General features: G+C 67.6%; 55 protein-coding genes, 1 tRNA gene and 1 pseudogene. 31 read left to right on the plus strand and 26 right to left on the minus strand.

Translation table 11 applies throughout. The annotated features are described in order from the left end of the window. The 6 genes from FNH05_RS37725 to FNH05_RS01325 all read left to right on the plus strand — a co-directional run. On the plus strand, positions 1-1,316 hold a 1,316-nt coding region (locus FNH05_RS37725), incomplete at its 5' end, for a hypothetical protein (RefSeq protein ID WP_186382312.1). A gap of 113 nt (positions 1,317-1,429) precedes the next feature. Further along, positions 1,430-1,687: a hypothetical protein gene (locus tag FNH05_RS01305; RefSeq protein WP_144585031.1), complete on the plus strand. Its 258-nt coding sequence runs from the start codon at positions 1,430-1,432 to the stop codon at positions 1,685-1,687. Between the two features lie 15 nt (positions 1,688-1,702). Beyond that, positions 1,703-3,529, plus strand: coding sequence for a glutamine--fructose-6-phosphate transaminase (isomerizing) (gene glmS, locus FNH05_RS01310; RefSeq protein WP_144585033.1), 1,827 nt, complete (start codon positions 1,703-1,705; stop codon positions 3,527-3,529). A 36-nt stretch (positions 3,530-3,565) separates the two neighbouring features. Next, complete coding sequence (locus FNH05_RS01315) at positions 3,566-4,120, plus strand: potassium channel family protein (protein WP_144585035.1); 555 nt, start codon at positions 3,566-3,568, stop codon at positions 4,118-4,120. A gap of 74 nt (positions 4,121-4,194) precedes the next feature. Further along, on the plus strand, positions 4,195-4,758 hold the full coding sequence (locus FNH05_RS01320) for a GrpB family protein (protein WP_144585037.1): 564 nt from the start codon (positions 4,195-4,197) through the stop codon (positions 4,756-4,758). A 21-nt stretch (positions 4,759-4,779) separates the two neighbouring features. Continuing rightward, positions 4,780-5,433 carry a class I SAM-dependent DNA methyltransferase gene (locus FNH05_RS01325; protein WP_186382313.1) on the plus strand — a complete coding sequence of 218 codons (654 nt, stop codon included), beginning with the start codon at positions 4,780-4,782 and terminating at the stop codon, positions 5,431-5,433. 8 nt (positions 5,434-5,441) lie between these two features. On the opposite strand, the gene FNH05_RS01330 is transcribed toward FNH05_RS01325, so the two are convergent. The 4 genes from FNH05_RS01330 to FNH05_RS39940 all read right to left on the minus strand — a co-directional run bounded on the left by FNH05_RS01330 (position 5,442) and on the right by FNH05_RS39940 (position 7,728). Further along, complete coding sequence (locus FNH05_RS01330) at positions 5,442-6,065, minus strand: maleylpyruvate isomerase family mycothiol-dependent enzyme (RefSeq protein WP_144585039.1); 624 nt, start codon at positions 6,063-6,065, stop codon at positions 5,442-5,444. A gap of 284 nt (positions 6,066-6,349) precedes the next feature. Then, positions 6,350-6,607 carry a DUF6228 family protein gene (locus tag FNH05_RS01335; protein ID WP_144585041.1) on the minus strand — a complete coding sequence of 86 codons (258 nt, stop codon included), beginning with the start codon at positions 6,605-6,607 and terminating at the stop codon, positions 6,350-6,352. 10 nt (positions 6,608-6,617) lie between these two features. Next, entirely contained in the window at positions 6,618-7,193 is a 576-nt protein-coding gene (locus tag FNH05_RS01340) for a hypothetical protein (protein WP_144585043.1), read from the minus strand. Between the two features lie 301 nt (positions 7,194-7,494). After that, the gene (locus FNH05_RS39940; protein ID WP_425458406.1) at positions 7,495-7,728 is read right to left on the minus strand and encodes a GNAT family N-acetyltransferase; all 234 of its coding nucleotides are present in this window, start codon (positions 7,726-7,728) and stop codon (positions 7,495-7,497) included. 13 nt (positions 7,729-7,741) lie between these two features. Here FNH05_RS39940 and FNH05_RS01350 point away from each other — a divergent pair, with 13 nt between their 5' ends. Then, on the plus strand, positions 7,742-7,975 hold the full coding sequence (locus tag FNH05_RS01350) for a GNAT family N-acetyltransferase (RefSeq protein ID WP_144585047.1): 234 nt from the start codon (positions 7,742-7,744) through the stop codon (positions 7,973-7,975). A gap of 38 nt (positions 7,976-8,013) precedes the next feature. Here the strand turns inward: FNH05_RS01350 and FNH05_RS01355 are convergent, their stop codons facing one another. The 3 genes from FNH05_RS01355 to FNH05_RS01365 all read right to left on the minus strand — a co-directional run bounded on the left by FNH05_RS01355 (position 8,014) and on the right by FNH05_RS01365 (position 9,892). Then, positions 8,014-8,364, minus strand: coding sequence for a MerR family transcriptional regulator (locus FNH05_RS01355; RefSeq protein WP_144585049.1), 351 nt, complete (start codon positions 8,362-8,364; stop codon positions 8,014-8,016). A gap of 10 nt (positions 8,365-8,374) precedes the next feature. Continuing rightward, on the minus strand, positions 8,375-9,133 hold the full coding sequence (locus FNH05_RS01360) for an SDR family NAD(P)-dependent oxidoreductase (protein WP_222426477.1): 759 nt from the start codon (positions 9,131-9,133) through the stop codon (positions 8,375-8,377). Positions 9,134-9,301: 168 nt separating this feature from the next. Continuing rightward, on the minus strand, positions 9,302-9,892 hold the full coding sequence (locus tag FNH05_RS01365) for a TetR/AcrR family transcriptional regulator (RefSeq protein WP_144585051.1): 591 nt from the start codon (positions 9,890-9,892) through the stop codon (positions 9,302-9,304). Positions 9,893-9,982: 90 nt separating this feature from the next. Between FNH05_RS01365 and FNH05_RS01370 the strand changes: the two genes are divergently transcribed. Then, the gene (locus tag FNH05_RS01370) at positions 9,983-10,927 is read left to right on the plus strand and encodes an alpha/beta fold hydrolase (RefSeq protein ID WP_144585053.1); all 945 of its coding nucleotides are present in this window, start codon (positions 9,983-9,985) and stop codon (positions 10,925-10,927) included. A gap of 121 nt (positions 10,928-11,048) precedes the next feature. Here FNH05_RS01370 and FNH05_RS37730 read toward each other — a convergent pair whose 3' ends face one another. Next, the gene (locus FNH05_RS37730; RefSeq protein ID WP_186382314.1) at positions 11,049-11,228 is read right to left on the minus strand and encodes a hypothetical protein; all 180 of its coding nucleotides are present in this window, start codon (positions 11,226-11,228) and stop codon (positions 11,049-11,051) included. A 583-nt stretch (positions 11,229-11,811) separates the two neighbouring features. Between FNH05_RS37730 and FNH05_RS01380 the strand changes: the two genes are divergently transcribed. Then, complete coding sequence (locus tag FNH05_RS01380; RefSeq protein WP_144585055.1) at positions 11,812-12,288, plus strand: hypothetical protein; 477 nt, start codon at positions 11,812-11,814, stop codon at positions 12,286-12,288. A 9-nt stretch (positions 12,289-12,297) separates the two neighbouring features. On the opposite strand, the gene FNH05_RS01385 is transcribed toward FNH05_RS01380, so the two are convergent. Next, positions 12,298-12,525: a hypothetical protein gene (locus FNH05_RS01385; protein ID WP_144585057.1), complete on the minus strand. Its 228-nt coding sequence runs from the start codon at positions 12,523-12,525 to the stop codon at positions 12,298-12,300. A 360-nt stretch (positions 12,526-12,885) separates the two neighbouring features. Here FNH05_RS01385 and FNH05_RS01390 point away from each other — a divergent pair, with 360 nt between their 5' ends. Further along, positions 12,886-14,253 carry a hypothetical protein gene (locus FNH05_RS01390; RefSeq protein WP_144585059.1) on the plus strand — a complete coding sequence of 456 codons (1,368 nt, stop codon included), beginning with the start codon at positions 12,886-12,888 and terminating at the stop codon, positions 14,251-14,253. Positions 14,254-14,260: 7 nt separating this feature from the next. Here the strand turns inward: FNH05_RS01390 and FNH05_RS01395 are convergent, their stop codons facing one another. The 5 genes from FNH05_RS01395 to FNH05_RS01415 form a co-directional block, all read right to left on the minus strand. After that, complete coding sequence (locus FNH05_RS01395) at positions 14,261-14,836, minus strand: GNAT family N-acetyltransferase (protein ID WP_144585061.1); 576 nt, start codon at positions 14,834-14,836, stop codon at positions 14,261-14,263. Further along, the gene (locus tag FNH05_RS39945) at positions 14,829-15,131 is read right to left on the minus strand and encodes a type II toxin-antitoxin system TacA family antitoxin (RefSeq protein WP_144585063.1); all 303 of its coding nucleotides are present in this window, start codon (positions 15,129-15,131) and stop codon (positions 14,829-14,831) included. Before FNH05_RS39945 ends, FNH05_RS01395 begins: the two co-directional genes overlap by 8 nt. 175 nt (positions 15,132-15,306) lie before the next feature. Beyond that, a complete protein-coding gene (locus FNH05_RS01405) occupies positions 15,307-15,987 on the minus strand; it encodes an HAD family hydrolase (RefSeq protein WP_144585065.1) in 681 nt (226 codons plus the stop codon). Beyond that, the gene (locus FNH05_RS01410; RefSeq protein WP_186382315.1) at positions 15,984-16,766 is read right to left on the minus strand and encodes a GntR family transcriptional regulator; all 783 of its coding nucleotides are present in this window, start codon (positions 16,764-16,766) and stop codon (positions 15,984-15,986) included. Before FNH05_RS01410 ends, FNH05_RS01405 begins: the two co-directional genes overlap by 4 nt. Before the next feature lie 6 nt (positions 16,767-16,772). After that, positions 16,773-16,843: transfer RNA gene (locus tag FNH05_RS01415), tRNA-Gly, on the minus strand. Positions 16,844-16,937: 94 nt separating this feature from the next. Between FNH05_RS01415 and FNH05_RS01420 the strand changes: the two genes are divergently transcribed. Genes FNH05_RS01420 through FNH05_RS01430 form a run of 3 tightly spaced genes read left to right on the plus strand, consistent with a single transcriptional unit; the run spans position 16,938 to position 20,388 of the window. Next, the gene (locus FNH05_RS01420; RefSeq protein WP_144585069.1) at positions 16,938-18,155 is read left to right on the plus strand and encodes an oxygenase MpaB family protein; all 1,218 of its coding nucleotides are present in this window, start codon (positions 16,938-16,940) and stop codon (positions 18,153-18,155) included. Positions 18,156-18,171: 16 nt separating this feature from the next. Then, positions 18,172-18,753: a dCTP deaminase gene (gene dcd / locus FNH05_RS01425; protein ID WP_144585071.1), complete on the plus strand. Its 582-nt coding sequence runs from the start codon at positions 18,172-18,174 to the stop codon at positions 18,751-18,753. A gap of 42 nt (positions 18,754-18,795) precedes the next feature. Beyond that, entirely contained in the window at positions 18,796-20,388 is a 1,593-nt protein-coding gene (locus FNH05_RS01430; RefSeq protein WP_144585073.1) for a nucleotidyl transferase AbiEii/AbiGii toxin family protein, read from the plus strand. A gap of 21 nt (positions 20,389-20,409) precedes the next feature. On the opposite strand, the gene FNH05_RS01435 is transcribed toward FNH05_RS01430, so the two are convergent. Together FNH05_RS01435 and FNH05_RS01440 are read right to left on the minus strand one after the other, a co-directional pair. Next, positions 20,410-22,029 (minus strand): acyl-CoA dehydrogenase family protein, encoded by a 1,620-nt coding sequence (locus FNH05_RS01435; protein ID WP_144585075.1) that lies wholly within the window; start codon positions 22,027-22,029, stop codon positions 20,410-20,412. Then, positions 22,022-22,618 carry a TetR/AcrR family transcriptional regulator gene (locus FNH05_RS01440; protein ID WP_144585076.1) on the minus strand — a complete coding sequence of 199 codons (597 nt, stop codon included), beginning with the start codon at positions 22,616-22,618 and terminating at the stop codon, positions 22,022-22,024. The genes FNH05_RS01435 and FNH05_RS01440 overlap by 8 nt, the downstream gene beginning before the upstream one ends. Before the next feature lie 74 nt (positions 22,619-22,692). On the opposite strand from FNH05_RS01440, the gene FNH05_RS01445 reads away from it, so the two are divergent. Together FNH05_RS01445 and FNH05_RS01450 are read left to right on the plus strand one after the other, a co-directional pair. Beyond that, the gene (locus FNH05_RS01445; RefSeq protein ID WP_144585078.1) at positions 22,693-23,319 is read left to right on the plus strand and encodes a TetR/AcrR family transcriptional regulator; all 627 of its coding nucleotides are present in this window, start codon (positions 22,693-22,695) and stop codon (positions 23,317-23,319) included. 38 nt (positions 23,320-23,357) lie between these two features. Next, positions 23,358-23,747 carry a DUF6640 family protein gene (locus tag FNH05_RS01450; RefSeq protein ID WP_144585080.1) on the plus strand — a complete coding sequence of 130 codons (390 nt, stop codon included), beginning with the start codon at positions 23,358-23,360 and terminating at the stop codon, positions 23,745-23,747. On the opposite strand, the gene FNH05_RS01455 is transcribed toward FNH05_RS01450, so the two are convergent. The 3 genes from FNH05_RS01455 to FNH05_RS01465 all read right to left on the minus strand — a co-directional run bounded on the left by FNH05_RS01455 (position 23,744) and on the right by FNH05_RS01465 (position 27,859). After that, complete coding sequence (locus tag FNH05_RS01455; RefSeq protein WP_246127420.1) at positions 23,744-24,751, minus strand: cation diffusion facilitator family transporter; 1,008 nt, start codon at positions 24,749-24,751, stop codon at positions 23,744-23,746. The two genes, FNH05_RS01450 and FNH05_RS01455, sit on opposite strands and share 4 nt — an antisense overlap. A 20-nt stretch (positions 24,752-24,771) precedes the next feature. Then, complete coding sequence (locus tag FNH05_RS01460; RefSeq protein ID WP_246127422.1) at positions 24,772-25,446, minus strand: DUF742 domain-containing protein; 675 nt, start codon at positions 25,444-25,446, stop codon at positions 24,772-24,774. A 121-nt stretch (positions 25,447-25,567) separates the two neighbouring features. Further along, the gene (locus tag FNH05_RS01465; protein WP_144585082.1) at positions 25,568-27,859 is read right to left on the minus strand and encodes a (Fe-S)-binding protein; all 2,292 of its coding nucleotides are present in this window, start codon (positions 27,857-27,859) and stop codon (positions 25,568-25,570) included. Between the two features lie 145 nt (positions 27,860-28,004). Between FNH05_RS01465 and FNH05_RS01470 the strand changes: the two genes are divergently transcribed. The 3 genes from FNH05_RS01470 to cynS are packed head-to-tail and all read left to right on the plus strand — an operon-like array spanning position 28,005 to position 29,383. Continuing rightward, entirely contained in the window at positions 28,005-28,331 is a 327-nt protein-coding gene (locus FNH05_RS01470; protein WP_144585084.1) for a DMT family transporter, read from the plus strand. Continuing rightward, positions 28,328-28,888, plus strand: coding sequence for a TetR/AcrR family transcriptional regulator (locus tag FNH05_RS01475; protein WP_144585086.1), 561 nt, complete (start codon positions 28,328-28,330; stop codon positions 28,886-28,888). Before FNH05_RS01470 ends, FNH05_RS01475 begins: the two co-directional genes overlap by 4 nt. Before the next feature lie 51 nt (positions 28,889-28,939). Next, positions 28,940-29,383, plus strand: coding sequence for a cyanase (cynS, locus tag FNH05_RS01480; protein WP_144585088.1), 444 nt, complete (start codon positions 28,940-28,942; stop codon positions 29,381-29,383). Positions 29,384-29,396: 13 nt separating this feature from the next. On the opposite strand, the gene FNH05_RS01485 is transcribed toward cynS, so the two are convergent. Continuing rightward, complete coding sequence (locus FNH05_RS01485; RefSeq protein WP_144585090.1) at positions 29,397-29,936, minus strand: YbhB/YbcL family Raf kinase inhibitor-like protein; 540 nt, start codon at positions 29,934-29,936, stop codon at positions 29,397-29,399. A 170-nt stretch (positions 29,937-30,106) separates the two neighbouring features. On the opposite strand from FNH05_RS01485, the gene FNH05_RS01490 reads away from it, so the two are divergent. From FNH05_RS01490 to FNH05_RS01510, 5 genes are all read left to right on the plus strand, one after another. Then, positions 30,107-30,775 (plus strand): DUF4097 family beta strand repeat-containing protein, encoded by a 669-nt coding sequence (locus FNH05_RS01490; RefSeq protein WP_186382316.1) that lies wholly within the window; start codon positions 30,107-30,109, stop codon positions 30,773-30,775. Positions 30,776-30,946: 171 nt separating this feature from the next. Next, on the plus strand, positions 30,947-32,815 hold the full coding sequence (gene dnaK / locus FNH05_RS01495) for a molecular chaperone DnaK (RefSeq protein WP_144585094.1): 1,869 nt from the start codon (positions 30,947-30,949) through the stop codon (positions 32,813-32,815). After that, positions 32,812-33,513 (plus strand): nucleotide exchange factor GrpE, encoded by a 702-nt coding sequence (gene grpE, locus FNH05_RS01500; RefSeq protein WP_144585096.1) that lies wholly within the window; start codon positions 32,812-32,814, stop codon positions 33,511-33,513. Before dnaK ends, grpE begins: the two co-directional genes overlap by 4 nt. Positions 33,514-33,543: 30 nt before the next feature. Next, positions 33,544-34,719 (plus strand): molecular chaperone DnaJ, encoded by a 1,176-nt coding sequence (gene dnaJ / locus FNH05_RS01505; protein WP_144585098.1) that lies wholly within the window; start codon positions 33,544-33,546, stop codon positions 34,717-34,719. Next, positions 34,719-35,156, plus strand: coding sequence for a heat shock protein transcriptional repressor HspR (locus FNH05_RS01510; protein ID WP_144585100.1), 438 nt, complete (start codon positions 34,719-34,721; stop codon positions 35,154-35,156). Before dnaJ ends, FNH05_RS01510 begins: the two co-directional genes overlap by 1 nt. A gap of 43 nt (positions 35,157-35,199) precedes the next feature. Here FNH05_RS01510 and FNH05_RS01515 read toward each other — a convergent pair whose 3' ends face one another. Both FNH05_RS01515 and FNH05_RS01520 read right to left on the minus strand, forming a co-directional pair. Next, positions 35,200-35,898, minus strand: coding sequence for a dienelactone hydrolase family protein (locus FNH05_RS01515; protein ID WP_144585102.1), 699 nt, complete (start codon positions 35,896-35,898; stop codon positions 35,200-35,202). Between the two features lie 27 nt (positions 35,899-35,925). Continuing rightward, positions 35,926-36,804, minus strand: a complete 879-nt coding sequence (locus tag FNH05_RS01520) for an SDR family NAD(P)-dependent oxidoreductase (RefSeq protein ID WP_144585104.1) — start codon at positions 36,802-36,804, stop codon at positions 35,926-35,928. A 99-nt stretch (positions 36,805-36,903) separates the two neighbouring features. On the opposite strand from FNH05_RS01520, the gene FNH05_RS01525 reads away from it, so the two are divergent. After that, positions 36,904-37,467 (plus strand): TetR/AcrR family transcriptional regulator, encoded by a 564-nt coding sequence (locus tag FNH05_RS01525; protein WP_144585106.1) that lies wholly within the window; start codon positions 36,904-36,906, stop codon positions 37,465-37,467. A gap of 9 nt (positions 37,468-37,476) precedes the next feature. On the opposite strand, the gene FNH05_RS01530 is transcribed toward FNH05_RS01525, so the two are convergent. Next, positions 37,477-38,649, minus strand: a complete 1,173-nt coding sequence (locus FNH05_RS01530) for a globin domain-containing protein (protein ID WP_186382317.1) — start codon at positions 38,647-38,649, stop codon at positions 37,477-37,479. Positions 38,650-38,994: 345 nt separating this feature from the next. Between FNH05_RS01530 and FNH05_RS01535 the strand changes: the two genes are divergently transcribed. The 6 genes from FNH05_RS01535 to FNH05_RS01560 all read left to right on the plus strand — a co-directional run bounded on the left by FNH05_RS01535 (position 38,995) and on the right by FNH05_RS01560 (position 47,117). After that, positions 38,995-39,468 carry a MarR family winged helix-turn-helix transcriptional regulator gene (locus FNH05_RS01535; RefSeq protein WP_144585109.1) on the plus strand — a complete coding sequence of 158 codons (474 nt, stop codon included), beginning with the start codon at positions 38,995-38,997 and terminating at the stop codon, positions 39,466-39,468. A gap of 118 nt (positions 39,469-39,586) precedes the next feature. Then, entirely contained in the window at positions 39,587-41,608 is a 2,022-nt protein-coding gene (gene efeU, locus FNH05_RS39855; RefSeq protein WP_342781519.1) for an iron uptake transporter permease EfeU, read from the plus strand. Beyond that, positions 41,608-42,822: an iron uptake transporter deferrochelatase/peroxidase subunit gene (gene efeB / locus FNH05_RS01545; protein ID WP_144585112.1), complete on the plus strand. Its 1,215-nt coding sequence runs from the start codon at positions 41,608-41,610 to the stop codon at positions 42,820-42,822. The genes efeU and efeB overlap by 1 nt, the downstream gene beginning before the upstream one ends. Before the next feature lie 101 nt (positions 42,823-42,923). Further along, a complete protein-coding gene (gene clpB, locus FNH05_RS01550; protein ID WP_144585115.1) occupies positions 42,924-45,521 on the plus strand; it encodes an ATP-dependent chaperone ClpB in 2,598 nt (865 codons plus the stop codon). A 73-nt stretch (positions 45,522-45,594) separates the two neighbouring features. Continuing rightward, positions 45,595-46,356, plus strand: coding sequence for a type III secretion system chaperone family protein (locus FNH05_RS01555; protein WP_144585118.1), 762 nt, complete (start codon positions 45,595-45,597; stop codon positions 46,354-46,356). Further along, positions 46,353-47,117, plus strand: a complete 765-nt coding sequence (locus tag FNH05_RS01560; RefSeq protein ID WP_144585121.1) for an SDR family NAD(P)-dependent oxidoreductase — start codon at positions 46,353-46,355, stop codon at positions 47,115-47,117. Before FNH05_RS01555 ends, FNH05_RS01560 begins: the two co-directional genes overlap by 4 nt. Positions 47,118-47,323: 206 nt before the next feature. Here the strand turns inward: FNH05_RS01560 and FNH05_RS01565 are convergent, their stop codons facing one another. From FNH05_RS01565 to FNH05_RS01575, 3 genes are all read right to left on the minus strand, one after another. Beyond that, a complete protein-coding gene (locus FNH05_RS01565; protein WP_144585124.1) occupies positions 47,324-47,899 on the minus strand; it encodes a DUF3558 family protein in 576 nt (191 codons plus the stop codon). 224 nt (positions 47,900-48,123) lie between these two features. Beyond that, entirely contained in the window at positions 48,124-48,711 is a 588-nt protein-coding gene (locus FNH05_RS01570; protein WP_186382318.1) for a DUF3558 family protein, read from the minus strand. A 24-nt stretch (positions 48,712-48,735) separates the two neighbouring features. After that, on the minus strand, positions 48,736-49,218 hold the full coding sequence (locus FNH05_RS01575) for a hypothetical protein (protein WP_144585130.1): 483 nt from the start codon (positions 49,216-49,218) through the stop codon (positions 48,736-48,738). Positions 49,219-49,387: 169 nt separating this feature from the next. On the opposite strand from FNH05_RS01575, the pseudogene FNH05_RS01580 reads away from it, so the two are divergent. Beyond that, positions 49,388-50,070 (plus strand): annotated as a pseudogene (locus FNH05_RS01580) (hypothetical protein); the annotation flags it as partial.

Here is a 50,070-nt window from a genome sequence, read left to right on the forward strand (position 1 = left end):
CCCCCACCCTCACCCCGGGGACCGCACTGCTGGGCGTCTACGAAGGCGGCGGCTACGACGAGCCCCGCTACCTGGTCTCGCGGGGCGACGGCCAGATGGTCCTGATCTCCCGGATGCTCAACGCCGTGGCCTCCGCGCTGGACGGCAAGCGCTCGCTGGAACAGGTCGCGGAGGAGGCGAGCCGGCACTACGGCGCGGAGTTGAACGCCGACGCCGTCCGCTACCTGGTCGAAAACAAGCTGCGGCCGCTGGGCCTGGCGACGATGGGCGTGCCGGACGCCCCCGCTCCGAAGCCGAACCCACTGCTCGCGCTGAGCCTGAGGTTCGTGCTCATGCCCGCGTGGATGGTCCGCCGCGTCGCCGCCTTATTCGCCCCGATGTTCCGCCCGCCGGTGATCGTGCTCGTCCTCGCGACGCTGCTGGCCATGGACGTGTGGCTGCTGGTCACCGGCCGCGTCGGTGCCTCCATCCACCTGTCCGTCGGCTCACCGGGGCTGATGCTGACGATCATGGGCGTGGTGCTCGCGGGAACCCTGTTCCACGAGTTCGGGCATGCCGCCGGATGCCACTACGGCGGCGGGAAACCGGCCCAGATCGGGGTGGGTGTCCTGATCGTGGTCCCGGCGTTCTACACCAATGTCAACGACGCCTACCGCCTGGACCGTCGGGGACGGCTGCGGACCGACCTCGGCGGTATCTACTTCAACGCGATCTTCGCCGTGTTCCTCGGTGCGCTCTGCCTGTGGACCGGGTTCCCCGCGCTGCCGGCGATCATCGTGATGATCCACATCCAGATGATGCAGCAGTTGCTGCCGCTGGTCCGGATGGACGGCTACTACATCCTGGGCGACCTGGTCGGCGTGCCGAACCTGTTCGAGCAGATCCGGCCGATCATCCGGCATTCGCTGCTGCGCAAGCCGCCCGAGCGGGCCGTCACGAACCTGCGCAAGAAGACCAGGGTCGTGATCACCACCTGGGTCTCGCTCGTGGTGCCCGCACTGGTACTCGCGCTGGTCAATCTCGCGATCTTCGTGCCCAGCTATTTCCGGAGCGCCGTGCAGGGCATGAGCGTGTACTACCGGGAGGGGCTGGCGGCGTTCGACAACGGCAGCGTGAGCGGCGTACTGCTCGCGCTCCTGTCGGTGATCATCCTGCTGGTCCCGTGGGTCGGTATCAGCACGATGGTCGTCCGCACCACCGCAAAGATCGTTTTCGCGGTGAACCGGAGGCTGGCGCGCCGCCGGAAGGCGGCCTCGGCACCGAACCGCGAAGGGGACGGTGGACTGCCCGCGCCGGAGTTCCAGCGCGCCGAGTGAACTCGGTCGATCTCCGTACCCCTGCTCGGCCTCCGGGCAGGGGTACCCGTGTTTTCTGCCCGGAATCGGGCAGAAAACTTGCTCCGGCGCCGTCGTGCTGCCACTTTCAGGAGATGGATCAGCAACTGGTCCGCCACGTCGCGACCTCCACCGGCCTGCCGATGGAGGTCGCCGAGCGGGTGATCGCGGACGTCATCGCGTACTTCGGCGAGACCGCCGAGGAGTTCGTCCGCCGCCGTCACGCCGAACTGCAGAGGCGCGGACGCAAGAACGCCGAGATCTGGCGGCTGATCGCCGCCGAACTGAAGGGACGGCCCCTCGGCGCCGTCCCGCTGAGTGAACGCCAGTTGCGGCGCATCGTCTACGGCTGAAGGAGAGAACAGCGTATGTGCGGAATCGTGGGGTACGTCGGGGCGCGAGCCGCCACCCCCGTCCTGTTGGAGGGACTGCACCGGCTGGAATACCGCGGCTACGACTCCGCCGGGCTGGCCGTCGTGCACCGGGGCAGGCTGAGACTGACCAAGGCGGCGGTGCGCGTGGACGAGCTCCGCGAACTGGTCGAACCGGACCAGCCGGGCACGGTCGGCATCGCCCACACGCGCTGGGCGACGCACGGCGAGCCCACGGACGCGAACGCCCACCCGCACGTGGACACCGCGAAGCGGATCGCGGTGGTGCACAACGGGATCATCGAAAACGCCGATCTCCTGCGCGCCAAGCTGACCGCGAAGGGAGTGGACTTCGCGTCGGAAACCGACACCGAGGCGCTGGCCCACCTCGTCGCCTCGGCGCTGGAGGAAGGCGCGCCTTCCCTCGAAGAGGCGGTGCGCGCCACGTTGCGGGGGGTCAACGGCGCCTACGGTCTCGTCGTGCTCGACACGCACAACCCCGGGCAGCTGGTGGTCGCCCGCAACGGCAGCCCCATCGTGCTCGGTCTCGGCGACGGCGAGATGTTCGTCGCCTCCGACGTCGCCGCACTCGTCCGCTACACGCACCGGGTCGTCTACCTCGACGACGGTGAACTCGCCACGATCTCGCCGGACGGCTTCGTCACCAGCACGCTGCAGGCCCGGCGCACCGCGAAAACCCCGACCACGGTGGACCTCGAGGACTCGGACTACCAACTGGGCGAGTACGCGAACTTCATGCACAAGGAGATCCGGGAACAGCCGGAGGCGGTCCGCCGGACACTGGCGGGACGGCTGGACGAGCGTTTCGGCACCGCCCGGCTCGGTGGCCTGAACCTGGACCCGCGCGCGATGCGCGGCATCCGGCGGGTCAAGTTCATCGGCTGCGGCTCGGCCTACTACGCGGGACAGATCGGCGCGAACCTGGTCGAGGAGTGGGCGCGCCTGCCCGCCGACGCCGAACCCGCCTCCGAACTGCGGTACCGCAATCCGGTGGTCGAGGAGGACACCCTCTACGTCGCGGTCAGCCAGTCCGGTGAAACCGCCGACACCCTCGCCGCCGTGCAGGAGCTGTGCCGCAAGGGCGGACGGGTGATCGGCGCGGTGAACAGCGTCGGCAGCGCCATCGCGCGTGCCTGCGGAAGCGGTGTCTTCCTGCACGCCGGCCCCGAGGTGTCGGTGGCCTCCACGAAGGCCTACACCAACATGGTGGTCTGCTTCGCGATGCTGGCGCTGTCACTCGGCCGGGTCCGCGATCTGTCCGTTTCGGACGGTGCACGGATCGTCGAGGCGCTGCAATCCCTGCCGGACCACATCACCGCCGTGCTGTCCGGCGAAAACACGATCTCCGAGGTGGCCAAGGAGCACAGCAACGCCGAGCGGATGTTCTTCGTCGGCCGCGTGCGGGGCTGGCCGGTGGCGCGGGAAGGCGCGCAGAAGCTGAAGGAGATCTCCTACGTGCACGCCGAGGCCTACCAGGCGGGTGAACTCAAACACGGGCCGCTCGCGCTGATCGACCCGGCGATGCCGTCCGTGGTGGTGGTCCCCGACGACGAACTGCTGGCGAAGAACATCGCCACCATCGAACAGATCAAGGCGCGCGGCGGCCCGGTGATCGCGGTGACCAACGCGGAGCTGCCCGAGGGCCTTGCCGACTCGCTCATCCGGGTTCCGCGCGGTGAACCGGAACTCGACCCGATCCTGTTCACCGTCCCGCTGCAGCTGTTCGCCTACCACCTGGCCCGGCATCTGGGGCGGGACATCGACAAGCCCCGGAACCTGGCGAAGAGCGTGACCGTCGAGTAGCCGCGTCGGTTCGAGACAGGGGAGAACGGAGGGGCGATGGCGGGGGAGCAGCCGCGGGGCGTGCGCCGTCGGCAGGCGCTCGCGTCGCTGTACCGGGCCTTCGCGGCGGACGTGCTGCTGCTGGTCTGCTACTTCGTGGCGCCGCTGGACGAGAAGCTCGGCCCGGTCGCGTGGGCGAAGTTCGTGGTCGCGCTGATGCTCTTCGCCTCGGTCATCGTCTTCCAGCTCTGGGCGATCGTGCGCTCCAGCGCGCCCCGGCTGCGGGCCGTCGAGGCGGCCGCCATCGGCCTTCCCCTGTTCCTCGTGCTGTTCGCCGCGAGCTACGTGGTCATCCAGCACAACCTGCCGGGCAGCTTCACCGAACACATCACCCGATTTGATTCGCTCTACTTCACGGTGACCGTGTTCGCCACCGTCGGCCTCGGCGACATCGCCCCGGTCAGCGAGGGGGCGCGGATCATCGCGACCATCCAGATGCTCGGCGGCCTGGTCGTGGTCGGCGTCGTGGCCAGGTTGATCATCGCCGCCGTGCAGGTGGCCCGGCGGCGTCCGGCCGAACCGGAAACCCCGCCGCCGGAGGACCGGAGGTAAAGAACTTGGCCGGTGTCCGGCGCGGGCGTTACGTTGGCCCGCTGTCGACTGGGAGGCCAAGGGAGGCCACAGCCATGTCCGAACCGCTCACGGAAGAGCACCTCGCCGCCATCCTCGTGCACGGGCTCCGCCCGGCACGCATCGTGCTCGCCGACTACGACCCCGCGTGGCCCGCGCGTTTCGAAGCCCGCGCGGCGGAACTCCTCGCGATACTGGGCGAACGAGCCCGGCTCGTCGAGCACATCGGTTCCACGTCCGTCCCGGGCCTGATCGCGAAACCGATCGTCGACATCGTCGTCGGCATCGACGATCCCGACGACGAAGGCGCCTACCTGCCCGACCTGGAGGCGGCCGGTTACGACCTGCGCGTGCGCGAACCGGGGCACCGGGCCCTGCGCATCGGCAAACCCGACGAGCCGGTGAACCTGCACTGCTATCGGCCGGACGACGAGGAAGTGCGCCGGTACCTGCTGTTCCGCGACCGGCTGCGAGCCGACGACGCGGACCGCGAACTGTACGCCGCGACAAAACGGCGCCTGGCCCAGCGCGAATGGCGGGACGTCAATTTCTACGCCGAGGCGAAACGGCCTGTCATCGACGAGATCCTGCTCCGCGGTGGCTGGACACCCCCGTCTTGACCGCCCGGTACGGTTTCCGGCGTGACCGAGCCGTCCTTCCTGCGGACCACCCGCACCGCCTACGACACCGTCGCCGCCGACTACGCCGAACTCCTCAAGGGCGAACTGGCCGGGAAGCCGTACGACCTCGCGATGCTCGGCGTGTTCGCCGGACTCGTGCGGGCAGGCGGGACCGGTCCCGTGGCCGACCTCGGCTGCGGGCCCGGCCGGGTGACGGCCCATCTGGATTCACTGGGACTGGACGCCTTCGGCGTCGACCTGTCGCCGGAAATGATCTCGGTGGCGCGGCGGACCCATCCGCACCTGCGATTCGAAGAAGGCACCATCACCGCGCTGGAACTGGGGGACGAGTCACTGGCCGGCGCGCTCGCCTGGTACTCGATCATCCACACTCCGCGGGAGCTGCTGCCGGGGGTCTTCGCCGAGTTCCACCGCGTACTGATGCCGGGTGCCCCGCTGCTGCTCGCCTTCCAGGCCGGCGACGAACGGGTCCACCTGCGGGATGCCTACGGCCACCGGATCTCCCTCGACGCCTACCGCCTGCCTCCCGAGAAAATCGCCGAAATGCTGGGGGAAGCCGGTCTCACCGTCGATGCCCGCCTGGTCCGGGCCGCCGCCGAGCCCGAGAAGACGCCGCAGGCGTACCTGATGGCGCGGAAGCCGACGGCTTCGTAACCCGGGTTTCAACCCCCGATCCGGCGGGCGAGGACCGGCTGTCCCGGTCCGCTCAACTCCGCGACCACCCCGCGTCGCCCGGCGATCGCCATCAACAAGGTCTCCGCCGGGCCTCGCACCACGGGTCCGCGCCCCAGGGACCAGTCCAGATCCGTGGCGACGAGCCGCAACCCGCGGGTTCGCGAGAAGCCTCGGATGACCGGTGCGCCAAGCGCGCCGCGAAGGGCCGGGCGCAGCCGCTCTTCGGGAACGCTGCGCGGCAGACCGAGCGGACGGCGGATGTCCTGGTGGTGGATGACGCAGTCGACCAGCGCGATCATCCCGCCGAACGCCGTCGTCAAACCGCGCGGCCGCAGGCGCGCCTTCAGCAGGGCGAGGACTTCTTCCGGGCCGTGGTCCCGGTACTCGGCCAGGGCGAGGTCGTTGATCCGGTCCGGCCGGAACCGGCCCCGCACGAACCGGGACAGCACATCCCGGAATCCCAGCCCGTCGTAGCTGATCACATGCGCCACCACGTCCCTGACCCGCCACCCCGCACACAGCGTCGGGGACTCCCACTGCTCAGGAGAAAGGGACTCCAGGAACGCGGCGAGGTCCGACCGTTCCTCCATCGCGAGTCGCGCCATGTCCATGGCATGCCGGTCTAATCCATCCAGCCCACATCCGCAACCCTCGGCGCCGGGAACGTGGTCGGTCGTCCTGCCCGGCGCCCCGTAGGCGAAAGCAGGCTGCCTGATCACGTTTTCATCCGGGGAACGTGGCGCGACTCGCTGCTGTATTCGGCAAGCCAAGTCGACGACTCGGGTCATTCCACCGATGTTCGATCCTCCGACGGTCCGGGGACCTGAGGTGCGCGGGCGCCGACCCACTCACGCACGTCGCGACGCAGCAGCAGACCAGGCATCGAGGTCATGGGTCAGCTCCGGATGCCGGACCAGCCCCGCCAGTCCCTGGCCAGCCCGTCGAGGAAGTCGCGGAGGTTCTCCGGTGTCTCGCCGTCGAGGGTCGCCGAACTCTTGGCCGAGATCCCGTCATCGCTGATCTCGACGACGATTTCGTACACGTACCCGTCGCCGTAATGGTCCACGGGTCGATGGACGATCCAGCGCTGCGTCGAGCCGGGCGGGGCGATCACCAAGCAGTCTTCTTCGCCGGTCACCGGGCGATTTGTCACGATCCGAACCCTATGGTGCCTCAGGACCGTTCGCGCCGATCGAATAGTCGTAGGGACTGTCGCCCTGCACCTCGACGTGTATCCGCGTGTACTGGCCGCCGGTCAATCCGGAGACCGTCACCGTCGCCGGATGGGACGCGTTGTGTCCGCCGGCGCAGGTCGGGTTGCAGTCGTTCGCCCACAGATTGCCGCTCGCCTGCGCGGTGGTCGAACCCCATGCCGACCAGCGCAGTCCATCGAGCCAGATACCGGCGTCGCCGCAGGTGAGGGTATAGCGAGAGGGGGAAGAAGCGGCAGTGCCATCGCAGGTGATCAGCGTGGCACGGGGCGCCTGCGATGACTGCACGGTTGCGGAACTGGATGTGCGCCTGGCAGTGGATGTAGAGGGCATCCGGGTGCTGGAAGTGGCGGGCATCTCGGTGCTGTCCGAGGTTGCGGAGGGCGTGGACACCGGCCATCCGCCGGCGGTCCCGACCCCGGCCGTGTCGGAAGTACGGCAGGCGGTCATGAAGAGCAGAATCGCTCCCCCGGCCAGTGCCGAGAGGATGCGCCGCCGCGCGGGGCCGAACAGAGGTTCACGGGGCATGATCGAACTCCTTCTGCCCACCTGGGGATTGACTGGTCATTCCGGCCTCGCGTGGACAGCGGCCCGACCCGGCCGGGGCCACCGGCAAGCGCAGAGCGTTCTTCCAGTGTGCGGCCAGGCGAGGTTCGGGCGGGACCGACCACATCAAGATCGTCTACCAGCAGGTTACGAAGTCACCCTGATGGAGCAATTGCGTTCACATATTATGTGAAACTTGTCACAACGTTCCATCGCTCGTGACCGGCAGGATTTCGGCGACTTTTCCTTTTTATCGCTTTTGCCGATGTCGACACCTCTGCAATCACTGTGGGCGTTTCGCCTCTTTCGCCCAGCGGAGCATCTCGATGCGCCCGCCGCGCCGCGGCCGGACCTCACGGCCCGCGATCCTGAAACCCGCGCGCCGGGCAACTGCTTCGCTGGCGGTGTTGCCGGGAATGGTCAGAAGCTGGACGCGTGGTGCTCCATGGTCGAACGCCCAGTCGCTGAGGACGAGTGTCGCGATGGTCGCCGCGCCGCATCCTCGCCCGCTGGGCAGTAACGCGTAGAAGCTGCGCGGACAGGGCGTAGGACGTGCCCTTTACCGAGCCTTCTTCGCGCTCGTCCGCTCGCACGGACGCCGCTACGTGCACTGCATCACCAGCCCGCAGAACACGGCGTCGCAGGCGTTTCATGCGCGGCTCGGCTTCACGATCTCAGCCGTAAAGCCGGACTACGACGGTCCCGGACTCGACCGCGTGGCGTTCACCATCGACCTTGCCGCGCATTCGGGGGCCGGTCACTAGCCACACCGACTCACCTTTGCCCAGCCGAACGATCTGGGTCAGCCGCCGGCCTGGGCCAGTACTTCGGTGAGACGTTTGCGGACGACGTCCAGCGCGGCGATCTTCTCCTCCACGTCGGTGAGCCTCCGGGCGATGACCCGCGCGCTCGCGGGACAGATGAGTTCATCGGCGATGTCCTGATCGAGGCAGGGCAGGAAGGCACGGACGTCACGAGCGGTGAGGCCGAGCGAGAGCAGAAGCCTGATGTTGCCCACCTGGCCGACCGTCTTCTCGTCATACTCGCGGTAACCGTTCGGCGCTCGCCGGGGGTGGAGCAGGCCCTGCTGCTCGTAATACCGCAGCGCCCGAACGGTGGTGCCGGCCTCGTTCGCCAGTTCTGAGATCAGCATCGCTCCATCTTCATCCGGCCGCGCTCAGCCCGCCGTCGACACGAATGATCGTACCGGTGAGGTAGCCGGCTTCGGGGCGCATCGCGTTCACGATCCACCACGCGATCTCCTTGGGCTGAGCGATACGCCCGAGCGGGATCCGGGCCCGAAGCTCCTTCCCCGCCGCGGCGATCTGCTCGTCGGAGAAGCCGGCATGGCTCAACACCGGTGTCGCCGTTATCCCGGGGGCCACTGACAGCACGCGAATGCCGCGCTGCGCCAGCTCGACAGCCCACGTGTGGGTCAGGAAGTCGAGAGCCACCTTGGTGGATCCGTAGATCGAATTGTCCGGCCAGCCGTAGTTGGGTGGGTTGGATGTGACGTTGACGATGATGGCACCGGCCTCCATGTGCGGCAGAGCATGTTGGGCCAGGAAGACCGGGCCGAGAAGGTTCGTGGCGAGCTGTTCCTCGGCGACCTTCCGGTCGATCGCACCGAGCGGAGCCGGACGAGTGATCGCGGCATTGTTGACCAGGGCATCGATGCGGCCGAACGTCTCCAGCGCGGCGGCGACGATACCGGCGGGGGCGTCCGGCTCGGCGACGTCGGCCACGAACGTCCGGATGCGCGGGTGTTCCCTGGCCGTCTCCGCAAGACGCTCCGCAGTCCGGCCGACGATGAGAACCTCAGCGCCCTCGGCGGCGAACTGCTGGGCCGTCGCACGACCGATCCCGGTGCCTCCTCCGGTGATGAGCACTGCCCGGCCGTGAAGGGTGTTCCTCTTTTCCATGTGCGAGACGCTAAGCCTTGACTCTGGCGTCAAGGTCAAGGTCAAGGACGCCGACGGCGTCCCAGGCAGCCACTGCGGCGAAGTATGTGGTCACGCCGATCGGTGTTGCGCGAGATGCCCAGTTGCTCAGCGATCTGCCCATTGTTGGCATTACAACTCAGGGCCTACCTAGCTCCGGGCGTACAACGCCTGCGAGAGCGCGCTCATGGTGATGTCGATTATCGTGTGGAGCTGCTCCTGACTCGCCCCGGCCCTGCTCATCACGGCCAGCGACTGGTTGACCGCCGCGATGTGGACGGCGAAGTCGTCGGCGTCGCTGTCGGCCAACTTCATGGCGCTCAAGGCGGTCCGCAGCCGCGCACGCTGTAAGCCCAGAGCTTCGATCGCGCGCGCGGCGATGTCAGGGCTCAGCACCGGTATCGCCATCGCGGTCTGGGTGACCAGGCATCCGTCCGGCAGGTCGGGGTCGGCGATGCGCTTCAGTGTGACTTCGAAGAACTCCCGTATCGCCCGCAGCGGCTCCTCGGACGCACTTGAAAGGGCCTGGTCGTACCTGTCCCCGTAGCGCGTGGCATAGCGGTCCAGGCAGCGCAGATAGAGCGAGTCCTTGTCGCCGAGCGAGGAGTAGATGGAACTGCGGTTCAATCCGGTCGCCCTGCAGAGGTCGTCGAGAGATGTGTCGGCGTACCCGGCTCGCCAGAACTGGACCATCGCCGCATCGAGCACGGTGTCCACATCGAACTGCTTCTTACCGGCCATCGTGCATGCACCTCGTTCTTGAGCCAAGCCGCTTTTGCCCTGCCCATCGTATCTTGAACTGCTCAGTTCAAGATACGTTAGGCTTGAGACATGACTGACGATGCAACCGCCGCGAACCGCTCTTGCGACCAGAACCCGATCTCCGGGTTGCCGCTGCACGACCTCGCGGGATTCACTCACCGCTGGGTCGACGCGGAAGGCATCCGACTTCATGCCGTGGAAGGCGGTCACCCGACCGGCCCTGCCGTCGTCCTGCTCGCCGGATTCCCGCAGACCTGGTGGGCTTGGCGCAAAGCGATGCCGGGCCTTGCCGAGCGATTCCACGTGATCGCAATCGACCTGCCAGGGCAAGGCCACTCCGACCGCCCTCACGACAGCTACGACACGCACACCGTCGCTTCGCGCGTCCAGACTGCAGTGACTGCGCTCAACGTTTCGAAGTACTGGCTCGTCGCCCACGACATCGGAGCCTGGGTTGCCTTCTCGCTAGCCCTGAAGTACGAAGAGCACCTGCACGGTGTCGCTCTGCTTGACGCCGGCATTCCCGGAATCACCCTCCCCGACGCCATTCCCACGGATCCCGACCGGGCCTGGAAGACCTGGCACTTCGCGTTCCACCTGGTGCCGGATCTTCCCGAGAAACTGCTCGCCGGCCGCGAGCGTGACTACGTTGACTGGTTCCTGAAGGTCAAAGCACTGCCCCCGAACACGTTCGACAGTGCCGAAATCGACCATTACGCCGCCGCTGTTGCGGCCGAGGGTGGTCTCCGAGCGTCTCTCGCCTACTACCGCGATGCCGCGGAATCGGCGCGTAGGAATCACGACGCTCTTGGACGACAGCACTTGACCGTCCCGGTCCTGGGAATCTCCAGCTCCCATGGCTCGATCCCCGACATGGCCGCTTCAGTCAGCCCCTGGGCAGAAAACGCGACAGGCGTCGTCATCCCACATGCCGGACACTTCATTCCTGACGAGCAGCCCGACGCAGTTGTGGACGCGTTGACCGCGTTCATCGATCACGAACGTGTGGGGTAGTTCGGGCATCCCCCATCACCGGCCGTGGGCTCATCGTGGGACCGCCGACGTCACGGGCCGGGATCCGCACCATGATCATCCCAGCGGACGAAGTGGACCGAGGTTGTGATGAAGATGGGCCTCAAAGAGCCTGCACTTCCACGACTTGCGTCACGCCCGGAACATCTTTGCGGCCTCGACCAAGGACCTCATGGCCCGGATAGGGCACGACGACATGAGGGCCGCGCTGATCTACCAGCGAGCGACGAGTAACGCCGATGAGCGCATCGCCGAACGGCTCTCCCAGCTCGTCGACGAGCACCGGGAGAGGGACGCCGAAGATCCAGACGAGGCGGCTCGGGCACTCCCGCCCTGGCGGGCTAATGGCCCAACTCAAGAGGGTATCTACCAAGCACGAAGGCCTAGGTCCGAAGTAGACACCTTCTGACCCAGGCCTTCGCCATGAGAGCGGATGACGGGAATTGAACCCGCGTTCTCAGCTTGGGAATCAAGTGGATCACGCTGGAAAGTGGTCCTGACCTGCGGCTCGTGGTTCCCGGGGTATGCCGCTGTTGACCGTGGTTGACCCCCTCTAATGGCACGCGAATGGCACGGCGTGGCGGGTTCCCACCTGCACGTTTCGGGCTGAGGTGATCTCCTCGCGGCGCGGGTTCATCCCTGCCGGGCCGGGTGGTGCCGGTCAAGGGTTTGCCGGAGGCCGCGAAGCGCCCTTGACCGGTGCCGCCCGGTCTGGCTGCCCTTGGGCGCGCCGCGAGGAGGTCACCGGACCGGTCCTTCCCCTGATCTCCGAAGCGGTGTCGGGTCCAGGGCAGCGCCCTGGCCGCCGGAGGCCTCTGGGCTGCTGGGAGACCTGGTGGTGAGCCTGCTGGCGGTGCGATCATGGTGTGGTGCAGGTGGTTAGGTCGCCCGAGGTGGTGGAGGCGATGCGTCGTCTTGGGGCAGTGCTGAGTACTGACCTGCCTGATTGCGCTGCCACTTTGTTGGTCCATGGCTGGGACTCGCCGTCGTTACGGGAGTTGGCGGGGCATCCGCGTGATGACCCGTGGCGCGTTGACGAGCTTTGGGGGTTGACGTTGGTCGAGTTCGGCGTCGATTTCGTGCCTTCTCGGGCTGTCTGGCTTGGGGCGGCGGCGGGCTATGAGTTGCAGTTGTGGCGGGCGGGTGTTCAGGAGACCTACGAGACGATGCATCGGCTCCTGGAGTTGACGGACTGGCTGCCTCCCGCGGAGTTGCCTGAGCTTCAACGCTTGATCGGTCTGGGCGACGAGCCGTCCGAGCGGCGGGGTAACCACCTGATCTACGTGGACGTTCAAGCGACGCTGGTTGCTCTGGAGCAACGGCTCAACCGCCGAGTGGGGTGAGGTTCGGTTCTACGGGGACAATGTGTGCGCTAGGTGGTGCATGGCGTTGACGAGATCGGCAGCGCCCTTGAGCTGGACGGACTGACCATCCATGCTCTTGAGCTGGTGAAAGATCGCGAGCAGGGCTTGGACGGTGGCGATGTGGAGTGCGTTGCGTTCGTTCTCGATCGCTGCTTCAACGGTCTGTTGTGCGGCGCTTGCGTAGCCGTCGGCCAGAGTCTGGGGATCGGTCGCCATGCGCCGACCATGCCACAACTCGATGAATCAGCGACTCCGCCAATCCGGCGATCGCCGGGGTCGCCGGCCGGAGCGGAGCGGCAGGCCGAGCGGCCCGACGGCGGCGGCGCGCTTGCGCGCCGCCCTTGATCCCATAGAGCCAAATTCGGCAGAGAAGGTTGCGTAGGCCGTGTCGGCTGCAGAGCCGTCCGTGCTCAACTGCGGCCGACAGCCATGCAGCGGGGCTGAGATAGACCACCCATTCAGCCCTACTGTGTAACGATCTGTAGACGATGGGTAACACTAATGGGCTCCGAGTTGATATGAAACTTGTCGACCGTCTCGGTGATGGGCCGATGCACAGGGGGCATGGAGGGAAGCTTGGACGACGATCTCGTGGCCGTCGCAACTCGCTATTTTGCCGACGCTTGCGAGAAGAGCGGACATAAGCTCAGTCGAAGCAAAGGCCAAGAGTGCCAGTGCCGTGCTTTAGCCGATAAGCTCGAGCGAGAGCACCGAGCGAGATTTGAAGCAGAAACTTATGACGTGAACAAGTTTCTGCTTCAAGCTTCGGCTGGCGGAGGTTTCCCTGCAGCAGATTGGCCAACTCCAGCTCTGATTCGATTGGTTGCGGATCACATCGTCGCGCCACCGTGGTTTAGCGGTTCCCCCAACCAGCGTATGGTCAAGCTAACATCCGGACTTGCGCGAATTGGAGAACGGGGGCTTCCACCAGATGCCTTGGTTCGCGTCGGCTTGAACCGGCAAATACGACTTAGTATTACGTCTCTAGTTATCGCCTTCTATCGTGAGAAATTTACCAAAGAAATACTTTCCAGACTTCCTCGCGACCTTCAAACATGGCTAGCCCTGGCCGAGACTTGCCTGGGCAAGCTGACTACCGCAGAGAATCTCGATGACAGCACCCGGATGCTAACTATTATTCCCGCCGTTAAGCACGGTATATTTGCAAAAAAGCTACAAGAATGGCTCGAGCGTGCCAGCATGCAAGACGTCATTGCATGGAGATATAAGGCGCCACCTCATGATGGACTCGCAGAGGAAGACATCAACATACAAGGGGGTCACGAGGCGATTCATTGGGTCATGGACAGGTTTTCTTTTACGCATTACAACGAGTGGTACAGAACGTCACTTTATTGGGAACTTAGATTCGCCAGCAATCCGGAAGCGACAGCGAACGAAGCTGGCCTCCCGTTGTCCATGCTAAAACAACGCCCGTCGCATACGGGTTTACTTGTGGAATCAATCGTCTCACGCGCATCTTACGCTCTTGAGCAGGAGGCGCTAATTGGAGACATAACACACGGCGAACTCCATTCGCATATACTCCTCCTGCTCGACCGCGGCTTCGTCAACCAAGCCATTGACGTCCTTAGCGCCGCATTAAAGAAGCACCCAAACAATGTTCTCATACGTTCCATGCTGAGCTTCTGCCTGACGCCGTCAAGTCCAATGAAAGCTCTTGAAGAAATCGATAAATGCACAGAAGATCCCGACGTGCCGGCTGAACTTTTGGCAATCAACAAGATCGCCGCTTTATGGCGTTCGGGCAATAAAGAGGACGCCAAGAAGATTGCGAACAGCAAGTTTTCCTTCAAAGAAGATGTCTTCTACATTCTATGGCGACCAGAAGATTTTGCTTCCGCATCCAATTCTGCTTGTTTCAAGGTTAAAAGGTATCGACCGAAAGACTGGATATCTGAAGCTTCTCGACTCTTGAACTGAGTTTCTGTCACAATTGCTGTATAGCCGAGGGCGTCTGAGCGGCATCAGCCTGAGTCATGGCCGCCTCGATATGATGGATCGGTATCATCAAGTGCAGTGGGTCCGTCGGCGACTGAAAAAGCTCAGCGTGGTGCATATAGAAAGATCTCGCAGCAGCATCCCGTGCGTGGATTAGAAAAGCACGAACACCGACGGACTTCGAGAGCATGACAGCGCGCCGCAGGGCATCATTAAACAGCGCGGATCCGATCTTGCGATCTTGATATTGCCAGTCGACTGCCAGACGAGCAAGCAGAATACAAGAAACCTCAGTGGGAGGAGCACCTCCGGCCACTTCACTTGGTACGTTTTGCTTACTTACTCCAGCAACAGTAATAGCATAGTAGCCGACAACTCTTCTATCCTCTGTAGCTGTCACATAAGTTACAGCGTTGTTTGCGCGTTGATTAACCATGGCATACTTTGTGAGCCATTCGTCAAGCTCAAATGCGCCACTTTGGAACCCGTTGACACTGTCCTCTTTTTCAAGCTTTCTCGGATGGCATAACTTCTGCCCCTCCGAAGTGCTTTCATTTTCAGTCATCGTGCTCCGTAAATGGGCTAGCCTCGGACAGCAGTTTGGCCAACTTAGGCATGTCTCGGACTGGCGTCTCTAGCAGACGTTGGAATTCTTGCCACTTCTCGTCGTCAAGGACAAACCAACGTCGGTCTGTAAGCACACGTTCAGCTTGAGTCACGGCCGAATCGAGGATGAAGTCGGTCAATGACCGGTCCGTCGCTGCGGCAGCCTGACGAAGCAAGGACTCTTGACGACTGGTGGCCCGCAAGTTGATCCTCCCGTCCCGTGGTGCACGTTGAGGAGTTGTCTCCGATGACATGGCATCTTCCCTTCAGTCTGTACACACACAGTACGTACGTCGGCTGAGGCCTCGTATAGTTACATCCCTCAGTCGGGTGGAACCCAGCTTGTTGCCAAATCTTTATCAAGCTCGGCTCCAATGGAGTAGCGGCGCTCGCGTGATGCCATAACCACAGGTCAGGGCACGCTTCGGGTCAAGAGCACGAGTCAACAAGGTCAGCTATAGCGTCAGTGATGGCGTCAGGCTGCTGAGTGGCCATCCTCACCCGCTTGCCAACCTTGTTGGCGTACCCGATGCAAAGAACGCCAGCCGTGCGCGAAGCTCGGATGTCGGAGAGAGAGTCTCCAACGAAGACAGTCCTTGCTGGCTCGCTCTGGATGGACTGCACCGCCTGTCTTAGTAGATGCGGACTGGGCTTGAGCAGTGACGCATCAGGGCTCATCCGAGCTGAGATGTGATCAACACTTGGCCGAAGCCCATAGAGGTCAAGGTAGGCGCTGATAGCTGCGGCACTGTTGTTGCTGACGATGGCTAGTGGCCGTGCGGATTCATGCCACGCCTGGATGAGCTCGTGTGCTCCAGGGGTTGGCGTGGCGGTGGGGATGGCTTCGACTTCGTGGGCGGTGAAGGCGGCTTCGACGTAGCGGGCTTCGTCTTCGCCGAGGGTGGCGGCGTAGCGGAAGACGTCGAAGGGGTCTTTGGTGGTGGCGACGTGTTCGGGGAGGTTGGTGTGCCCGCCGTCAGCGAGAACGCCGCGGAGTTGGTCGGCAACGACATGGTCGGGGATTCCGGCGAAGATGGAGCAGATGGGGCCGTCGAAGTCGAGGAGGAGTGCGCGGGCTTGGGCGAGGAGTTCAGCGGCGGTGGTGGTCATCGTTGGTAGTCCTGGGCAACGGTGGTCCAGAGGCTTTCGAACCAGGTGCGGGCTTGGTCGACGTATTGGCTGCCGATGGAGGTGTCGTCGTCGGTGGTGGAGTGGTGGAAGAGGATGGCGTCTTTGCCCATGAGGTCGTAGATGGCTTGGGTTTCGCCGTCGTAGGTGATGACGTGTTCGCGGACGGAGTAGAAGCCGAAGAAGGCGTCTTCATTGTTGATCAGGTAGAGCTTGAGCATCGGTGCCGCTGGATGCACGCGGACTTGCGCGCTGACCTCGTTGACCAGGCCCAGTTCGCCGAGTTCGGTGACGGAGTCGACGATGGCCAGGGTGTGATGGCGCATGATCTCCTCGGCTCGCTTGCGGAAGGTGGGGCTGTCGGCGTGCTCGTTGACGGTGCAGGGGATCGCCCAGGGCTGCGCGGGGTCGGACAGGAGTAGCCGCACGCTGATCGATTCGGGGCGTAGCCGGCCGATGCGGATCTTGTCCAGGGGCTCGGCGATGATGCCGTGCAGGGTCTCGCCGGAGAACCCGGCAAAGTCGATCCTGACGTGCTGGTCCTCGAACGCGCGCTCAATGTAGGGGCGCAGGCCAACGGGGCGTTCGGTGCGCTCTCGGACGAAGACGCCACTACCCTGCCGGGACACGATCAGGCCCTCCTCGCGCAGCTCGCGGAGGGCGTTCTGCACATGTTGTCGGGATGCTGCCGCGCAGTGGCTTGATCCAGCGACGACGAAGGCCCAGGTCCGAAGTAGACACCTTCCGACCTGGGCCTTCACCACAAGAGCGGATGACGGGAATCGAACCCGCGTTCTCAGCTTGGGAAGCTGATGTTCTACCATTGAACTACATCCGCAGTGCCACAGAGCATACACGCTGCCGCATCCCCCCTTCATCAAGCCCTCCGTTTTCGCTTGACGTGTCGACCAAAACTGACAACACTTGTTGTCATGATTGACCGTCTGCCGGACCCGGAACTGTTCCGCCAGGGTGGCTTCAAGCTGGCGGCCCGCCTGTTCGGCCCTGGGGATATCCGTGGGACCGAGGAGCAGGTGCGGCGGTTCCGCGAGTACGCACAGGCCGAGGACGGGCTTGCCGACGAGGTCGTGGCGATGTTCCACCGCCTGCCGAAGGGCCAGGGGCGAGCGCTGTTCGAGCGGGCGCTGACCGGGGGGATCGCGGCGGTGGACGATCCTCCGCGCGAGCTGGTCGAGTTCTTCCGCGCGGTGGAAGCGACGCCGTACTGGGTGGACTACGACCGACTCGACCGCGGGGCCCGCGCGATCACGCGCACGGGGGTGCTGGGGTTGTTCCCGCTGGGCGACATGTCGCTGATGGGCGGATATCTCGCCTCCCGGGCGACGAAGTCGCTGGTGGCGACCGGCGAGATCGAGCATATGGCCGGCCGCAGGCTGGTCGAGACGGCCGCGTGGTGGATCGAGGTGACCACTCCCGGCAAGCTCCGCCCCGGCGAGAGCGGGTACGCGGCGGCGCTGCGGGTCCGGCTGGTGCACGCGTATGTGCGCGCCGCGATGAACCGGCGCGACGACTGGGACTACGCGGCCTGGGACCGGCCGGTCAACCAGGTGCAGACGACCGGGACGCTGCTGCTGTTCTCCCTCGTCTTCGTCCTCGGCACCCAGTTGCTGGGCATCCGCTACTCCGCTCGCGAGCGCGCCGACATCATCCACTTGTGGCGCTACGCCGGCTGGCTGCTGGGCGTCGACGAGGAGCTCCTGCCCGCCACCGAGGAGGACGCATGGCGGCTGTTGTGGCTGCTGGCGGCCACCGAGTTCATCCCGGACGAGGATTCCAAACGGCTGGCCAAGGCGCTGCTCGTCTCCCACGAGCAGGTCGGCAGTGGCCGGGGCGCGGCGGGCCGGGTGCTGTCCCACCTGTCCGTGCGGGTGCACTCCTCCATCAGCCGCCTCGTGCTCGGCAAAACCAACGCCGACTTCCTCGAACTGCCCGACGACCCGATCGCGCAGGGGGCGGTGGTCACGGCGGCGGCACTGAACTACGCCGCCGAGACCGTCCGCCAGTACATCCCGGGCGCTACCCTGCTCCGCGAAGTGGTCGGCGGCCTGGAGCGGAGGCGCTACCTCGACCAGCTTTCCCGGATCTTCCAGCTCGACCCCACCTACGCCCGGCATATGCGTGCGGCGTGACAGCTAGGGTGGACGGGTGCTGCTCAGCGATCGTGACCTCCGCAAAGAAGTCGAAGCCGGCCGGCTGGGGATCGACCCGTTCGACCCCGGGATGGTGCAACCCTCCAGCATCGACGTGCGGCTCGACCGCTTCTTCCGCGTGTTCGACAACAGCAAGTACACCCACATCGACCCGTCGTTGCAGCAGGACGAGCTGACCTCGCTGGTGGAGAAGGAGGGCGACGACCCGTTCGTCCTGCACCCGGGCGAGTTCGTGCTCGCGTCGACGTTCGAGCTGGTCAGCCTGCCCGACGACCTCGCGGGGCGGCTCGAAGGCAAATCCTCGCTGGGCCGCCTCGGCCTGCTGACCCACTCCACCGCCGGTTTCATCGACCCCGGCTTCAGCGGCCACATCACGCTCGAACTGTCGAACGTCGCCAACCTGCCGATCACGCTCTGGCCGGGCATGAAGATCGGCCAGCTGTGCCTGTTCCGCCTCACCAGCGCCGCCGAATTCCCCTACGGCTCGGCCGAGGTCGGCTCCCGCTACCAGGGCCAGCGCGGCCCCACCCCCAGCCGCGCCTACCTCAACTTCCACCGCGTGGACACCTGGCGTTAGGCCGCCACCGGAACCTCCCAGTCGGCGGGGAAAAGGCGGACCATGACGATCATCGGTGACTTCGACATCCACCTGACCGTCTACGGGCACCAGTCCGCCGTGCTCGCCGTGTTCGGCACCGAGCACAGGCTCAAGGTCACCCACATCGTCCTCGATCGCGGCACTCACGCCTCGCAGCCGATGCTCACCCTGGCGGGCTCGGGCACCCTGGATGACCAACTCGCGCTCGCCGCGTCCTGGAGCGAGCGGCTCAGGGCCGCGGGTCTGGGCGTGCAGCGGGTCAAGGTCGAGGCGGCGCCGTGGAACGAGGGTGTGCCGCGCACCGACGCCGAAGCAGCGGACGAGCCCCCGGTGTACACCGGTCGGTCCTATTGGGGCGGCAGGGATCGGCCCGAACGCTACTTCGAGCACCACGTGAAGCTGCTGCTGCCGGACGACGCCGTCGACCGGCTGGTGGCCTTGACCGACCTGGTCGTCCCCCACGGCGCACGACCGTCCCGGGTGGCCCGGCGACGGCGGCCGGACGGTCGTGAGGAGCGGTTCGCCACGCAGCGCTGCCACGGCGTCGGTCGCGAGACGGCGATGGCCCGGCTGGACGCGCTGGTCGCCGACCTCCGCGCGGCCGGGCACGAGATCGTCGAGATCGAGCAGGAGTACGTCGTCCACGACACCGCGCTGCACTACGACCATGGCTGGCTGGAACCCGCGCGAGCCCGCCACGACCCTCTACGGCCCGCGGCGCCCGCTGGGGCGGACAGGTACCCGGCCACCTACCTCCCGCTGCCCACCGGCGAGGACGTCGAGCAGAGCCAGGTGTTCGACCCGGCGATGAAGCACCGTTCGAACGCCTACAGGCCCGGCGAGCCCCGGTTCACCGACCCGGCCATGGGTGCGCGGTGGCGGCAGGCGCGCGCGGCGGCGCGGAACCACGTGCTGACCCTGATCGCCGACTCCCCGTGGGCCGAATCGTTGGTGTTGCGGGGAAGCGTGACCATGCCCGCGTGGATCGGCGACGACGCGCGCGAGCCGGGCGACATCGATTTCGTCGTGCTGCCACCGGAACGCAGCCTCCGCAGCCCGGACGCGGCCCGGATGTTCGACGACGTCCTCGCCACCGTCCTCGCCGATCCTGCCGCCGGTCTGGACGCCGATGGCGCGCGCAGCGAGGACATCTGGACCTACGAGCGCGCCGACGGCCGGAGGCTGGTCATCCCGTTCGCCGTGGACGGTGTGCCGCCGGGCGCGGTGCAGCTCGACTTCGTCTTCGGCGAGCCGCTGCCGATCCCGCCCGCACCGCTGCACCTGCCCGCGATCGACCGGGTCGTGCTCGCCGCGACCGCGGAGCTGTCGCTGGCCTGGAAGCTGCTGTGGCTGGACACCGACATGTACCCGCAGGGCAAGGACCTCTACGACGCGACGCTGTTGGCCGAGCGCACGGGGGTGCCGTCGTTGTCGCTGGTCCGTGACCTGCTGCGGCCCCAGCTCGAGGACGCGGCCGACGCCTTCACCGCCGAGTCGGTGCTGGCCTGGGATGTGGACTGGTCCGGCTTCCGCGACGCGCACCCGCACCTGCCCGCCGACGACGACCACTGGACTCGTCGCCTCGCCCTCGCCCTCGACGCCGCCTGGCGCTGAGCGGCGAGGCGTTGCCGGGGATCAGCCGAGCGAAACCCGCGCCCGCTCGACCACCGCCTTGGTGTCCACAGTGGAGGGAAGGGTGCCGAACGCGATTCCCCAGTCGCCGCCCAGTCGCGAAGCGCAGAACGCATCGGCGACGGCCTCGGGGGCGTACAGCACGAGCAGGGAACCCTGCAGCACCAGCGCCATCATCTCGACCAGCCTGCGGGCCCTGAACTGCAGGTCGTCCAGAGTGGACAGCTCCTTGCGCAGCCTGGCCACCGCGTCGTCCAGCCGGGAATCCGCACCCGCCGCGAGTCCGACCTCCCCGAAGAACGCCTCCACGGATTCCGGCTGCTTGCCCATGGCGCGGAGCGCGTCCAGTGCGGCGACGTTGCCCGAACCCTCCCAGATGGACAGCAGTGGCGCCTCCCGGTAGAGCCGCGGCATGCCCGAGTCCTCGACGTAACCGTTGCCGCCCAGGCATTCCAGCGCTTCGGCGGTGTGTGCCGGACCGCGCTTGCACACCCAGTACTTGGTCACCGCGAGCGCCAGCCGGCGGAACGCCTGCTGGTCCGGGTCCCCGGTGGCGCCTGCCAGCCGCATCGCCACGGTGGTGGCCGCCTCGGACTCGACCACCAGGTCGGCCAGCACGTTGGCCATCGCGGGCTGGTCGGCCAGAGCGGCCCCGAACGCACGCCGGTGCACCGCGTGGTGCGTGGCGAGGACGACGCCCTGGCGCATCAGCGAGGTCGTGCCGAGCACGCAGTCGAGGCGGGTGTTGTTGACCATCTCGATGATGGTGGGCACCCCGCGGCCCTCCTCGCCGACCAGCCAGCCCACGGCACCGTCGTACTCGATCTCGGACGAGGCGTTGGACTTGTTGCCGAGCTTGTCCTTCAAGCGCTGCAAGAAGATCCGGTTGCGCGAACCGTCCGGCAGCACGCGCGGCAGCAGGAAGCAGGACAGGCCGCCGGGGGCCTGGGCGAGGGTGAGGAACACGTCCGACATGGGGGCCGAGGTGAACCACTTGTGCCCGGTCAGCCGGTAGCTTCCGTCGCCAGTGGGGGTGGCGGTGGTGGTGTTCGCGCGGACGTCCGAACCGCCCTGCTTCTCCGTCATCGACATCCCCGCGATCAGCCCGCGCTTGGTGGTGGGCACCCGCAGGCCGAAGTCGTATTCGGGCGAAGCGAGCAGCGGCTCGTAGACGGCGGCGAGCTCCGGGTTCGCCCGCAGCGCCGGGATGGCCGAGTAGGTCATGGAGATCGGGCACATGTGCCCGCCCTCGGCCTGGTTCCACACCAGCACCTTCGCCGCCCGCGCGACGTGCGCGCCCGGCCGCTCGTCGCGCCACGGCGCGCCGTGCAGCCCGTGCCGGACCGCGACGGTCATCAACTCGTGCCAGTACGGGTGGAACTCGACCTCGTCGATCCGGTGCCCGTACCGGTCGTGGGTGAGCAGCTTCGGCGGATACTCGTTGGCGAGGCGGCCCCACTCCTGCCCTTGGGCGCTGCCTGCGAGGCGGCCGAGTTCGTGCACCTCGTCCTCGGCCCAGCCCGCACCTTCACGGCGCAGCCCGGCCAGCAGAGCGGCGTCCTCGGCGACGTCGTAGCCCACCAGCGGGGGGACCTGGTTGAGGACTTCGTGGGTGTCAGGCATGGGAACCTCCTAGGGCACGCAGGATGAAGGTGCGCAGACCGGGATCGGCTTCGGTGTTGTCGCTGGTCAGTGGGCCGACGAGCACCTCGGCGGCGGCACCGACCAGCGCGGCGGCGGTCAGTTCGGCGTCCTGTGCGGGCAGCAGCCCGGCCCGTACCCCGTCGCGGATGTGCCGGGCGGCCACGTCGCGGAACACGCGGCGGAACACCACGCGCTCGGCCTCGACCTGCGCGTCGACGGGCTCGGCCAGCAGCGCGTAGGCGCGGCGTGGTGCTTTGAGCGCACGGGCGGCGAAGGTCTCGAACACGGCCACGACCCGTCCGACGGGATCACCCGGCAGCTCGCCGGCCTTGGTGACGGCCTCGACCTCGCGGCTGACCACCCCTCGGAACAGCTCGACGACCAACTCGGCCTTGCCCGGGAAGTGGCGATAGACGCTGCCGGTGGCGACCCCGGCCCGCTCGGCGACCGCGGCGACCGAACATCCGGCGTAGCCACGCTCGGCCAGCAGTTCGCCCGCGGCGTCGAGGATCGCCGCGCGCTGGGCGTCCAGGCGCGCCTGCACCTGGGGGGTGCGTCGGTAGACCACGCAAGAAGTGAACCACTGATTCACACCTTGCGGCAAGGGCCGTCCGCCCCTCCCGCGCGCACTACCCTCGGCCCATGACCAGCACCGCACCGGGCTTGCCCGGACGCCAGGCCGAGGCCCGGCGCAACGACGAGCGCGTCCTCGCCGTCGCCCGTGACGCCCTCGCCGACGAGGGGTACGACGTGTCCATGGCGGAGATCGCGCGCCGCGCCGGGGTGGGGATCGGGACCCTCTACCGCCGCTACCCGAGCAAGGACGACCTGGTGACAGCGGTGGCGATCTCGACCATGGACTGGGCGGCGGACCAGGCCGTGGCGGCGATCGAGGCCGAAGGAGAAGCGTGGAGCGGTTTCGTCGACTTCCTTCGGCGCTGCGTGGAACAGCGGCCGGGCGATCTGAGGCGCCTGGCCGGGCGGATCGTCTCGTCACCGGAACGTCTCGCCGCGAGCAACCGGCTCGGGGAGGCCCTTGGCGCACTGGTGGAGAAGGTGAAGCGAGCGGGCCAGCTGCGCCAGGACGTGACCGCCGCGGACGTCTACCTGCTGCTCACCCTGATGCGGTTCCCCGACCCGGCCCTGAACCGCCGTTTCCTCGCCATCGCCGTCTCGGGCCTTCGACCGGATGGCGCGGGACTGCCGGAACCGGCGCCGAGTTGGCCGGATCTGCAGCGGATGTGGCACCTGGAACCGTCTTCTGATTGAATCGGAATATAGATTCCGTTCCGATTCGAGGAGACAACATGCGCATCGGCCGAGTCCTGCTGTCCGCGACCTCGCTCACCACCATGTTCGGCGCCTTCCTCGCCGACTGGAACGAGACCCACGTGCACAACCCGAAGTGGCCACCCCACGCGAAGTTCCACAACGGACAGACGATGAGCATGGGGCTCGCACTCGGCGCCTGCGCCCTGGGCTCGCTCTGGGGCGGCAAGCCGTCCCGGGGCAGGCTCGACGCCGCCACCACCTTCGCCTCGCTCTACTGGATCACCCAGCTCTCCGCTTCCCTCTACCCCGGCACGGCACTGGTGGACCCGCCGAGTACCCGCAAGGGACGACAGCCCGTCATCGCAGGCACGACGCTGGCGCTCAATGCCGTCGGCTACGCGTTGGAGCGCAGACACGTCCGCTAGCTGCCCGAACCCGGGTGGATGTAGCGGGAAGCGAGGTCGCCGTAACGGGCGAGCACGGCGGCGCGGAGATCCGGATCGGTGCGGGGAACCGGCTCGATGAACACCTCGGCGACGTCCGGGAACTCCTCGTGCAGCTCGGCCGCCAGCCGGACACAGGTGCGTTCGAGGTCCGCGGCCCCGAGCGCGTCGTCGAAGTCCACGCGCGCGCAGACCAGGATCTGGTCGGTACCGAGCAGCATCGTCTGGAGGTCGACCACGGCCTCGGCTTCGGGCGCCGCGGCGAGCAGTTGCCGGATCCCCGCGACCACCACCGGATCGGCCTGCCTGCCGATCAACAGCCGGAGGTTGGTCAGCCCGAGGCTGTAGGCGACCAGCGCGAGCAGCAGCCCGATCAGGATCGACGCCGTCCCGTCCCAGACCGCCGAGCCGGTCAGATGGTGCAGGAAGAGCCCGGCGAAGGCCAGCACGAGACCGATCAGCGCCGCCGAGTCCTCCAAGAACACCGACTTCGGCGCCGGATCGTCGACCAGCCTCAGGTACTCGACGATCGACCGGTTCTGCTCGGCCGACTCGTGGCGCACCTGGCGCATCGCCTGCAGCCACGACACGGTCTCCAGCACGAACGCGGCCGCCAGCACGAGGTAGCCGATGAGCGGCCGTGACTGCTCCTTCGGTTCCGAGGTAAGTGTCGTGACACCCTCGTAGAAGGAGAACATCGCGCCGGAGGCGAAGATCGACACGGCGGCGAGCAGCGACCAGAAGTACCGCTCCTTGCCGTAGCCGAAGGGGTGCAAGCGGTCGGCGGGGCGGCGCGAGCGGCGCAGTGCGGTGAGCAGGAGCAACTCGGTGATCGTGTCGGCGAACGAGTGCGCGGCCTCCGACAGCAGGGCACCGGAACCCGTGATCACCCCCGCGGCGGCCTTCATCACCGCGATCGCCAGGTTGACCGCACCGGCCAGCAGAACGGTCAGTGTGCTCTCGCTCGCCTCGCCTTCCCCGCTCACCCGGTGATCCTATGGCCGGGTCAAAGCCGTTGCAGACCGTCGAGAACGCGGCGCATCAGTGCCATCGGCGGGCGCCCCTCGGCGGTCCGCTCCGTGCCGTGGATGTGCAGCAGGCCCAGCTCGGCCATGTCGCTGAGCAGCACACGCGCCACCCCGATCGGGACCGACAGGCCGACGGCGACCTCCGCGACGGACAGCGGGACGCGCAGCAGGGCACGCACGGGCTGGTACTCGCCGCCCAACGCCGGACCGGCCCACTTCCCGTCGGCCCGCAACGAGACCATGGTCTCCAGCCCGAGCTCGTAACTGGCCTGGGTACGGCCGCGGGTCAGTACGTAGGGGCGGACGCGAGGCCCGTTGTCCTCCACGTCAACCTCGTCCGTACGCACTCGCCCGGGTTTCGCCCGTGGCCTCGGTGAGGGCCTCGGCGGCTCCTCGGGCTCGGGCTCGGGCGGGCCTTCCGGCGCGTCGAGCATCTCCCATTGTTTCTCCGTCGGAAAGCGGGCACCGGCGGGCCGGTGTCGAGACGGGCGGGAGTTGCTGTCCTCGGGAAGCTGCTCCACCTCTGCCTCGGCGTATTTTTCCAGTTGTTTGGCGGACGGGAAGCGAGCACCGGCCCTCGGCGCGGCCGGTTCCCCGGCCGCCTTCCTTCCGGCAGCCCGCTCCATGTCCATCGCCCCGTTCGCCCCGATCACAGTGACTCGTCACAGTGGCTCGCGGACGGCTACGGCTGCGAGGGCATAAGAATAACGCCTCTGTCGAGGCCACCGGGGGTATCCAGGGATACCCCCGGCGTGCCGGGACACCGGAATCTGCCTATTTGTCCTCGGTCGGCAGCGGAGTGCCGCTCGGGGCCCGGTCGGTCGCGGTGTCCGCCTCCAGCGGGTCGGCGACCGCGGCCGGGAGTCCCCCGCCCGCCCCGACCGGGACCGGCTGCGGGCGCCGCTTCACGGCCTCCAGCAGCAGTTGTGAAACGTCCACGACCTCGACCTTTTCCGAGGCCTTGCCGTCGTTCTGGCGGGCGGTGACACCGTCGGTGAGCATCACGCGGCAGAACGGGCAGCCGGTGGCGATCTTCGAGGGCGCGGTGCCGAGCGCCTCGTCCACGCGGTCGATGTTGATCCGCTTGCCGATCTTCTCTTCCATCCACATCCGGGCACCACCGGCACCGCAGCACATGGAGCGGTCGGCGTGCCGCGGCATCTCGCGGAACTGGGCGCCGGAGGCACCGATCAGCTCGCGGGGCGCCTCGTAGATCTTGTTGTGGCGGCCCAGGTAGCACGGGTCGTGGTAGGTGACGTCGTCGGCGATCGGCGCCACCGGGACCAGGCGCTTCTCCCGCACCAGGCGGTTGAGCAGCTGGGTGTGGTGCACGACCTCGAACTTCCCGCCGACCTCCGGGTACTCGTTGGCCAGCGTGTTGAAGCAGTGCGCACAGGTGACCACGATCTTGCGGTTGCCCGGCTCCCGGTCCTCGAAGACCGAGTTGAGCACCTCGACGTTCTGCTGCGCGAGCATCTGGAACAGGAACTCGTTACCGGCCCGGCGGGCGGGGTCACCGGTGCAGGTCTCCTCCGGGCCGAGCACGGTGTACTTGACGCCCGCGATGTGGAGCAGTTCCGCGACCGCCCGCGTGGTCTTCTTCGCGCGGTCTTCGAAGGCACCGGCGCAACCGACCCAGAACAGGTACTCGGCTTCGCCGAGGTCACCGTCGAAGACCGGCACCTCGAAGTCGAGGTCCTCGGTCCAGGCCAGCCGGTCCTTGGCGTTCTGGCCCCACGGGTTGCCCTTGTTCTCCAGGTTCTTGAACATCCCGTTGAGCTCGCTCGGGAAGTTCGACTCGATCATGACCTGGTAGCGGCGCATGTCGACGATGTGGTCGACGTGCTCGATGTCCACCGGGCACTGCTCGACGCAGGCACCGCAGGTGGTGCAGGACCACAGCACGTCGGGGTCGATGACGCCGCCGTCGTCGCCCGCGGCGACGAGCGGACGCTCCGCCTCGGCGAGGGCGAGCACGTCGATCCCGGCGTAGGGGTTGTCGCCGGTCAGGCCGACCTCTTCGCCGGTGACGTCCTTGCGGCCGCCCGCGAGCAGGTACGGCGCCTTGGCGTAGGCGTGGTCCCGCAGCTGGGTGATGACCAGCTTCGGCGACAGCGGCTTACCGGTGTTCCAGGCGGGGCACTGCGACTGGCAGCGGCCGCATTCGGTGCAGGTGGTGAAGTCGAGCCAGCCCTTCCAGCTGAAGTCCTCGATCTTGCCGGCGCCGAAGACGTCCTTCTCCGGGTCGGCCTCCTCGAAGTCCAGCGGCTTGCCCGCGCTCATCATCGGCTTGAGCTTGCCCAGCGCGACGCCGCCGTCGGCCTCGCGCTTGAAGTAGATGTTGAAGAAGGCGCTGAACCGGTGCCAGGCCACACCCATGGTCAGGGTCCGCCCGACGACCAGGAGCCAGATGATGCCGGAGAGCAGCTTGACCAGTGCGGTGATGCTGACGGCGGCGGTGCTGGCGGGCAGGATCTCGGCGAGCGGCCTGGTGACGAAGCTGCTCCACAGCGCCGGGTCCTCGATACCGCTGGAGATCTTGAACGCCTTGACGCCCAGGATGCCGAGACCCTCGACGATGACCACGGTCTCGACGAAGTACGCCTGCTTGAAGTTGGACCCCTGGAACCGGGACTGCCGGTCGGCGCGGCGCGGGTGGTTGCGCTGGCGGATGATCACCAGGGCGATCCCGCCGACCACGGTGCCGAGGCCGAGCAGCTCGACCAGGAGCAGCCAGGGTTCCCAGGCCCCGAAGATCGGCCAGTGGAAGTTCGGGTCGAAGGTCTCGCCATAGGCCTCGAACCAGACGAGCGAGCCGATCAGGAAGCCCCACATCACCATCCAGTGCCAGGGGCCGACGTGGCGGAACTTGTTCATCCGCGTGTGCGCGGCGAACTCCTTGATCAGCGTTCCGAGCCGGCTCCAGAAGGGGCCGTTGCGAGTCCCGTCGGGTTGTCCGAGGCGAATGATGCGCACCATGCGCACGACGCCGGCGACGAACGCGATCCAAGCGACAATGCTTATGGCGACGCCGATCACACCCACTGTGATCTGCAGAGCACCCATGATCGGGGCCTTTCGTCCGTATGTGTACTGGCGGGCAGCCTAACCGGGCCTTACTAGTGAGTAACCCATGACGCCGCCCTAAGTCCCACCGATGTGGCGTACGACTCCCTAGCTATTGGGACGATCGTACAAGTAGTTTGGCGGGGTGGCTGCCTATCTCCTGCTCGCGCTGGCGATCACCGCCGAGGTGTCCGCGACGGTCTCCCTCAAGCTGTCCGAAGGTTTCTCCAAGCTCGTCCCGTCCCTGGTCGTGGTCGCCGGGTACCTGACCGCGTTCGTCGCGCTGGGGCTGGTGCTGAAGCTCGGCCTTCCGGTCGGGGTCGCCTACGCGATCTGGGCGGCCGTGGGGGTCGCCGCCGTCGCACTCATCGGGGTGCTGTTCCTCGGCGAGCACCTCAATCTCACCATGATCGGCGGACTCGCGCTGGTCATCGGGGGTGTCGTGCTGATCGAACTGGGAGCGGCCGCGTGAAGGGCCAGCGCGACGGCCGCAAGGTCCGGGGCGACCGGCGGCGTCAGGAGATCATCGAGGCCACGCTGCGCGTGATCGAACGCGACGGCGTCGCCGGGGTAACCCACCGCACCGTCGCCGCCGAGGCCGAGGTGCCCACCACCTCGACCACGTACCACTTCTCCAGCCTCGACGACCTGCTCATCGCGACCCTGATCTCCTGCGCGAAGGACATGGCCAGCGAGGTCTACTGGATGATCGACCGGGCCCGCTCCCGCGGCAGCCTCGGCGCCGACGAGGTGGCGGCCCTGCTCGCCGAGGCACTCGGCCCGCAACGCGGCCGGACGATGGCCGAGTACGAGTTGTACCTGCTCGCGGCCCGGCGGCCCGAACTGCGCCCGGCCGCCCGCCGCTGGCTCGACGTGCTCACCTCGATGGTCCGGCCCGACGACCTGGTGGCGCTGCGAGCGTTCCTCGCCGGGATCGACGGGCTGCTGATCCAGGGCCTGATCGACGACGAACCACCCACCGCGGAGGAACTCCGGCCGGTGGTCGAATACCTGCTGCGCCCGCGCTGAGCCCCCGTCCGCGCTGGCACGCCCCGGCCCGGCCCGGAATGATCGGGATGCATGACGACGAAGAAGGAAGCCGCCGCGGCCGTGCTCGCCGCCAAGACGCGCCTCGGGCTGACCTGGGCGGAACTGGCCGAAGCGCTCGACACCCCGCTCGCCTGGACGACCGCCGCACTGCTCGGCCAGCACCCGATGACCGAGGAGCAGGCGGACCGCGCCGGGGAGGTCCTCGAACTGTCCGCCGACGCGGTGGCGGCGCTGCGCGCGCAACCCACCCGCGGGGCGCTCGACTCGCCGGTGCCCACCGACCCCACGATCTACCGGTTCTACGAGGTGCTGCAGGTCTACGGGCCCACCATCAAGGAACTGATCCACGAGAAGTTCGGCGACGGGATCATGAGCGCGATCAACTTCCGGCTCGACGTCGAGCGCGTACCGGATCCCGCGGGCGACCGGGTCGTGGTGACTCTGAACGGGAAGTTCCTGCCCTACCAGTGGTGAGGCGGGCCGGGGCTCAGCTCTTGTTCTCGTAGACCGGGATGAGGGTGGCGCGGGCCAGGGTGTGGCTGAACAGGTTGAAGCCGAGGATCGCCGGGGTGGCGCCCTCCGGCACGCCGAGCTTCTCGACGTCCACGGCGTGCACCACGAAGAAGTAGCGGTGCGGGCGGTGTCCGGGCGGCGGCGCCGCGCCGAGGAACTGCCTGACCCCGCCGTCGTTGGTCAGCGTGATCGCACCCTCCGGCAGGCCCGAGCCGCTCGCGTCCCCGGCACCCGAGCTCAGCTCGGTGACCGAAACCGGGATGTCGAACACGGCCCAGTGCCAGAACCCGCTCGCGGTGGGGGCATCCGGGTCGTAGCAGGTGACGGCGAAGCTCTTCGTCTCGGCCGGGAAGCCAGACCAGGCCAGATGCGGCGAACGGTCCTCGCCGCCGGCGCCGAAGATGCCGCTCAGATGCGGTGTCGCGAGGGTCTCCCCGTCCGCGATGTCGTTGCTGCGCAGGGTGAAGCTCGGTACCGAGGGCAGGAAGTCGTAGGGGTTGGGCGGCTGTGCCATCGATCCTCCTCATCGCGGGACTCCGGTACCCGAAAGGCTACTGCGCGCGCCAGGCGGGAGCCGCCAGGGTAGGGACAACCCCAGGGTCGATACGGGGACCTTCCCTGATGTACCCGCCTCCTCCGGCCCCTTAGCCTCACCGCACAGGAAAAATGACTGGGGAGGACGCAATGGGCAGGATCGCACTCGCCGTCGGCGGGATCGTCCTGATCGGCGCCGGCATCGCGATCGCCACCGAGTGGAACTGGCACTGGTCCACGAAGGCCCAGGTCGACCGCGAACTGGCGCAACGGATCGACACGGTCCAACTGGACACGGGGTCGGGGGACGTGCGGATCCTGGCCGAGGACGTGGCCACCACCACCGTCCACCAGCGCTTCAGCTACACCGGCGGCAAGCCGGGTGACGCGTTCACGGTCGAAGGCGGCAAGCTGGTGCTGCACGACTGCGGGAACCGGTGCGACGTGGACTACGAGGTGGTCGTCCCCCGTGGTGTCGCCGTGACCGGGAAGGTCACCTCCGGGGAGACGACGGTGCGGGGTGCCGCCGCGGCGGACGTGACTTCGACCTCCGGCAACGTCCTGGTCACCGACGCGACCGGACCGGTCAAGGTGCGCGCGACCTCGGGCGACGTGACGGTGGCGATGAGCATGGCCCAGAACGTGAAGGTGGACGTGACCAGCGGGAACGTCATGGTGACCGTGCCGCGCGACCGCTACCGGGTGCGGACCGGCACCAGCTCCGGCACCCAGCGGGTCGACATCGCGACCGATCCGGCAGGCCCCTACGAGCTCGATCTGAACAGCACCAGCGGCGACGTGACGGTCAGCCCGGCCTGACGGGAACAACTCGCGGCACCCCGTCGTTACGACGGGCAGAAAGGTTGAGCGAACCCGACTCAAGTCTGGATTGACGCGAGCGGGAAGCGCAGGATAGAACTTGAGTGAGACCCGCTCAAGGCGGGCGCGATCACCGCAGCTCAAGCAGCGTATAACCAGGAGGAAACCACCATGGCGCGAGCGGTCGGCATCGACCTCGGCACGACCAACTCGGTCGTAGCCGTCCTTGAGGGCGGCGAGCCGACGGTCATCGCCAACTCCGAGGGTTCCCGGACCACCCCGTCCATCGTCGCGTTCGCCAAGAACGGCGAAGTGCTCACCGGGCAGCCCGCCAAGAACCAGGCCGTGACGAACGTGGACCGCACCATCCGGTCCGTCAAGCGGCACATGGGCACGAACTGGTCGACGGAGATCGACGGCAAGGCCTACACCCCGCAGGAGATCAGCGCCCGTGTGCTGATGAAGCTGAAGCGGGACGCCGAGGCCTACCTGGGTGAGGAGATCACCGACGCCGTCATCACCGTCCCCGCCTACTTCGAGGACGCCCAGCGGCAGGCCACCAAGGAAGCCGGCCAGATCGCCGGCCTCAACGTGCTGCGCATCGTCAACGAGCCCACCGCCGCGGCCCTCGCCTACGGCCTGGACAAGGGCGAGAAGGAGCAGACCATCCTGGTCTTCGACCTCGGTGGCGGTACCTTCGACGTGTCCCTGCTGGAGATCGGCGAAGGTGTCGTCGAGGTCCGCGCGACCAGCGGTGACAACCACCTCGGTGGTGACGACTGGGACCAGCGCGTCGTCGACTGGCTGGTGGACAAGTTCAAGGCTTCGCACGGCATCGACCTGACCAAGGACCGGATGGCCCTGCAGCGGATCAAGGAAGCCGCGGAGAAGGCCAAGATCGAGCTGTCCAGCTCGTCGAGCGCGAACATCAACCTGCCCTACATCACCGTCGACGCGGACAAGAACCCGCTGTTCCTGGACGAGACGCTGACCCGCGCCGAGTTCCAGCGGATCACCAACGACCTGCTGGAGCGCACGCGCCAGCCGTTCAACAACGTCATCCGCGACGCGGGCATCTCGGTCGGCCAGATCGACCACGTGGTGCTCGTCGGTGGTTCCACCCGCATGCCCGCGGTGTCGGAGCTGGTCAAGGAGCTGACCGGCGGCCGTGAGCCGAACAAGGGCGTGAACCCGGACGAGGTCGTCGCGGTCGGCGCGGCGCTGCAGGCCGGTGTGCTCAAGGGTGAGGTCAAGGACGTCCTGCTGCTGGACGTGACCCCGCTGTCGCTGGGCATCGAGACCAAGGGCGGCGTGTTCACCAAGCTCATCGAGCGCAACACCACCATCCCGACCAAGCGCAGCGAGATCTTCTCCACCGCGGACGACAACCAGCCGTCGGTGCAGATCCAGGTCTTCCAGGGCGAGCGCGAGATCGCCGCGCAGAACAAGAAGCTCGGCATGTTCGAGCTGACCGGCATCCCGCCGGCCCCGCGCGGCGTGCCGCAGATCGAGGTCACCTTCGACATCGACGCCAACGGCATCGTGCACGTGACCGCGAAGGACCTTGGCACCAACAAGGAACAGTCGATGACCATCACCGGTGGCTCCGCGCTGCCGAAGGAGGACATCGACCGGATGGTCAAGGACGCCGAGGCGCACGCGGAAGAGGACCGCAAGCGCCGCGAGGAGGTCGAGACCCGCAACCAGGCCGAGACCCTCGTCTACCAGACCGAGAAGTTCATCAAGGACAACGACGACAAGTTGCCCGAGGACCTCAAGGGCAAGGTCAAGACCGCGATCGACGAGGCGAACGAGGCCCTCAAGGGCACCGACACCGCCAAGATCAAGGACGCCATCGAGAAGCTGAACACCGCGTCGCAGGAGCTGGGCACGGCCCTCTACGCCAACGCGCAGCAGCAGACCGACGCCGGTGCCGCCGGTGCCGGCGGCGCGGCCGGTTCGGCGGGGAGCACCGGTTCCTCCGCCAAGGCCGACGACGTGGTGGACGCCGAGATCGTCGACGAGGACGAGAAGAAGTGACGGGCAAGCACTACCGCGAAGCCGACGAGCAGGAACCGGAGGTGACCGAACCGGTGGTGGTCCGGGATCGTCGCAAGATCGACCCGGAGACCGGCCAGGTTCGGCCGCAGGCGGCGACCGAGGAGGCTTCCGCGACCGCGGAAGCCTCCGGGCCGGAGCTGGGAGCGACCACCGTCGACGGCGCGGTGGGCGTTCAGTCCGATCTCGAGAAGCAGCTCGCGGAGCGGACCGCGGACCTGCAGCGGTTGCAGGCCGAGTACGCGAACTACCGCAAGCGGGTGGACCGGGACCGTGAGGCCGTGGTCGCCGCGGCCAAGGCCAGCGTGGTCAACGACCTGCTGCCGCTGCTCGACGACCTCGAGCGCGCCGAGGCGCACGGTGATCTCACCGGGGCATTCAAGGCGGTGGGCGACAAGCTCGTCGCGGGTCTGCAGCGGGCAGGCCTCGAGCCGTTCGGCGCCGAGGGCGACCCCTTCGACCCGAGCGTGCACGAGGCGGTGCAGCACAGCACCTCGCCCGACGTGTCCGGCCCGACGGTGACCACGGTCCTGCGCCGGGGTTACCGGTTCGGCGAACGGGTGCTGCGGGCCGCGCTGGTCGGGGTGACCGACCACGAGCCGGGCGCCGGGAAACCGGTCGACGCGTCCGTCGAGGGCGAGCTGCCGGTGGAGCAGCTGTCGAATGAGAACCAGCAGTAACGGTCTTGAACAGGAAGGAGGAGACGTCCGGTGAGTGCTCGCGAGTGGATCGGTAAGGACTTCTACCGAGAGCTGGGCGTCTCCTCCGACGCGTCCCAGGACGAGATCAAGAAGGCCTACCGCAAGCTGGCGCGGGAGAACCACCCCGACGCCAACCCCGGCAACGCGGAAGCCGAGCAGAAGTTCAAGGCGGTGTCCGAGGCCTACGGTGTGCTCTCGGACCCGGCGAAGCGCAAGGAATACGACGAAGCGCGGCAGCTGTTCGGCGCCGGCGGAGCCGGCACGTTCAACTTCCCGCGCGGCGGCGGTTCCGGCACCTTCGACATGAGCGACCTGTTCGGCCAGACCGCGGGCGGAGGAGGCGGCGGCTTCAGCGGCCTCGGCGACATCCTCGGCGGCCTGTTCGGCCGTCGCGGTGCGGGTGCCGGGGCGACCGCCGCCCGCGGCCAGCGGGGCGCCGACGTGGAGACCGAGGTTCGGATCGAGTTCGCCGAGGCGGTCAAGGGCGCGACGCTGCCGCTGCGGCTGTCCAGCCCGGGCACCTGCGGAACGTGCGGCGGCAACGGCGCACGGCCCGGCACGATGCCGCGCACCTGCCCGGTGTGCGGGGGTTCCGGGCTGGTGAGCCGGAGCCAGGGCGCGTTCGCCTTCTCGGAGCCGTGCCGGGACTGCCGCGGGCGTGGCCAGATCATCGACGACCCGTGCCCGGAATGCGGCGGCGAGGGCATCAGCACCCGCACGCGCACCCTGACCGTGCGGGTGCCTGCCGGGGTCGACGACAACCAGCGCATCCGGCTCGCCGGTCAGGGCGAACCGGGCCGGGGCGGGGCCACGGCCGGTGACCTGTACGTCCGCGTGCACGTCACCCCGGACCCGGTGTTCGGCCGGTCGGGCAACGACCTGACGATCACCATGCCGGTCACCTTCACCGAACTGGCACTGGGCGCCACGATCACGGTGCCCACGCTGGACGGCAAGGTGTCGCTCAAGGTGCCCCCGGGCACGGCGAGCGGCCGGGTGCTGCGGGTGCGCGGCAAGGGCATCCGCAAGCGCGACGGCTCGCAGGGCGATCTGCTGGTCACCCTGCAGGTGGCGGTTCCGTCCCGGCTCGAGCCCGCGGAGCAGGAGGCGCTGCAGGCGTTCGCGGAGGCCGCCGCGAAGCACGATCCGCGACCGGAAATCACCAAGTTGCTCAAGGAGCGGTGATGGCGTTCGGTGGGTTGCCGCACGGGGCGGACGAAGACACCCCGGTGTTCGTGATCTCGGTGGCCGCTCAGCTGTCCGGGTTGCACGCCCAGACCCTCCGGTCCTACGACCGGATGGGCCTGGTGTCGCCCGGGCGCACGGCGGGCGGCGGGCGGCGCTATTCGATGCGCGACATCGCACTGCTGCGCGAGGTGCAGCGGCTGTCGCAGGAGGCCGGGGTGAACCTGGCGGGCATCAAGCACATCATCGAGCTGGAAAACCAGGTCGAGGCCCTGCGGAGCCGGGTCGCCGAGCTCACCGAAGAACTGGCCGCCGCCTACGCCGCGGCCGAGCACGCGGCCGCCGCCGTGCACGCTTCCTACCGGAAGGATCTGGTTCCGCTCCGGCACGAGACCGCGCTGGTGGTCTGGAAACCGAAGCGCACCGGCAAACAGTGACGCGGGTGGGCACTTCCTCCTGAAGTGCCCACCCTTTTTTCGCTCAACTGCCGAGGTGCTGGGCGAAGAAGGCGAGCACGCGACGCCAGGCGTCCTCGCTGGATTCGCGGTGGAACGACAGGCCGGCGACCTTGAGCAGCTTGTTGAGCGGGCCGCCCGCGAGCTGATTGGCGAAGCTGTGCCCGGCTTCGGGATATTCCTTGACGTCGTGCGGGATGCCGCGGGCGGTCAGCTCCGTTTCGAGCTTGGCCGCGGCCCCCTTCAACGCCGGGTCCCTGCGCCCGAAGCTGGCCACGATCGGGCAAGCATCGTCCAAAACGGACAGATCCTTGGGCAGTTGCCCGTAGTACGGCGCGGAAGCGTCGAACCCGCCGGACGCGGCGACGAGGGCGAATCCGCCGCCCATGCAGAATCCCACCACACCGACCTTGCCGGTGCAGTCCTCCCGTTCGGCCAGCAGCCGCCGGGCGGCCTGCAGGTCCTCGAACGCGCGGCCCTGGCCTGCCATCAGATCCCGGAACACCGACTTGATGCACCGCATGACACCGCCTCGTGAGAACAGGTCGGGCGCCAGCGCGACGTACCCGGCGGTGGCGAACCGCTCGGTGACGTTGCGGGTGTCCTCGCTCATCCCGAAGGCGTCGTGAACGACCACCACTCCGGGCCACGGCGGGTCACCCGCGACTTCCCGCTGGGGCAGGGCCAGGTAGCCGCGAAGGGCACCATTGACAGAGATGTCCATACCGGTGAGCCTAGGAGCCCGGCGCGCTCATCGCTGTCCCAAGGGATCGAGGTGTTCGAGGGTGGCGTCGTCGGCGACCGTGGATTCGGAAAGCTCGCGCCAGCGCTCGTCCTCCGCGAGCAGCGCACGACCGGCCGCGGTGGCGTAGGCATACGCGTCGGGGCCGACGAGCAGGCGCAGCGGCGGCTCCTCCAGCGCGACCAGCCGCAGCACCAGTCGAGCCACCTTCGCCGGATCATTGGCCGCGAGCGAGTCGCCGCCGTGCATGGCCGCCATTTGACCGACGGTCGCGGCGTATTCCGGGCGGATCGGGTCGATGCGCATGGACGGGCCGGACCAGTCGGTCCGCATCCCACCCGGTTCCAGCACGGTCACCTTGATGCCGAGCGGCGCCACCTCGGCGGCGAGCACCGAAGAGAAGCCGCCCACCGCCCACTTCGCGCTCTGGTAGGCGGCCAGCCCCGGCGTGGCCAGCCTGCCGCCGACCGAGGAGACCTGGATGATGTGCCCCGACCGCTGCTCCCGCAGGACCGGCAGCGCCGCCCGGGTCAGCCGCACCACCCCGAACAGGTTGGTGTCGACCTGTGCCCGGAAGTCGTCGAGGTCGACGTCTTCGATGGCGCCGACGTTGGCGTAACCGGCGTTGTTGACCAGCACGTCCAAGCGGCCGAACCGCGACACCGCGGTGCGCACCGCGGCCTCGGCCGCCTTGTCGTCGGTCACGTCCAGTGCGACCACGACGAGCCGGTCACCGTGCTCCGCGGCGAGAGCGTCCAGCGCGGACGGGGTGCGGGCCCCGGCCACGACCTGGTGTCCCGCGGCGAGGGCGGCTCGCACGATCTCCTCGCCCAGCCCACGGGAAGCCCCGCTGACCAGGAAGACGGAATTCGAAGCTGTGGAGGACATGGCTACTTCACCGAACTTTCTAACTAGTTGTTTAGCTACTTCGCCAGCTAACTCCTTCCCGGGCCACCTGTCAACTAGATGGTTAGTTAGAATGCGGAGATGACAAGGGACGCGGAGGCCACCCGGCGACGGCTCCTGGAGGCGGCGAGGGACGAGTTCGCCGCGTACGGCATCGCGGGCAGCCGCGTCGACCGGATCGCGGCCGCCGCACGCAGCAACAAGGCGCAGATCTACCACTACTTCGGCAGCAAGGACGGGCTGTTCGACGCGGTTTTCGACGCCATGTGCCGGGAGACCGTCGACGCGGTGCCGATCGACGCGGGCAACCTGCCCGAATACGCGGGTCGGCTGTTCGACTCCTACCAGCAGCGCCCGTGGGTACAGCGGATCGCGACCTGGTACCGGCTCGAACGCGCCGGCACCGGCGATCTGAACCGGATGGTGCTCGCCAGCAACGAGGCGAAGGTCCGGGCCGTCGCCGACGCGCAGGCGAAGGGCATCCTTCCCAGGCGCTTTCCCGCGGACGTCCTACTCGGGCTCGTCATCCACCTTTCCGGGTTCTGGAGTTCCCACGTGCCGGAATTCGACGCGCTGGTGGACCGTGAAACCACGGCCGACCGGCGCCAGGTCGTAGTCGACGCGGTCGCGGCGCTGCTGTCCTGAGTGGATGCTCTAGTCGATGGTGAACGGGTCGTAGTGGATCTGCTCGAGCGCGGTCCCGGCGACGAGCATGCGGGAAACGGTCGCGCGGATCATCGCGGGTGAGCCGGAGACGAGCACTTCGTGCCCGGGCCAGGCGCCGTGCCGGGTGACCACGTCGGCCAGGGTGCCCTGCTCGCACCCGACGAGGGCGGGGCCCTTCTCGATCACCGGTGTGACCGTGAACCAGGGGTTGCACGAGGCCACCATGCGCAGGCCTTCGAGCGCGTAGAGGTCTTCCCGGGTGCGGCCGCCGTAGAACAGCCGGACCTTGGGGTTCTCCCCCCACTGGGAGAGCTCGTCGAGCAGCGCCTGCAGCGGGGCCACCCCGGTGCCACCGGCGATCATCAGCACGTCCCGCCCGGCCTCGCGGTCCACCGAGAGACGCCCCAGCGGCGGGCCGAACCGCCACGTGTCGCCCTGCTGGGTATGACTGACGATCGCACGGGAGACCCATCCCCCGTCGACCGCGCGGATGTGGAACTCCAGCGAGCCGTCCTCACGGGGTGCGTTGGCCGGGGAGAGGTACCGCCAGAGCCGGGGCCGCTGCGGCACCTCGACGCTGAGGTACTGGCCCGCCTGGAACGGGATCGGCTGTTCCGGCTCGATGCGCACCATGGCCAGGTCCCAGCTGAGCCTGCGGTGCTCGGCGACCCGCCCCCGCCAGCTGGGCGGGTTGGTGTCGGCGGCGGCCGCCTCCTGCATCTGCCGGGCGACGATGGTGAACGCCTCGGCCCAGGCCCGCTCGACCTCCGGCGTCCAGTCCGGCCCGAGCTGGGTCTTCATCGCCGCGAGCAGCGCGGTGCCGATGGCCTCGTAGTGCTTGGGCACCACGCCGAACTTGCGGTGGTCGCGACCGAGTTGGCGGAGGAAGGGGACGAGGTCCTCGGGCTGGTCCACCATCTGCACGACGTGCACCAGCGCGCGCACCATCCGGTTGCGCTGGACCTCCATGTTGATCGGGAAGAAGTCGCGGGTCGCCGGGGCCAGGGTGAACAGCATCCCGTAGAAGAACTGGGTCACTTCCGGTAGGTACGGCTCGGCCTTGACCCAGGAATCCCGGATGAGCCGCACCATCGCGGTCACGGCTGGGGGCGCCTCCCGGTGGCTGGACCGGGGGACGGGACTGACGGGATCGGCGGTCATGGTCTACGGGTCTTTCGGGGCTTTTTCCGGGGGGCCTGCTGCTACTCGGCTCGATTATTCACTGACGACGCAAGAGCGACCCCGAACCACGCAGCGGCAGGCCGGCGGGCATCGCTACTGCCCGAAATGATCATGGATATTCCGCCCCGTTCGGCCGGGTCACGCCAGGAAAGCGGAGAGGCAATCGACCGCAGAGTAGTCACCCCTCCCGGATGAGTGCCCCTCATTGCTCCGTCCGGGTGGTTAACGACAACCCGGTCGAGTGGCGGGCCTCACGTTCGTCGTTCGTTAATCGTCCGACTACCTGGCGTATAGTTGTATGTGACAACCAAATGGAGGGTCGAGATGAGCCTGAGCGAGGACGCCGGCCTCGAACTGATGCGGCAACTGCGGCTCACCGGCCAACTGCAGCACGCGTGGGTGACCCACGCCTGGCAGACCCGCGACGCCGGCCTGCACCCGGCCGCCGCGATCCTGCTCAGCGACCTCGCCGCGAACGGCGAGTGCCGCCCCTCCGATCTGGCCAAGCGCAAGATGGTCGACGTCTCGGTGGTCAGCAGGCAGATCAGCCAGCTCTCCGCCGCCGGACTGATCGAGCGGCGCCCGGCCCCCGAGGACGGCCGCGCCGCGCTGATCCGCGTCTCGGAACAGGGTCTCGCCGAAATCAAGAAGTGGCGGGAGAACCACATCGAGTTCTTTCGCAAGGCACTCGATGGCTGGGACGAGGCGGAGGTCGCCGAGCTGACCGGCCGCATCGCCGAGATGAACGAGGCGTTGCGCACGGCGATGGACCGGCTTTCCCGTGGCGATTCGTCCTGAATGAGCCTGATGCGGCGCGAGCCGCGGTAATTAAAGCAAGGCTAACCTCTGTTTTCACCCCGCTCCGCGGCTAAAGTAAGCCTAACCAAGCAACTGGTTCGGCGACGAGGAGTGCCGCGTGTGGGCCGACGCTGTCCCCAACCTGCTGATCGGGCTTCGCGAGGGGTTGGAAGGCGGGCTGGTGGTCAGCATCCTGCTCGCCGCTCTGCACCGCGCCGGTGACGGCCGCACCTCCTCGGCACCGATCTGGCTCGGCGTGCTGGCCGCGGTCACCCTCGCGGCCGGCTTCGGCGCGGTGCTGACCTTCTCTCGGGCGGAACTGTCCAGTACCGCGCAGGACGCCTTCGGCGGCGTGCTCAGCCTGGTCGCCGTCTGCCTGGTCACCGCGATGGTGTTCTGGATGCGCCGCACCGCCCGTGGCCTGTCTGGCGAACTCTCGGCGAAGGTGACCGGCGCGCTCGCGGTCGGCTCGGGCGCGCTCGCTCTCACCGCCTTTCTCGCGGTCGGCCGCGAGGGCCTGGAAACCGCCTTGTTCCTGTGGACGACGGTGCAGGCCGCCGGCGAGTCCACCGCCCCGCTGCTCGGGGCCGCCGTGGGCATCGGGGCCGCCGCACTGCTGTGCTGGCTCCTCTACCGCAGCGCGATCCGGATCAACCTGGGGAAGTTCTTTTCGCGCACCGCCGTGCTGCTCGTGGTGATCGCCGCGGGCGTGCTCGCCTACGCCCTCGGCGACCTCCAGGACGCCGGCCTGCTGCCCGGGCGCACCTGGATCGCCTTCGACCTGTCGGACACCGTCTCCGCCGACGCGTGGTGGGTCACCGTCATCCGCGGCGTCACCAACCTCTCCCCGTCGATGACGTGGCTGCAGGTGATCACGTACACCGGCTACATCGCGGCCGTGCTGACCGTGTTCTTCCGCGGCGCGGCGACCCCGAAACCGGCACCGGCTCCGGCTCCGGCTCGGGAAGGCGCGCCCGAACGCACCCCGAAGACGGCGAAGCGCCGGTGGGTCCTGGTCACCGCCGCGATCGGCGTCCCCCTGCTGGCCGCCGGGGTGTTCGCCGTGGTGGTGCCGTCCGGACGGGGAGGCACCGAGCGCGTCACGATCACCGCTTCGGCCTGCGCGCCCGACTTCAGCGCTCCGTCCGCGGGGCGGCAGGAATTCACCGTCGTCAACAAGTCCGGCCGCAGCGGCGAGGTCTACCTCGTCCGCGGCTCCGACGGCGGGGTGATCGGCGAACTCGAAGGGCTCGGCCCCGGAACGGAGCGAACGCTGCCCGCGAACCTCCCGGCGGGCGAGTACGCCTGGCGCTGCGAGATGTCGGGCATCCCGGAACTGAAATCGGCCACGGTCGCGGTGCGCGGCACCACCGGCCCGGTCCCTCCCGCCGTGCTTCCGGTGTCGTCGCAGGATCTCGAAGGACCGCTCGACGAGTACCGCACCTACGTGACCGGACAGCTGGCCACGCTGGCCGGGCAGGTGGACTCGCTGCGGTTCGCGCTGACCACCGGGGACACCGGCGCCGCCAGGGCGGCCTGGACCGATGCCCAGCTCACCTGGGAGCGCGTCGGGGCAGCCTACGGCAGTTTCGGCGGTCTGGCCAAGGCGATCGACGGGCTGCCCGACGGGCTGCCGGGCGGAACCGCGGATCCCGCGTTCACCGGCCTCCGCCGCCTCGAACACGGCCTCTGGCACGGGGAGACCCCGCCCGCGCTGATGCCCGTGGCGGACCGCCTGGCCCAGGACCTCGCCACCCTGCGCGGCCAACTGCGATCGGTCACGACGGACCTGTCCGAACTGCCCAAGAGGGCGCACGAAATCCTCGAGGACTCCTTGCGCGACAAGCTGACCGGCCAGTCCGACCAGGGCGCGGGCACCGGGTATCGGGAGACGCTCGCCGACGCCGGTGCCACCCGGGTCGTGCTGGACGAGCTCGCCCCGCTGCTCACCGCGCGGCGGCCCCAGCTCGTCGGTACCGCCCAAGCCCAGCTGACCACGCTCGAACAGGCACTGGCCGCGACCACGTCGAGCCCGGAGACCGCCCCGCTCGCCCAGCGCCAGCGGGTCGACGCGGCGATCGGCGAAGTGCTGGAAACGCTGTCGGTGGTCCCGGACCTGCTCGAAATCAGGGAGGGCTGATGGAACTCAGCAGGCGCAGATTCCTGCAGGGCACCGGCGCCGGGGTGGCGGGCAGCGCACTGGCCGGCGGTCTCGTCGCCGCGGGTGCCTACGCGGACGAGCGGGCCAAGGCACCGGCCTCGACCGCCCAGCGCTACGAGTTCCACGGAGCGCACCAGGCGGGGGTGTTCACCCCGCAGCAGAGCGCCGCGGCGTTCGCCGCGTTCGACGTCACGGCGGGCGACCGCGCGGGCCTGGTGCGGTTGTTCCGCACACTGACCGAGCGGGCTCGCTTCCTCACGGCGGGCGGCACTCCGGACGACCTCGGGGTCGGCTCTCCGCCGTCCGACAGCGCCGTGCTCGGCCCGGACGTACCCGCCGACGGACTCACGATCACCGTGTCGGTCGGTTCGTCGCTGTTCGACGACCGCTTCGGCCTCGCCTCGCGAAAACCCGCGAAGCTCAGGCCGATGCCGACCTTCCCCGACGACACGCTGGAGCCGCGCTGGTGCCACGGGGACCTCATGCTGCAGTTGTGCGCGCACAACCCCGACACGGTGCAGCACGCGCTGCGCGACATCGCCAAGCACACCCGGGGCGCGATGCAGGCGCGCTACCGCATGAACGGTTTCCATTCCCCGCCGCGCCCGTCCGGCACGCCCCGCAACCTGATGGGGTTCAAGGACGGCATCGCCAACCCCGCCGAGGCGGACAACGTGGTCTGGGTGGCGCCCGGTGCGGGTGAACCGGACTGGGCGACCGGCGGCTCGTACCAGGTGGTGCGGTTCATCCGGATGCTGGTCGAGTTCTGGGACCGGGTGTCGATCACCGAGCAGGAGAACATGTTCGGGCGCAAGCGGGACAGCGGTGCGCCGCTGGACGGCGCGAACGAGGGCGATGCGCCGGACTACGCCGCCGACCCCGAGGGCAAGGCGATCCCGCTGACTTCGCACATCCGCCTGGCCAACCCCCGCACGCCGGACACGGCGGCGAGCCGGATCCTCCGCCGTGGCTACAACTACGACCTCGGGCTGGCCGCGAACGGCAACCTCGACGTGGGCCTGATCTTCGCCTGCTACCAGCAGGACGTGGACCGGCAGTTCGCCGCGGTGCAGACCCGGCTGGCCGGGGAGCCGCTGACCGATTACATCCAGCCCTACGGCGGAGGGTATTTCTTCACTCTCCCCGGGGTCCGGGATGCCGGAGACTGGTTCGCCGACAGCTTACTGGCCTGAGTCAGACTTGAGCGGAACAGACTCAACTTTTCTGACGTTATGCATGGCGACGGCCGGTGAGGGAGGCTGTCACCAGGCTGACTTTGGACATGGAGTGTGGGATGGACGCTTTCAACCCGACGACGAAGACCCAGCAGGCGATCTCGTCGGCGGCGCAGGCGGCGACCGTGGCGGGCAACCCGAGCATCGCACCGGCGCACCTGCTGGGTGCCATGCTGGCGCAGAGCGACGGGATCGCCGGGCCACTGCTGACCGCGGTGGGCGCCGACCCCGCCCAGGTGCACAAGGAACTCGAGCCCATCATCAACGGGCTGCCCTCGGCCACCGGAGCGACGGTGTCCACCCCGCAGTTCGACAACTACGCGCTCAAGTCGCTGACCTACGCCCAGAAGCTGGCGACGGAGCTGGGTGACGAGTACGTCTCCACCGAGCACCTGATGGTCGGTCTCGCGGCCGAGGGCGGCGCGGTCGCCGACCTGCTGCGACGGCACGGGGCCAACCCCGATGCGCTGCGCGAGGCGTTCACCAAGGTGCGCGGCTCCGCCCGGATCACCAGCCCCGACCCGGAGGGCACGTTCAAGGCGCTGGAGAAGTACGGCGTCGACCTGACCGAGCGGGCCCGCAAGGGCGAGCTCGACCCGGTCATCGGGCGCGACACCGAAATCCGGCGTGTGGTGCAGGTGCTTTCGCGCCGCACCAAGAACAACCCGGTGCTGATCGGCGAACCCGGCGTGGGCAAGACGGCCATCGTGGAGGGCCTCGCCCAGCGGATCGTCGCCGGCGACGTGCCCGAATCCCTGCGCGGCAAGCGCGTCGTCGCACTGGACCTCGGTTCGATGGTGGCGGGCGCGAAGTACCGCGGTGAGTTCGAAGAGCGGCTCAAGGCCGTGCTGAAGGAGATCACCGACTCCGCCGGGCAGGTCATCACCTTCATCGACGAGCTGCACACCATCGTCGGCGCGGGCGCGACCGGCGAGGGCGCCATGGACGCGGGCAACATGATCAAGCCGATGCTCGCGCGCGGCGAGCTGCGCATGGTCGGCGCCACCACGCTCGACGAGTACCGCCAGCACATCGAAAAGGACGCGGCGCTGGAGCGGCGCTTCCAGCAGGTGCTGGTGGGCGAGCCGTCGGTGGAGGACACCATCGGCATCCTGCGCGGCCTCAAGGAACGCTACGAGGTCCACCACGGTGTCCGGATCACCGACGCCGCGCTGGTGGCCGCGGCGACGCTGTCCGACCGCTACATCACCGCCCGCTTCCTGCCCGACAAGGCGATCGACCTGGTCGACGAGTCCGCGTCCCGCCTGCGCATGGAAATCGACTCCCGGCCCGTCGAGATCGACGAGGTCGAGCGCGCCGTGCGGCGCCTGGAGATCGAGGAAATGGCGCTGGCCAAGGAAGAGGACCCCGCGTCGAAGGAGCGGCTCGCCGCCCTGCGCGCCGAACTGGCCGAGAAGCGGGAAACGCTTTCGGCGCTGACGGCACGCTGGCAGAACGAGAAGGGCTCCATCGAGAAGGTCCGTGACTTCAAGGAGCAGCTGGAGCAGCTGCGCGGCGAGGCCGACCGGGCCGAGCGCGACGCCGACCTCGGCCGTGCGGCGGAGCTGCGCTACGGCCGCATCCCGGCGCTGGAGAAGGAACTCGAAGCGGCACAGCAGAACACCGCGGCCAGCTCGTCCGGCGACGTGATGCTCAAGGAGGAGGTCGGCGCGGACGACGTCGCCGACGTGGTCAGCGCGTGGACCGGCATCCCGGCGGGCCGTCTGCTGGAGGGCGAAACCGGCAAGCTGCTGCGGATGGAGGAGGAGCTCGGCCAGCGCGTCGTCGGGCAGAAGGAGGCCGTCGCTGCGGTCTCGGACGCGGTGCGCCGCACGCGGGCAGGCGTCGCCGACCCCGACCGGCCGACCGGTTCGTTCCTGTTCCTCGGCCCGACCGGCGTCGGCAAGACCGAACTGGCCAAGGCGCTGGCGGAGTTCCTGTTCGACGACGAGCGGGCGATGACCCGGATCGACATGAGCGAGTACAGCGAGAAGCACTCGGTGGCCCGCCTGGTCGGTGCTCCCCCCGGGTACGTCGGCTACGACCAGGGCGGCCAGCTGACCGAGGCCGTGCGGCGCCGCCCGTACTCGGTGGTGCTGCTCGACGAGGTCGAAAAGGCTCATCCGGACGTGTTCGACGTGCTGCTGCAGGTGCTCGACGACGGGCGGCTGACCGACGGTCAGGGCCGCACGGTCGACTTCCGCAACACCATCCTGGTGCTGACCTCGAACCTCGGTTCGCAGGCCATCGCGGACGCGACGCTCGACGAGCAGCAGCGCAAGGACGCGGTGCTGTCGGTGGTGCGCACGCACTTCAAGCCGGAGTTCCTCAACCGGCTCGACGACATCGTGGTCTTCCACTCGCTCGACACCGAGCAGCTGACCTCGATCGTGGACATCCAGATCGACCGGCTCGCCCAGCGACTGGCGCAGCGGCGGCTCACCCTGGACGTCACGCCGGGTGCCCGCGAATGGCTCGCGCTCAACGGGTTCGACCCGATCTACGGCGCGCGCCCGCTGCGGCGGCTGGTGCAGTCGGCGATCGGGGACCAGCTGGCCCGCAAGCTGCTGGCCGGTGAGGTCCGCGACGGTGACACCGTGCGGGTCGACGTCCCGGCGCTCGAGGCGGGAGACACGCTCACCGTCGCGCGCGCGTAAACCAATTCGAAGAGTTGACGGCGACACGGGCCGCTGATCTTGGATCGGCGGCCCGTGACGATACCCTGACCACGTGGGTATTCCAGCGTGGGTCTGGTTCGTGATCGCCGCCGTCGCCCTGGTGGCCGCCTTGCTGCTGCTCGCGGCGGACCGCACCAGGGAGGGCTCGCGCAACCGCGAGCGAATGCGCTGGGCCGACCTGCGCGGATGGCAGTTCGTCGAGGAGGACGAGCGGCTGGCCAAGCAGTGGTCCGGCGGTGCGATCGGCTACTTCGGCGCGGAATCGGCGGTCAACGTCGTCGCGGGGTCGACCTTCACCTCCGACGGCAGGCGGCCGGTCTTCGTGTTCGACATCGAGGCCGACGGGCAGATCCCCGCGATCGTGGTCGCGGTGCGCTGCAACCGCGTGCACCAGGTGCTCGTGGAACTGTGGCTGGCGAGCGTGCCCTTCCAGCGCGCGGATATGCCCGAACTACTCGGCCCGGTGGGCCAGCGCTACGCCTTCGCCGACGACTCGGAGGGCGCCCGCCGCGTCATCACGCAGGAGCTGGTGGACGCCGCGGACGGCCTCGGGGGCGACGTCGGCGTGGCGTGGCTGGAGGGCGAGTGGGTGCTGGCCAGCGCCGCCCCGCAGGCGGGGCCGTCGCGGCTGGAGCGCCTGCTGCGGGACCTCGGCGAGATCGCCGACATCGTCGACCCGTTCGACGAGGAGACCGCCTCGACCTGGCAGCCGCCCGCCGTGCCCGGGGGCGTGGCCGCGGAAGACAAGACCGCGGAGGACAAGACCGAGGACCAGAAGACCGCCGCCGAATCGCAGCCGCAGAGCCAGGCATGAGCACCGCACTGATCACCGGGGCGAGCGCCGGAATCGGCGCCGCCTTCGCCCGTCGGCTCGCCCGCGAGGGCCACCACCTCGTCCTCGTCGCGCGCGACAAGGCGCGGCTGGAAGCCCAGGCCGCCGAGCTGTCCCGGCGGTTCGGCATCGACACGAGGGTGCTGGACGCCGACCTCGCCACCGCCGAGGGCCGCGCACTGGTGGAGGACCACCTCGCCGCGGAACCGGTCGACATGCTGGTCAACAACGCCGGTCTCGGCCTGGCGGGCGAGTTCTGGACCTCGTCGCCGGAGGAGCTGCAACGCCAGCTCGACGTGAACGTGACGGCCGTGCTTCGGCTGACCCGGGCCGCCGTGCCCGGCATGATCGAACGCGGACACGGGGACATCATCAACGTCTCCAGTGTCGCCGGGTTCTTCTCCGGCCGGGGCTCCACCTACACCGCCAGCAAGAACTGGGTCACCTCCTTCACCGAAGGCATCGCGGCCGCGCTGCCGCCCGGAGTGCGGATGATGGCGCTGTGTCCCGGCTTCACGGAAACGGAGTTCCACGAACGAGCCGGGCTGGAAAAGCCGGGCCCGAAGGCCTTCTGGCTCAGCGCGGACCGCGTGGTCGCCGACGCGCTCACCGACCTGCGCCGCGGCAAGGTCATCTCCATCCCCAGCCTGCAGTACAAGATCGTGGTCGCCGTCGGCGGCCTGCTGCCCCGCAGCGTGATCCGCAAGGCAGGAAGCCTTTTCGCCGGCCGCGACCGCACCTGAGGTGCGCGTTCAGCCTTGCCCCTTGAGGACGGTGAGGGCGCACGAGGAATAGTGGCGGGCTCGGGCAATGTGTTCGCGGGAAGCAGCGATATCGCCTCTGCTCAGCGCCGGCATTGCCTCGCCCGCCAACGCAAGCCCGGTGTGGATGTCCAGCAGCCCCGGGCGGAAGTCCGGATCCGAGCCGCGTCTCGCGGAGGGATCGCTCATCACGACGGCAACCGCGGTTCGACGAAGTCGTCGATCTTGCTCACAACCGAACACATCTGCTCGTTCGTGCCGTGGTTGGTCACCGCGTTGATATCGATGCGCCCGGAACCGACAGCAACGGCGGCCAGACAGGAGCCCTCACCCTCATTGCCCTTCACAAGAGCAACCGCGCGGCCACCCGTACTGGTCGTATTCGACAAACGCCCACTCGACTTCACGACCACATCATTTATGCTCTGCGCCGGACGCACCACAACGCTGAACGTGACCCCGCCCCGACCGCCTATTTCAGACTTGCTCCATTGACACTTACTTGTTCCTGCGCCGCCAAGTTCTCCTTCATCTAAATGAGCTCCGGCACCGGAGGCGATTTGTTGCGTTTCATTGTCGGCGAGAAGGGTGCAGGCGTTAAGCCCGGTCAGCTTGCCCGTGGCAGCGGCGGTCGATGACGGGCCTGCGCTGGACGAAGTGGCTTGACTGCTGACGGGTGAAGGTGGTCCGGTATGGGTGCTGCTACAAGCAACCGCAGTCAGAGAAGTGGCTGCGATGATTGTGCTGAGGGCTGCTGAGCGCATCCGTGTCCTCCATGCGACCTGTGGGTCACCAGGTCCTGTTCAGGCCATCACGGGTCTTGGCGAAAATAAGCCAACGCATAATCTCGACACACAGGCCGATTGAGTGAAAATTGCGATGCTTAACAGAGAAACGATCCCCTTTTATCGGTGCACTGATCGGGAGATTTGACTATTTTCCAAACCAAATTCAGGAACTGAATCTTTCATCACCCGAAATGGATCGATCACGAAGTCGGCAACCTCGGCTCGACGACATCATCGATCTTGCTCACGATGGCACACATATCTTCGGCAGTGGCACCACGAACGGTCGTGACGTCGATGTCGACACGACCGGAACCAACCGCAATGGCAGCGAAGCAAGATATACCAGCTCCGTTATTCTTCACCAAAGCGACTTGACGCCCCCCGGTAGAAGTCGTACTCGACAACTGCCCACCCGACTGCACAACCACATCCTTGACGCTCTGCGCCGGACGCACAGTGAGGCCAAAAGTGACACCACCCTGACCATTCGTAACAGATTTACTCCACCGGCAGTTACTGGTACCAATCCCACCAAGTTCGCCTTGGTCCACGTGGATTCCTGCACCAGGCACGATTTGTTGCGCTTCGCCGTCAGCGAGGAGGGCGCAAGCGTTGAGCCCGCTCAGCTTGCTTCCGGTAGCGGCGGTGCCTGTCGATGACGGTCTCGCACTGGACGTGGGCGTTTGACCGTTCATAGGCAAAGGCTGCCCAGACTGAGTGCTACTGCAAGCGACCGCAGTCAAAGCAGCGGCTGCGACGATCGTGCTGAGGGCTACTGAGCGCACCCGTATCCTCCGTGTGACCTGTGGTTATTTGAGCTTCCGCAGGTTAGCGTGCTCGTTGTCCTCGTACGCCTGCTTAGCCTTGTTCAGCGCATCCCGGATCGCATCGAAGACCGGGCCGAGTTGCCTAACCATCATCTCAGCGGACTGGTCCGGCCCCGCGCCGCCCTTCTGAACATGGGCGGCCACCGTCTGCGCATACGGACTGCTCCCCAGTTGCGGTGCCTGAACTACGGCATGGACGTTGAATTGGAGATCCCGTAGGTGATCATCGCACTGGTCGAGGGTCTTCATGAGGATGTCGAAGCCCTCGGGGGTGATGCGGATCTGACCCGCAGTGGCAGCATCTCCGAGACCCTTGGCGGCCTGTTTCGCCTGCTCCATGGCCTTCTCGTTCATGCCGGCCTGGACCGCTTCATTGACGAAATTGATGGCGGCGGCGACGCCGCCGAAACCACCTGCGGTGAGTACCGCAGAGGTCGTGTCAGCACTGGGGTCGTTGATCGCCATGACTGCCCTCCCACTCTTGGCCCGGCTCGACGGTAGCAGCGGTGGGGCGCGGTGGGACGTGGTTTGTCGCAATCCACCGCCGGTTTGTGGTGAAACGGTCACAAGACCGCTTGATCGTCGCTAGGCTTAGGTATAGAGAGCGCTTCCCGAGGGTAGGGGGATGACGAGGATGACTGCTCCGCAGCCGCCGAAGACTTATGGTGACGGGCACAAGACGGCGCAGGACATCGCGGCGATGCCGGATGCCGAGCAGCGGCGGTACGTCACGGAGTCCATGTCTCCCGAGGACCGGGCCAACTACCTGCGGGACACCGCCGATGCCCAGGTGGCGGACAAAACGGGCTGGTCGCGGCTGATGGCGGAACTCAAAGCGCGGACTGAGGCGAAGCAGCAGGCCGACCAGTATGGCCAGCAGACCATCGCACAGTCGACAACCGCCGAGACCCAGTACGTGGAAGGCCTGCCCGCGTCGAACACCAACTACAAGGCCGTCCCCCACCCCGAGTTGCAGGGTTACGTCGACAACGGCCTCAATGCGGGGCAGATCGGCGAGATGTCCAACGGATACCACGTGATGGCCAGCACGCTCGCCCAGATCGCCACGACGCTGAACGACGGGATCAACCGATCGCAGAGCGAGTGGCAGGGCAATGCCGCGGATTCCGCGCGGAACTTCTTCGCCGGCACGCGCGACTGGGCGGACGGCAACTCGAAAAACATGCAGCTGGCGTCGGAGGTGACGTATCAGCAGTCGGCGGCGGCGCAGACGGCGAAGACGAGTATGCCCGCTCCGGTGCCGTTTTCGTGGTCGGATGAGATGAAGAGCTGGGCGACGTCGAATCCGTTGGATTT

The organism is Amycolatopsis rhizosphaerae (assembly GCF_007713715.1).
GTDB classification, from domain to species: domain Bacteria; phylum Actinomycetota; class Actinomycetes; order Mycobacteriales; family Pseudonocardiaceae; genus Amycolatopsis_E; species Amycolatopsis_E rhizosphaerae.

What these genes read in the sequence shown, in the direction of transcription:
- FNH05_RS01515 (WP_144585102.1), bottom strand. Translation starts at nt 35,898, where the DNA reads ATGGACATCTCTGTCAATGGTGCCCTTCGCGGCTACCTGGCCCTGCCC.
- clpB (WP_144585115.1), top strand. Translation starts at nt 42,924, where the DNA reads ATGGACGCTTTCAACCCGACGACGAAGACCCAGCAGGCGATCTCGTCG.
- FNH05_RS01510 (WP_144585100.1), top strand. Translation starts at nt 34,719, where the DNA reads ATGGCGTTCGGTGGGTTGCCGCACGGGGCGGACGAAGACACCCCGGTG.
- cynS (WP_144585088.1), top strand. Translation starts at nt 28,940, where the DNA reads ATGACGACGAAGAAGGAAGCCGCCGCGGCCGTGCTCGCCGCCAAGACG.
- FNH05_RS01525 (WP_144585106.1), top strand. Translation starts at nt 36,904, where the DNA reads ATGACAAGGGACGCGGAGGCCACCCGGCGACGGCTCCTGGAGGCGGCG.
- FNH05_RS01405 (WP_144585065.1), bottom strand. Translation starts at nt 15,987, where the DNA reads ATGACCACCACCGCCGCTGAACTCCTCGCCCAAGCCCGCGCACTCCTC.
- FNH05_RS01435 (WP_144585075.1), bottom strand. Translation starts at nt 22,029, where the DNA reads ATGCCTGACACCCACGAAGTCCTCAACCAGGTCCCCCCGCTGGTGGGC.
- FNH05_RS01360 (WP_222426477.1), bottom strand. Translation starts at nt 9,133, where the DNA reads ATGGAAAAGAGGAACACCCTTCACGGCCGGGCAGTGCTCATCACCGGA.
- FNH05_RS01445 (WP_144585078.1), top strand. Translation starts at nt 22,693, where the DNA reads ATGACCAGCACCGCACCGGGCTTGCCCGGACGCCAGGCCGAGGCCCGG.
- FNH05_RS01365 (WP_144585051.1), bottom strand. Translation starts at nt 9,892, where the DNA reads ATGGCCGGTAAGAAGCAGTTCGATGTGGACACCGTGCTCGATGCGGCG.
- FNH05_RS01370 (WP_144585053.1), top strand. Translation starts at nt 9,983, where the DNA reads ATGACTGACGATGCAACCGCCGCGAACCGCTCTTGCGACCAGAACCCG.
- FNH05_RS01575 (WP_144585130.1), bottom strand. Translation starts at nt 49,218, where the DNA reads ATGGCGATCAACGACCCCAGTGCTGACACGACCTCTGCGGTACTCACC.
- FNH05_RS01430 (WP_144585073.1), top strand. Translation starts at nt 18,796, where the DNA reads ATGACGATCATCGGTGACTTCGACATCCACCTGACCGTCTACGGGCAC.
- FNH05_RS01305 (WP_144585031.1), top strand. Translation starts at nt 1,430, where the DNA reads ATGGATCAGCAACTGGTCCGCCACGTCGCGACCTCCACCGGCCTGCCG.
- FNH05_RS01330 (WP_144585039.1), bottom strand. Translation starts at nt 6,065, where the DNA reads ATGGACATGGCGCGACTCGCGATGGAGGAACGGTCGGACCTCGCCGCG.
- FNH05_RS01485 (WP_144585090.1), bottom strand. Translation starts at nt 29,936, where the DNA reads ATGGCACAGCCGCCCAACCCCTACGACTTCCTGCCCTCGGTACCGAGC.
- FNH05_RS01385 (WP_144585057.1), bottom strand. Translation starts at nt 12,525, where the DNA reads ATGGCGACCGATCCCCAGACTCTGGCCGACGGCTACGCAAGCGCCGCA.
- FNH05_RS01520 (WP_144585104.1), bottom strand. Translation starts at nt 36,804, where the DNA reads ATGTCCTCCACAGCTTCGAATTCCGTCTTCCTGGTCAGCGGGGCTTCC.
- glmS (WP_144585033.1), top strand. Translation starts at nt 1,703, where the DNA reads ATGTGCGGAATCGTGGGGTACGTCGGGGCGCGAGCCGCCACCCCCGTC.
- FNH05_RS39945 (WP_144585063.1), bottom strand. Translation starts at nt 15,131, where the DNA reads ATGTCATCGGAGACAACTCCTCAACGTGCACCACGGGACGGGAGGATC.
- FNH05_RS01565 (WP_144585124.1), bottom strand. Translation starts at nt 47,899, where the DNA reads ATGCGCTCAGCAGCCCTCAGCACAATCATCGCAGCCACTTCTCTGACT.
- dnaK (WP_144585094.1), top strand. Translation starts at nt 30,947, where the DNA reads ATGGCGCGAGCGGTCGGCATCGACCTCGGCACGACCAACTCGGTCGTA.
- FNH05_RS01355 (WP_144585049.1), bottom strand. Translation starts at nt 8,364, where the DNA reads ATGCTGATCTCAGAACTGGCGAACGAGGCCGGCACCACCGTTCGGGCG.
- efeB (WP_144585112.1), top strand. Translation starts at nt 41,608, where the DNA reads ATGGAACTCAGCAGGCGCAGATTCCTGCAGGGCACCGGCGCCGGGGTG.
- FNH05_RS01420 (WP_144585069.1), top strand. Translation starts at nt 16,938, where the DNA reads ATGATTGACCGTCTGCCGGACCCGGAACTGTTCCGCCAGGGTGGCTTC.
- FNH05_RS01560 (WP_144585121.1), top strand. Translation starts at nt 46,353, where the DNA reads ATGAGCACCGCACTGATCACCGGGGCGAGCGCCGGAATCGGCGCCGCC.
- FNH05_RS01535 (WP_144585109.1), top strand. Translation starts at nt 38,995, where the DNA reads ATGAGCCTGAGCGAGGACGCCGGCCTCGAACTGATGCGGCAACTGCGG.
- FNH05_RS01320 (WP_144585037.1), top strand. Translation starts at nt 4,195, where the DNA reads ATGTCCGAACCGCTCACGGAAGAGCACCTCGCCGCCATCCTCGTGCAC.
- FNH05_RS01395 (WP_144585061.1), bottom strand. Translation starts at nt 14,836, where the DNA reads ATGACTGAAAATGAAAGCACTTCGGAGGGGCAGAAGTTATGCCATCCG.
- FNH05_RS01315 (WP_144585035.1), top strand. Translation starts at nt 3,566, where the DNA reads ATGGCGGGGGAGCAGCCGCGGGGCGTGCGCCGTCGGCAGGCGCTCGCG.
- FNH05_RS01340 (WP_144585043.1), bottom strand. Translation starts at nt 7,193, where the DNA reads ATGCCCCGTGAACCTCTGTTCGGCCCCGCGCGGCGGCGCATCCTCTCG.
- FNH05_RS01465 (WP_144585082.1), bottom strand. Translation starts at nt 27,859, where the DNA reads ATGGGTGCTCTGCAGATCACAGTGGGTGTGATCGGCGTCGCCATAAGC.
- FNH05_RS01530 (WP_186382317.1), bottom strand. Translation starts at nt 38,649, where the DNA reads ATGACCGCCGATCCCGTCAGTCCCGTCCCCCGGTCCAGCCACCGGGAG.
- FNH05_RS01450 (WP_144585080.1), top strand. Translation starts at nt 23,358, where the DNA reads ATGCGCATCGGCCGAGTCCTGCTGTCCGCGACCTCGCTCACCACCATG.
- FNH05_RS01490 (WP_186382316.1), top strand. Translation starts at nt 30,107, where the DNA reads ATGGGCAGGATCGCACTCGCCGTCGGCGGGATCGTCCTGATCGGCGCC.